Annotated in this window: 56 protein-coding genes and 1 tRNA gene (2 of these 57 running past the window's edge); 19 read left to right on the forward strand and 38 right to left on the reverse strand. The window is 71.9% G+C overall.

Features of this window, described 5'->3' with window-relative positions; translation table 11 throughout:
- Both pflB and pflA read left to right on the forward strand, forming a co-directional pair.
- Positions 1–345, forward strand: the 3' portion of a protein-coding gene (gene pflB, locus BR85_RS08080) for a formate C-acetyltransferase (protein WP_028496081.1). 1,917 nt of this gene lie to the left of the window's left edge; only the last 345 of its 2,262 coding nucleotides appear in the window; the start codon falls outside the window, past its left edge; its stop codon occupies positions 343–345.
- A 5-nt stretch (positions 346–350) separates the two neighbouring features.
- The gene (gene pflA, locus BR85_RS08085) at positions 351–1,256 is read left to right on the forward strand and encodes a pyruvate formate-lyase-activating protein (RefSeq protein ID WP_081782728.1); all 906 of its coding nucleotides are present in this window, start codon (positions 351–353) and stop codon (positions 1,254–1,256) included.
- A gap of 254 nt (positions 1,257–1,510) precedes the next feature.
- Here the strand turns inward: pflA and dxr are convergent, their stop codons facing one another.
- Together dxr and BR85_RS08095 are read right to left on the reverse strand one after the other, a co-directional pair.
- Positions 1,511–2,593, reverse strand: coding sequence for a 1-deoxy-D-xylulose-5-phosphate reductoisomerase (gene dxr / locus BR85_RS08090; protein ID WP_028496083.1), 1,083 nt, complete (start codon positions 2,591–2,593; stop codon positions 1,511–1,513).
- A 17-nt stretch (positions 2,594–2,610) separates the two neighbouring features.
- Positions 2,611–3,558, reverse strand: a complete 948-nt coding sequence (locus tag BR85_RS08095) for an FKBP-type peptidyl-prolyl cis-trans isomerase (protein WP_028496084.1) — start codon at positions 3,556–3,558, stop codon at positions 2,611–2,613.
- A 142-nt stretch (positions 3,559–3,700) separates the two neighbouring features.
- On the opposite strand from BR85_RS08095, the gene BR85_RS08100 reads away from it, so the two are divergent.
- On the forward strand, positions 3,701–4,450 hold the full coding sequence (locus BR85_RS08100; RefSeq protein ID WP_424960589.1) for a lysophospholipid acyltransferase family protein: 750 nt from the start codon (positions 3,701–3,703) through the stop codon (positions 4,448–4,450).
- Here the strand turns inward: BR85_RS08100 and BR85_RS08105 are convergent.
- On the reverse strand, positions 4,419–4,922 hold the full coding sequence (locus BR85_RS08105) for an OsmC family protein (RefSeq protein ID WP_028496086.1): 504 nt from the start codon (positions 4,920–4,922) through the stop codon (positions 4,419–4,421). The genes BR85_RS08100 and BR85_RS08105 overlap by 32 nt on opposite strands.
- Before the next feature lie 52 nt (positions 4,923–4,974).
- Between BR85_RS08105 and BR85_RS08110 the strand changes: the two genes are divergently transcribed.
- Positions 4,975–5,964, forward strand: coding sequence for an asparaginase (locus BR85_RS08110; RefSeq protein ID WP_028496087.1), 990 nt, complete (start codon positions 4,975–4,977; stop codon positions 5,962–5,964).
- A gap of 32 nt (positions 5,965–5,996) precedes the next feature.
- The gene (gene ald / locus BR85_RS08115) at positions 5,997–7,112 is read left to right on the forward strand and encodes an alanine dehydrogenase (RefSeq protein WP_028496088.1); all 1,116 of its coding nucleotides are present in this window, start codon (positions 5,997–5,999) and stop codon (positions 7,110–7,112) included.
- A gap of 19 nt (positions 7,113–7,131) precedes the next feature.
- Here ald and BR85_RS08120 read toward each other — a convergent pair whose 3' ends face one another.
- The 5 genes from BR85_RS08120 to BR85_RS08140 all read right to left on the reverse strand — a co-directional run bounded on the left by BR85_RS08120 (position 7,132) and on the right by BR85_RS08140 (position 14,536).
- Positions 7,132–8,349, reverse strand: coding sequence for a saccharopine dehydrogenase family protein (locus BR85_RS08120; protein ID WP_028496089.1), 1,218 nt, complete (start codon positions 8,347–8,349; stop codon positions 7,132–7,134).
- A gap of 44 nt (positions 8,350–8,393) precedes the next feature.
- Complete coding sequence (locus tag BR85_RS08125; protein ID WP_028496090.1) at positions 8,394–9,941, reverse strand: APC family permease; 1,548 nt, start codon at positions 9,939–9,941, stop codon at positions 8,394–8,396.
- A 33-nt stretch (positions 9,942–9,974) separates the two neighbouring features.
- Positions 9,975–12,728: an FtsK/SpoIIIE domain-containing protein gene (locus BR85_RS08130; protein ID WP_028496091.1), complete on the reverse strand. Its 2,754-nt coding sequence runs from the start codon at positions 12,726–12,728 to the stop codon at positions 9,975–9,977.
- Positions 12,729–12,786: 58 nt separating this feature from the next.
- Entirely contained in the window at positions 12,787–13,575 is a 789-nt protein-coding gene (locus BR85_RS08135) for a PP2C family protein-serine/threonine phosphatase (RefSeq protein ID WP_028496092.1), read from the reverse strand.
- A gap of 169 nt (positions 13,576–13,744) precedes the next feature.
- Positions 13,745–14,536, reverse strand: a complete 792-nt coding sequence (locus BR85_RS08140; protein WP_092896868.1) for a DUF5684 domain-containing protein — start codon at positions 14,534–14,536, stop codon at positions 13,745–13,747.
- Between the two features lie 166 nt (positions 14,537–14,702).
- Here BR85_RS08140 and BR85_RS08145 point away from each other — a divergent pair, with 166 nt between their 5' ends.
- A complete protein-coding gene (locus tag BR85_RS08145; RefSeq protein WP_231478592.1) occupies positions 14,703–15,209 on the forward strand; it encodes a DUF4282 domain-containing protein in 507 nt (168 codons plus the stop codon).
- Positions 15,210–15,215: 6 nt separating this feature from the next.
- Here BR85_RS08145 and BR85_RS08150 read toward each other — a convergent pair whose 3' ends face one another.
- From BR85_RS08150 to prmC, 13 genes are all read right to left on the reverse strand, one after another.
- On the reverse strand, positions 15,216–15,965 hold the full coding sequence (locus BR85_RS08150) for a YaaA family protein (protein ID WP_028496094.1): 750 nt from the start codon (positions 15,963–15,965) through the stop codon (positions 15,216–15,218).
- A 52-nt stretch (positions 15,966–16,017) separates the two neighbouring features.
- Positions 16,018–16,278 (reverse strand): F0F1 ATP synthase subunit epsilon, encoded by a 261-nt coding sequence (locus tag BR85_RS08155; RefSeq protein ID WP_028496095.1) that lies wholly within the window; start codon positions 16,276–16,278, stop codon positions 16,018–16,020.
- A 1-nt stretch (position 16,279) separates the two neighbouring features.
- Positions 16,280–17,731 (reverse strand): F0F1 ATP synthase subunit beta, encoded by a 1,452-nt coding sequence (atpD, locus tag BR85_RS08160; RefSeq protein WP_028496096.1) that lies wholly within the window; start codon positions 17,729–17,731, stop codon positions 16,280–16,282.
- A 22-nt stretch (positions 17,732–17,753) separates the two neighbouring features.
- On the reverse strand, positions 17,754–18,656 hold the full coding sequence (locus tag BR85_RS08165) for a F0F1 ATP synthase subunit gamma (RefSeq protein WP_028496097.1): 903 nt from the start codon (positions 18,654–18,656) through the stop codon (positions 17,754–17,756).
- A 28-nt stretch (positions 18,657–18,684) separates the two neighbouring features.
- Positions 18,685–20,325 carry a F0F1 ATP synthase subunit alpha gene (atpA, locus tag BR85_RS08170; RefSeq protein ID WP_028496098.1) on the reverse strand — a complete coding sequence of 547 codons (1,641 nt, stop codon included), beginning with the start codon at positions 20,323–20,325 and terminating at the stop codon, positions 18,685–18,687.
- Between the two features lie 75 nt (positions 20,326–20,400).
- Positions 20,401–21,189 carry a F0F1 ATP synthase subunit delta gene (locus tag BR85_RS08175; protein WP_028496099.1) on the reverse strand — a complete coding sequence of 263 codons (789 nt, stop codon included), beginning with the start codon at positions 21,187–21,189 and terminating at the stop codon, positions 20,401–20,403.
- On the reverse strand, positions 21,189–21,746 hold the full coding sequence (locus BR85_RS08180) for a F0F1 ATP synthase subunit B (protein ID WP_028496100.1): 558 nt from the start codon (positions 21,744–21,746) through the stop codon (positions 21,189–21,191). Before BR85_RS08180 ends, BR85_RS08175 begins: the two co-directional genes overlap by 1 nt.
- A gap of 29 nt (positions 21,747–21,775) precedes the next feature.
- Entirely contained in the window at positions 21,776–22,012 is a 237-nt protein-coding gene (gene atpE / locus BR85_RS08185; RefSeq protein ID WP_028496101.1) for an ATP synthase F0 subunit C, read from the reverse strand.
- Between the two features lie 46 nt (positions 22,013–22,058).
- Complete coding sequence (gene atpB / locus BR85_RS08190) at positions 22,059–22,847, reverse strand: F0F1 ATP synthase subunit A (RefSeq protein WP_028496102.1); 789 nt, start codon at positions 22,845–22,847, stop codon at positions 22,059–22,061.
- Positions 22,848–22,972: 125 nt separating this feature from the next.
- Entirely contained in the window at positions 22,973–23,479 is a 507-nt protein-coding gene (locus BR85_RS08195) for a Cg1360 family ATP-synthase-associated protein (RefSeq protein ID WP_028496103.1), read from the reverse strand.
- Positions 23,476–24,636 (reverse strand): MraY family glycosyltransferase, encoded by a 1,161-nt coding sequence (locus tag BR85_RS08200; protein ID WP_028496104.1) that lies wholly within the window; start codon positions 24,634–24,636, stop codon positions 23,476–23,478. Before BR85_RS08200 ends, BR85_RS08195 begins: the two co-directional genes overlap by 4 nt.
- The gene (locus BR85_RS08205) at positions 24,633–25,322 is read right to left on the reverse strand and encodes an L-threonylcarbamoyladenylate synthase (RefSeq protein ID WP_028496105.1); all 690 of its coding nucleotides are present in this window, start codon (positions 25,320–25,322) and stop codon (positions 24,633–24,635) included. The genes BR85_RS08200 and BR85_RS08205 overlap by 4 nt, the downstream gene beginning before the upstream one ends.
- Positions 25,323–25,388: 66 nt before the next feature.
- Positions 25,389–26,282: a peptide chain release factor N(5)-glutamine methyltransferase gene (gene prmC, locus BR85_RS08210; protein WP_028496106.1), complete on the reverse strand. Its 894-nt coding sequence runs from the start codon at positions 26,280–26,282 to the stop codon at positions 25,389–25,391.
- A 125-nt stretch (positions 26,283–26,407) separates the two neighbouring features.
- On the opposite strand from prmC, the gene cysK (BR85_RS08215) reads away from it, so the two are divergent.
- The 3 genes from cysK (BR85_RS08215) to epsC are packed head-to-tail and all read left to right on the forward strand — an operon-like array spanning position 26,408 to position 28,869.
- On the forward strand, positions 26,408–27,346 hold the full coding sequence (gene cysK, locus BR85_RS08215; protein WP_028496107.1) for a cysteine synthase A: 939 nt from the start codon (positions 26,408–26,410) through the stop codon (positions 27,344–27,346).
- 3 nt (positions 27,347–27,349) lie between these two features.
- The gene (gene cysK, locus BR85_RS08220) at positions 27,350–28,294 is read left to right on the forward strand and encodes a cysteine synthase A (protein WP_028496108.1); all 945 of its coding nucleotides are present in this window, start codon (positions 27,350–27,352) and stop codon (positions 28,292–28,294) included.
- A gap of 5 nt (positions 28,295–28,299) precedes the next feature.
- Positions 28,300–28,869, forward strand: a complete 570-nt coding sequence (epsC, locus tag BR85_RS08225) for a serine O-acetyltransferase EpsC (RefSeq protein ID WP_197018607.1) — start codon at positions 28,300–28,302, stop codon at positions 28,867–28,869.
- A gap of 181 nt (positions 28,870–29,050) precedes the next feature.
- On the opposite strand, the gene BR85_RS08230 is transcribed toward epsC, so the two are convergent.
- The 10 genes from BR85_RS08230 to BR85_RS08275 all read right to left on the reverse strand — a co-directional run bounded on the left by BR85_RS08230 (position 29,051) and on the right by BR85_RS08275 (position 41,367).
- The gene (locus BR85_RS08230) at positions 29,051–29,452 is read right to left on the reverse strand and encodes a phage holin family protein (protein WP_028496110.1); all 402 of its coding nucleotides are present in this window, start codon (positions 29,450–29,452) and stop codon (positions 29,051–29,053) included.
- 309 nt (positions 29,453–29,761) lie between these two features.
- Positions 29,762–30,841, reverse strand: coding sequence for a peptide chain release factor 1 (prfA, locus tag BR85_RS08235; protein WP_028496111.1), 1,080 nt, complete (start codon positions 30,839–30,841; stop codon positions 29,762–29,764).
- A gap of 11 nt (positions 30,842–30,852) precedes the next feature.
- Positions 30,853–32,940: a transcription termination factor Rho gene (gene rho, locus BR85_RS08240; RefSeq protein ID WP_028496112.1), complete on the reverse strand. Its 2,088-nt coding sequence runs from the start codon at positions 32,938–32,940 to the stop codon at positions 30,853–30,855.
- Positions 32,941–33,093: 153 nt separating this feature from the next.
- Positions 33,094–34,050, reverse strand: a complete 957-nt coding sequence (gene thrB / locus BR85_RS08245) for a homoserine kinase (RefSeq protein WP_028496113.1) — start codon at positions 34,048–34,050, stop codon at positions 33,094–33,096.
- Positions 34,047–35,135: a threonine synthase gene (thrC, locus tag BR85_RS08250; RefSeq protein WP_028496114.1), complete on the reverse strand. Its 1,089-nt coding sequence runs from the start codon at positions 35,133–35,135 to the stop codon at positions 34,047–34,049. Before thrC ends, thrB begins: the two co-directional genes overlap by 4 nt.
- A gap of 1 nt (position 35,136) precedes the next feature.
- Positions 35,137–36,450 carry a homoserine dehydrogenase gene (locus BR85_RS08255; protein ID WP_028496115.1) on the reverse strand — a complete coding sequence of 438 codons (1,314 nt, stop codon included), beginning with the start codon at positions 36,448–36,450 and terminating at the stop codon, positions 35,137–35,139.
- A complete protein-coding gene (gene lysA / locus BR85_RS08260; RefSeq protein ID WP_028496116.1) occupies positions 36,447–37,859 on the reverse strand; it encodes a diaminopimelate decarboxylase in 1,413 nt (470 codons plus the stop codon). Before lysA ends, BR85_RS08255 begins: the two co-directional genes overlap by 4 nt.
- A 116-nt stretch (positions 37,860–37,975) precedes the next feature.
- Entirely contained in the window at positions 37,976–38,794 is an 819-nt protein-coding gene (locus tag BR85_RS08265) for an LmeA family phospholipid-binding protein (protein WP_028496117.1), read from the reverse strand.
- A gap of 1 nt (position 38,795) precedes the next feature.
- Entirely contained in the window at positions 38,796–40,460 is a 1,665-nt protein-coding gene (gene argS, locus BR85_RS08270) for an arginine--tRNA ligase (RefSeq protein ID WP_028496118.1), read from the reverse strand.
- A gap of 61 nt (positions 40,461–40,521) precedes the next feature.
- Entirely contained in the window at positions 40,522–41,367 is an 846-nt protein-coding gene (locus BR85_RS08275; protein ID WP_028496119.1) for a transglutaminase-like domain-containing protein, read from the reverse strand.
- A 113-nt stretch (positions 41,368–41,480) separates the two neighbouring features.
- Here BR85_RS08275 and BR85_RS08280 point away from each other — a divergent pair, with 113 nt between their 5' ends.
- A complete protein-coding gene (locus BR85_RS08280) occupies positions 41,481–42,239 on the forward strand; it encodes an SGNH/GDSL hydrolase family protein (protein WP_036272328.1) in 759 nt (252 codons plus the stop codon).
- A gap of 16 nt (positions 42,240–42,255) precedes the next feature.
- Positions 42,256–42,331 (forward strand) — tRNA-Arg (locus BR85_RS08285).
- Between the two features lie 71 nt (positions 42,332–42,402).
- Here BR85_RS08285 and BR85_RS14900 read toward each other — a convergent pair.
- Positions 42,403–43,179: a thermonuclease family protein gene (locus BR85_RS14900; protein ID WP_155947965.1), complete on the reverse strand. Its 777-nt coding sequence runs from the start codon at positions 43,177–43,179 to the stop codon at positions 42,403–42,405.
- A gap of 566 nt (positions 43,180–43,745) precedes the next feature.
- On the opposite strand from BR85_RS14900, the gene BR85_RS08295 reads away from it, so the two are divergent.
- Complete coding sequence (locus BR85_RS08295) at positions 43,746–43,940, forward strand: hypothetical protein (RefSeq protein ID WP_028496121.1); 195 nt, start codon at positions 43,746–43,748, stop codon at positions 43,938–43,940.
- Between the two features lie 7 nt (positions 43,941–43,947).
- On the opposite strand, the gene BR85_RS08300 is transcribed toward BR85_RS08295, so the two are convergent.
- The 3 genes from BR85_RS08300 to BR85_RS08310 are packed head-to-tail and all read right to left on the reverse strand — an operon-like array spanning position 43,948 to position 46,438.
- Positions 43,948–44,799 carry a CPBP family intramembrane glutamic endopeptidase gene (locus BR85_RS08300; RefSeq protein ID WP_036272589.1) on the reverse strand — a complete coding sequence of 284 codons (852 nt, stop codon included), beginning with the start codon at positions 44,797–44,799 and terminating at the stop codon, positions 43,948–43,950.
- A gap of 5 nt (positions 44,800–44,804) precedes the next feature.
- A complete protein-coding gene (gene trmB, locus BR85_RS08305) occupies positions 44,805–45,569 on the reverse strand; it encodes a tRNA (guanosine(46)-N7)-methyltransferase TrmB (protein ID WP_028496123.1) in 765 nt (254 codons plus the stop codon).
- Positions 45,570–45,604: 35 nt separating this feature from the next.
- Positions 45,605–46,438 carry a DUF3097 family protein gene (locus tag BR85_RS08310; RefSeq protein ID WP_028496124.1) on the reverse strand — a complete coding sequence of 278 codons (834 nt, stop codon included), beginning with the start codon at positions 46,436–46,438 and terminating at the stop codon, positions 45,605–45,607.
- A gap of 162 nt (positions 46,439–46,600) precedes the next feature.
- On the opposite strand from BR85_RS08310, the gene BR85_RS08315 reads away from it, so the two are divergent.
- The 4 genes from BR85_RS08315 to BR85_RS08330 all read left to right on the forward strand — a co-directional run bounded on the left by BR85_RS08315 (position 46,601) and on the right by BR85_RS08330 (position 50,804).
- Entirely contained in the window at positions 46,601–48,628 is a 2,028-nt protein-coding gene (locus BR85_RS08315) for a TPM domain-containing protein (RefSeq protein ID WP_028496125.1), read from the forward strand.
- A gap of 82 nt (positions 48,629–48,710) precedes the next feature.
- Complete coding sequence (locus BR85_RS08320) at positions 48,711–49,448, forward strand: PspA/IM30 family protein (RefSeq protein ID WP_028496126.1); 738 nt, start codon at positions 48,711–48,713, stop codon at positions 49,446–49,448.
- A gap of 76 nt (positions 49,449–49,524) precedes the next feature.
- On the forward strand, positions 49,525–50,352 hold the full coding sequence (locus tag BR85_RS08325; protein ID WP_028496127.1) for an arginase family protein: 828 nt from the start codon (positions 49,525–49,527) through the stop codon (positions 50,350–50,352).
- The gene (locus BR85_RS08330; protein WP_028496128.1) at positions 50,349–50,804 is read left to right on the forward strand and encodes a hypothetical protein; all 456 of its coding nucleotides are present in this window, start codon (positions 50,349–50,351) and stop codon (positions 50,802–50,804) included. Before BR85_RS08325 ends, BR85_RS08330 begins: the two co-directional genes overlap by 4 nt.
- A 24-nt stretch (positions 50,805–50,828) precedes the next feature.
- On the opposite strand, the gene BR85_RS08335 is transcribed toward BR85_RS08330, so the two are convergent.
- The 3 genes from BR85_RS08335 to BR85_RS08345 form a co-directional block, all read right to left on the reverse strand.
- Positions 50,829–51,293 (reverse strand): SIP domain-containing protein, encoded by a 465-nt coding sequence (locus BR85_RS08335; protein WP_028496129.1) that lies wholly within the window; start codon positions 51,291–51,293, stop codon positions 50,829–50,831.
- A 67-nt stretch (positions 51,294–51,360) separates the two neighbouring features.
- Positions 51,361–52,083, reverse strand: coding sequence for a tyrosine-protein phosphatase (locus BR85_RS08340; protein WP_028496130.1), 723 nt, complete (start codon positions 52,081–52,083; stop codon positions 51,361–51,363).
- Entirely contained in the window at positions 52,080–52,565 is a 486-nt protein-coding gene (locus tag BR85_RS08345) for a carboxymuconolactone decarboxylase family protein (protein WP_028496131.1), read from the reverse strand. The genes BR85_RS08340 and BR85_RS08345 overlap by 4 nt, the downstream gene beginning before the upstream one ends.
- 69 nt (positions 52,566–52,634) lie before the next feature.
- Here BR85_RS08345 and BR85_RS08350 point away from each other — a divergent pair, with 69 nt between their 5' ends.
- The 3 genes from BR85_RS08350 to BR85_RS08360 form a co-directional block, all read left to right on the forward strand.
- Complete coding sequence (locus tag BR85_RS08350; RefSeq protein ID WP_028496132.1) at positions 52,635–53,594, forward strand: alpha/beta fold hydrolase; 960 nt, start codon at positions 52,635–52,637, stop codon at positions 53,592–53,594.
- A 106-nt stretch (positions 53,595–53,700) separates the two neighbouring features.
- Positions 53,701–55,212: an ABC transporter substrate-binding protein gene (locus tag BR85_RS08355; protein ID WP_028496133.1), complete on the forward strand. Its 1,512-nt coding sequence runs from the start codon at positions 53,701–53,703 to the stop codon at positions 55,210–55,212.
- Positions 55,209–56,119, forward strand: the 5' portion of a protein-coding gene (locus BR85_RS08360; RefSeq protein ID WP_028496134.1) for an ABC transporter permease. It continues 40 nt past the right edge of the window; only the first 911 of its 951 coding nucleotides appear in the window; the start codon lies at positions 55,209–55,211; its stop codon lies beyond the right edge, outside the window. The genes BR85_RS08355 and BR85_RS08360 overlap by 4 nt, the downstream gene beginning before the upstream one ends.

Genomic DNA, 56,119 nt, shown 5'->3' on the forward strand with positions numbered 1-56,119 from the left:
ACCCACGGGATGCTGGCATCCGCGCTGTCGGTCGCGAAGCTGCCCTATGACCAGTCGCAGGACGGCATCTCGCTCACCAACACCGTCGTCCCCGCCGGCCTCGGCCGCACGAAGGACGAGCAGGTGCAGAACCTCGCCGGTCTCCTGGACGCCTACATCGGGTCCGAGGGCTACCACATGAACGTCAACGTGCTGAACCGCGAGACGCTCCTGGATGCCATGGAGAACCCCGAGGGCTACCCGCAGCTGACGATCCGCGTCTCCGGCTACGCCGTGAACTTCGTGCGACTGACCCGCGAGCAGCAGCTCGACGTGCTCTCCCGCACCTTCCACGGCTCGATGTGACCGTCATGTTCCCGCTGACCGCCCTCCCGCCCGAGGCGACGCGCCTGGAGGCTCCCTCCGGCCCCTCCGCCTCGGCGGCGGGGCCGCGCGCCGGCCACGGCCTGGACGGCCTGCGCGTCGCGCAGGTCGACCGGGGCGAACGCCTCACCGCGATGCGGGAGGGGCGCCTCGGCTCCGTGCATTCCTGGGAGCTCGTGACGGCGGTGGACGGCCCGGGAACCCGGCTCACGGTGTTCCTGAACGGCTGCCCGCTGCGCTGCCTGTACTGCCACAACCCCGACACCCTCGCGATGAAGGACGGCAAGCCGGTCACCGCCGACGAGGTCATCACCCGCATCCGCCGCTACGCCGGCGTCTTCCGGGCCACCGGCGGCGGGCTCACCCTGTCCGGCGGCGAGGTGCTGATGCAGCCGCAGTTCGCGGCCCGCATCCTGCACGGCGCGAAGGCGCTCGGTGTGCACACCGCCCTCGACACGAGCGGCTACCTCGGCACGAACGCGACCGACGAGATGCTCGCCGACACCGACCTGGTGCTGCTGGACGTGAAGTCCGGCGACCCGGAGACGTACCGCAAGGTGACCGGGCGCGACCTCGAGCCGACACTCGCGTTCGGCTGGCGCCTCGCGGAGCTCACCGATGGGCCGGAGATCTGGATCCGCTTCGTGCTGGTGCCGGGCCTCACCGACGACGAGGCGAACGTGGAGGCCGTCGCCCAGTACGCGGCGTCGCTCAACGAGATCCGGCCGGGCGCGCTGACCCGCGTCGAGGTGCTGCCCTTCCACCAGATGGGTCGTGACAAGTGGAAGGCGGTCGGCCGGGAGTACGAGCTGGCCGACACCGAGCCGCCGACCCCCGAGCTGGTGGAGCGCGTCCGCGAGCAGTTCCGCGCGCACGGCCTCACGGTGCACTGACCGTTCCCCCGACGGTCAGATCGAGCCCAACGGCGGGCTTGTCGATCGGTCCGCCCCACCGCTTCCGGGGCGGGCCGATCGTTGCCGTGCGCGCGAAACGCAGGAGCGGACGTGACGGGTGTGGTGGGTGTGGCTCAGAGGCCCCGGGCGTCACACCATCTCCTGCAGATCGACCCGTGCAGCGGCTCGCGCGCCGGTGACGGCGGACCGGGATGCCGCGGCGCCGATCGGGAGGCGGCGCCGCGCCGGAGGCGTCAGCGCGCCGCGATGACGCGGTCGGCGGCGGCGCGGGCCCACCGCTCCGCCTCGGCGAGCGATTCGCGGGTCAGTTCCCCGGGAGCCTCGTGCTCGTCGACGACGCGCGCGACCGTGTCGAGGATGCCGGTGAAGCCCAGCTTCCGCTCGTGGAACGCGTCGACGGCCTGCTCGTTGGCGGCGTTGAACACCGCGGGGTAGGTTCCTCCGGCGCGCCCGACGCGCTTGGCGAGCTCGACGGCGGGGAACGCCTCGGCGTCGAGCGGCTCGAACGTCCATGCGGTCGCGGTGGTCCAATCCAGCGGCACGCCGACGCCGGCCACGCGATGCGGCCAGTCCAGTCCCAGCGAGATCGGCAGGCGCATGTCGGGCGGCGAGGCCTGCGCGATCGTGGAGCCGTCGGTGAACTCGACCATCGAGTGCACGATCGACTGCGGGTGCACGACAACGTCGATCTCGTCGTAGTCCACGCCGAACAGCAGATGCGCCTCGATGACCTCGAGTCCCTTGTTCACGAGGGTCGCGGAGTTCGTCGTGACGACACGCCCCATGTCCCACGTCGGGTGGGCGAGCGCCTGCTCCGGGGTGACATCGGCGAGGGCCGCCCGGTCGCGGCCACGAAAGGGCCCGCCGGATGCCGTGAGGACGAGGCGGCGCACCTCGGTGCGCTCCCCCGCGCGCAGAGCCTGCGCGATGGCGGAGTGCTCGGAGTCCACGGGGACGATCTGGCCGGGGGCGGCCAGCCGCGTCACAAGGTCGCCGCCCACGATCAGCGACTCCTTGTTGGCGAGGGCGAGGACCCGTCCGCTCTCCAGGGCCGCGAGCGTCGGGCCGAGGCCGACCGAGCCGGTGATGCCGTTGAGGACGACGTCCGCGTCGACGTCGCGGACGAGCTGCTCGGCCTCGATCGCGCCGAACGCCGTGTGCTCGACCCCGAACTCCGCCGCCTGCGCGGCGACGCCGGCGCGATCCGATCCCGCCGCGAGACCCACCACCTCGAACCGGTCGCGCCGGTCGCGGATGACATCCAGCGCCTGCGTCCCGATCGATCCCGTGGAGCCGAGGATCAGGACGCGCCGCACGGGTTCAGCCTCCCGGGTCACTGGGCCGGGATGTGCTGCGCGCCGAGGATGTCGACGACGAAAATCAGGGTCTCGCCCACCAGATCGGTCGTGTTGATCTCACCCTCGCCGTAGCCGTCCACAGGCGGGATCACGACGAGCACCTGCGAGCCGACGGGGTACCCCTCGAGCGCCTTCTGGAAGCCGGGGACGAACGACGTGGTGCGCTGCGCGTACGGGACGCCGCCCTTGGCCCACGTCGAGTCGAACGATTCGCCGTTGGACCAGCGGACGCCCCAGTACTGGATGAGGACCGCGTCGCCGGACTGCACCTCGTAGCCGTCGCCCTTCTTGAGGGTCGCGAGCGTCGTCTCGGTGGGGAGGTCGCCCTCCGGCACGGTGACGGTGGGCGCGCCGTCGTCGGCGAGGGTCACCTTCGGCATCCCGGCGACCGGCTCCTGCGGCTCGCCCCACGCGGCCGTCGGGACGACGGAGAGCAGGTCGAGCACGTAGATCTCGGCGGCCGTGTCGTCGGTCTTCGGGAACGCGGCGACCACGCGGGTGCCGACCGGGCTGCAGCCGAACGTCTCGCCGAGCGGGCTGTCTGCGGAGATCTGCGCCGGAAGCATCTCGCCGGGTTCGTAGCCCGCCGTCGCGATCTCCTCGCCGGTCTCGGGGTTGAAGGCTGTCAGCGCGTACGAGACGAAGTCCCCCGCCTCGACCTTGTCGCCGTCACCCTCCTCCACGACGGTGACCTGGCGGTCGGCCACCTCCAGCGGTGCATCGAACACGAGCGTCGACGGTTCGCCGACCTCGCCGGTGACGGTTGCCGCCTCGGACGCCGCACCGGAATCCGCGACCGCCGCGCACAGGTCGGCGGCGCCGCTGGCATCGGGGGACGGCGCGTCGCTTCCCGCGCCGGCACAGCCGGAGAGCAGCAGCGCCGAGACGGCGACGACGGACAGGGCGAAGGGGCGCAGGCGCACGGAAGACCTCACAGTGGGAGACGGGACACGCCCATCCTCGCGCATTTTCTTCTGCCTCGGCTGAGAAGGCGCCATGCCCGAGGCGGAATGGAAACGGGAGTAACCTCGTCGAGTGACCGCAGAGGAAGAGCCCGTACCCGACGTGGCATCCGCGGACGAGAACGAGGTCGCCGGCGTCGGCCTGACCTATTACGTCATTCGCTGGCTGATCGCGCCGCTGGCGCGACTGATCTACCGTCCCCGCATCGAGGGTCGGAAGAACATGCCGCGCAAGGGCCCCGTCATCCTGGCGAGCAACCATCTGTCGTTCATCGACTCGTTCGTCATCCCCATGTTCGCGCCGCGCCCGGTGTACTTCCTCGCGAAATCGTCGTACTTCGAGGGGAAGGGGGTCGCCGGCTGGTTCAGCCGGCAGTTCTTCACCGCGATCGGCGCGACGCCGGTGACGCGCGGCGCCGGCCAGGCGGCACTGGACGCCCTCGACCAGCAGCGCCGGATCCTCGAGTCCGGCCGCGCGATCGCGCTGTACCCGGAGGGCACGCGGTCGCTGGACGGCCGGCTCTACAAGGGCCGCACGGGCGTCGCGTTCCTCGCCCTGCAGACCGGTGCGCAGGTCGTCCCGGTCGGTCTCGTCGGCACGAGCGACGCCATGCCGGTCGGCGCGAAATGGCCGAAGATGCGGCCGCAGGTGATCATCCGCTACGGCGAGCCGCTCGACCTGGCGCACCACGGCCCCGCCTCATCCGGCCGTGCCCGCCGTCTCGCGACCGACGAGATCATGGCCGCGATCCACGCCCTCTCCGGCCAGGAGCTCGCGCACGCCTACAACGAGGCACCCGCGCAGACCCCCGTCGAGCGTCTCAGGCAGGTCCTGCCGCACGAGCGTCGTTAACCTCCGCGACGACCACCGTCGGCTCGTGCCGCACGGGGAAGTTCACCGAATTCGCGATGAAGCACCACTCGCGTGCCTGCGCGTGCGCCGCGGTCGCCGCGGGGATCATCGCCGGGTCGCTGACCGTCACCCGCGGCCGCAGCACGACCTCGGTGAACGCTCCCCCGCCGCGCCCGTCCTCCACCATGCGTCCCGTCGCGTCATCCGCGTAGGAGACCACGACGACGCCCGCCTGCACGCACGCGTGCAGGTACGACAGCAGATGGCACTCCGACAGGGCGGCCAGCAGGAGATCCTCCGGGTTCCACTTGGCCGGGTCTCCGCGGAACGGCTTGTCGCTGGATGCCGTCAGCTCCGGCTTCCCGTCGATCGAGATCGTCACCGCCCGGTCGTAGTCGCGGTACCCGCTCGTCCCCGTGCCGCGGTTCCCGGTCCAGACGCTCCGCAGCGCATAGTCATGCTCGCCGATCATCCGGCCAGTCTGCCATCGCGGGTCGCGGCGGAGGCGACGATAGGCTGACGGGGTGGCGCAGACCTTCACCGTCCCGGATGCAGTCGAACTGGCCGTCGTGGAACGGAGCGGCTTCGTCGAGTCCCGCCACGCGGGATCGGCGATCGTGCTCGACCCCGACGGGGTCGCCGTCCGCACACTCGGCGACGTCGACACGCCGATCCTCCCCCGCTCCAGCCTGAAGCCGCTGCAGGCGCTCGCGTGCCTCACGGCCGGCGCTGCCCTCGACGGCGAGCGCCTCGCGCTGGCGACCGCGAGCCACGCCGGCACCGACCGACACGTCGCCGTCGTCCGATCGATCCTGGCGGCCGCCGGGCGCGGCGAGGACGACCTGCAGTGCCCGCCGGCGTGGCCCGGCGACGCGGCCACGCGGGACGAACTCGTGCGCGAGCTCGGTCAACCGCAGCGAGTCCGGATGAACTGCTCCGGAAAGCACGCCGCCATGCTGCTCGCCTGTTCTGCCAACGGGTGGGACCACACCACCTACCTCGACCCCGCGCATCCGCTGCAGCTGCACATCCGCGAGGTGATCGAGCGGCTGACCGGAGCGAAGCCCGCCGCGACCGCCGTCGACGGGTGCGGCGCACCGGTCTTCGCGATGAGCCTCGCCGCCCTGGCACGGGCGATCCACCGCATCGGATCGTCGTCGGAGCGGTCGCCGTTCGCGCTGCACCGCAGCGCCGGGCAGCTCGTGCGCGCCGTGCGGGAGAACCCGTGGACGATCGACGGCCCCGGCCGGCCGGACACGATCGCGATCGAGCGCCTCGGCGTCTTCGCGAAAGGCGGCGCCGAAGGCGTCATGGTGATGGTGGCCCCGAACGGCGCCACGGTGGCCGTGAAGATCCTCGACGGCAACGGGCGCGCGACCACCGCCATCGCCCTGGCGCTGCTCGAGCGGGTCGGCGCGCTGCCTGCGGGCGACGTCGCGCAGACCCTGTCGCTACTTCCGCTGTCGGTCACCGGCGGCGGGCAGGACGTCGGGTCCATCCGGCCGACGGTGTAGTCGTCCCCACAAGGGACGCAGAAAGGACGAGCATGCGGATCTGTGTTCCCACCGAGATCAAGAACAACGAGTATCGGGTCGCCCTCACGCCCGCCGGCGTGCACGACCTGTCCGCCGCGGGACACGAGGTCTTCGTGCAGCGCGGCGCGGGCCTGGGCTCGTCCATGACCGACGCGGAGTACGAGGACGCCGGCGCCACGCTTCTCGACGACGCGGCCGAGGTGTGGGCGCGGGCGGAGCTCCTGCTGAAGGTGAAGGAGCCGATCGCGTCGGAGTACGGGTACTTCCGCGACGACCTGGTCCTCTTCACCTACCTGCACCTCGCCGCCGACCGCCCGCTCACCGACCGGCTCGCGGCGGACCGCGTGACCGCGATCGCGTATGAGACGGTCCAGTCCCCCGGCGGCGGGCTGCCGCTCCTCGCGCCGATGAGCGAGGTCGCGGGGCGGCTCGCGCCGACCGTCGGTGCGGCGACGCTGCTGCGCTCCGCGGGCGGACTCGGGTTGCTCATGTCGGGCGTCCCGGGGACGCGCCCCGCGACCGTCACCGTCATCGGCGGCGGGGTCGCCGGCGCGAATGCGGCCGTCATCGCCGTCGGCATGGGCGCCGACGTCACGGTGTTCGACACGAACATCCAGCGCCTGCGCTACCTCGACGACCACTTCCAGGGACGCATCAAGACGGCCGCGTCGAACCCCCTCGACCTCGACCGCGCCGTCGTCGCCAGCGACCTCGTGATCGGCTCGGTCCTCATCCCGGGGGCGAAGGCGCCCAAACTCGTCACGAACGACATGGTGGCGCGGATGCGGCCCGGTTCGGTGCTCGTCGACATCGCCGTCGACCAGGGCGGCTGCTTCGAGGACACGCGTCCCACGACCCACGCCGACCCGACGTTCACGGTGCACGGCAGCGTCTTCTACTGTGTCGCCAACATGCCCGGCGCCGTGCCGAACACGTCGACGTCGGCGCTGACCAACGCGACGCTGCCCTACATCCGCCGGATCGCGGCGCAGGGCTGGCGCGACGCGCTGCGCGCCGACGCGTCGCTGGCCGCCGGGCTCAACACCGTCGGCGGGGAGGTCGTGAACGCCGGCGTCGCGACGGCGCACGGCCTCCCGCCGCGCTCACTCGAAGACGCCCTCGCGTGAGGAGGCCCCGCCTGATGCGTCAGGCGGGGGTCTTCTCCTGGATCCCCCACGGCGACCCGTAGGCACCGCCGAGGAGGTCGAGGAACGGTCGCGCGTCGAACGCCTCCGGTCCGAGCACGCCCACGCCCGACCACACTCCCGTGGCGAGCAGCTCGAGCGCGATCACGGGGTTGATGGCGGTCTGCCACACGACGGCCTGCGAGTTGTACTCGCGCATCGTGTCCTCGTTGTCGACGACGTGGTAGAGGTAGGTCGACCGGGGCTGCCCGTCCTTGCCCTTGCCCGTGACCCAGACGCCCGCGCAGGTCTTCCCAGTCATCTTGTCGCCGATGGTCGCCGGGTCGGGCAGGCAGGCGGCGACCACGTCGCGCGGCGACACCTCGACACCCTTCACGTTCACCTTCTCGGTCCGGTCCAGGCCCACCTTGTTCAGCACCTTCAGCACCTCGATGAACTCGTCGCCGAGACCGTACTTGAAGGTGACGCGGCGCGCGTTCGTCCACCGGGGCATGAGAAGCACCTCCTCGTGCTCGACGTTGACGCACTCCACCGGCCCGATGCCCTCCGGGAAATCGAACACCTCCGGCTCGCTGAAGGGCGCCGTCGTGTACCAGCCGCGATCCCTTTCGTAGACGACCGGCGGGTTCAGGCACTCCTCGATGGTCGTCCAGATGGAGAAGGAGGGCGCGAAGTCGTACCCGGCGACGACGAGGTTCGCGCCGTCGCGCACGCCGAGTTCGTCGATCTCGCTGAACAGCTCGTCCTCCGCGTAGCGGGCGAACACGTCGGACAGGCCCGGCTCGACGCCGATGCCGACGAGCGCGAGCCGGCCGGCATCCTTCCACTCCTGCTCCTTCGCGAACTGCTCGTCGCCGAGCTTCACGCCGGGCAGCTCGTACGGGCGGTCCGGATGCCGGCGGGAGAGGCTCATCGCCATGTCGAGGTAGACGGCCCCGGCGGCGAAGCAGCCGTCGAAGATCGGCATGACGAAACGCGGGTCGACGGCGTTCAGGACATGCGTGGCCCCGTGCTCGGCGATGAGCGCGGCGACCGAGTCCGCACTCGACGCGTCGACCTGCGCCGCGACGAGCCGCGCATCGCCGAGTTCGTCGACGAGGGCCTGCGGCCGGGCGGGGTCGTAGTCGGCGATGATCAGGCGGTCGAAGAACTCGCGGCGGACGGCGATGCGGGCGGCGGCGGACCCGACGCCGCCGGCGCCGACGATGAGGATGCGCATGGGGATTCCCTTCGGCGATCGGGGTGGCAGGGCGCGGACGGCGGTCAGGCGCGGCCGCCGTCGACGGAGCGGACGAACTCGCCCGGCTCCTCCGGCACGAGCACGGGCGTCTCGCGGTTCAGGCTCTCACCGCGGAAGAACCGCTTCGAGCGCGGGAAGAAGTACCACGCGACCATGAGGACGACGCCCACCAGCAGCGCGCCGATCCCGACGACGAACGTGCTGCCCACGCCGAGGAGGGTGCCGGAGTACCCGTAATCGGGGTCGAGCATGTCGACGGCGGACTGGACGAACGCGTACGTCAGCATGAGGGCGCCGAGCAGCGGCAGGATCCCGCGGTAGAGGAGGTTTCGGCCGGACGTGAACAGGTCGCGCCGGAAGTACCAGACGCAGGCGTAGCCCGTGATGGCGTAGTAGAACGCGATCGCGAGCCCCAGCGACAGGATGGTGTCCTGCAGGATGCTGTCGCTGATCGTCGTCATCACGACGTAGTAGACGCTCGCGACGATGCCCATGATGAGCGTGGAGAAGGACGGCGTCGCGTACCGCGGGTGAACGTCCTTGAACCGCGCCGGCAGCGCCCGGTACACGCCCATCGCGAGGGTGCCGCGCGCGGTCGGGAGAATCGTCGTCTGGGTCGAGGAGACGGCGGAGATGAGCACCGCCACGACGAGAACCCAGCCCCACGGGCCGAGCAGCCCGTCCTTGATGGCGAGGAAGAAGTCGTCGGCGTTCGCCTCGTTGCCGAGTCCCGTCCCGTCCTCCCCCACGCCCGCGTACATCATCGCGGCGATCGTCACCGAGACGTAGGTGACGAGCAGCAGGAGGCAGGTGAGGACGGCGGCGAGGCCGGGGATGCGCTTGGGGTCCTTCGTCTCCTCGTTCAGCGCCAGGCAGGTGTCCCAGCCCCAGTAGATGAACAGGGCGAGCAGCACCGCTTCGACGAAGCCGCTCCACTCGCCGAAGGCGAACGGGTTCAGCCACTCCCAGTCGAACGGGGTCGGATTCGGCGCGGTCCCGGCGAAGAACTGGGTCAGCGCCGCGATCACGAAGACGATGAGCGCCAGGTACTGGATGGCGAGCAGCACGTTCTGGATGCGCTCGCCGATCTCGACACCCCGCCAGGACACCCACGTCATGGCGGCGATGAAGGCCACCCCGACCAGGACGATGCGCCAGTCGTTGGGGGCGTCGAACTCCTGCCCGAGGAGCGCCCAGAAGTAGATCGAGGCGATCTGGGCGAGGTTCGCGAGGACGATCATGCCGGCCACCGCGACACCCCACCCGCCCATCCAGCCCACCCACGGCCCGAACGCCTTCGTGCCCCAGGTGAACGTCGTGCCGCAGTCCGGCACGTCGTTGTTGAGCTCCCGGTATGCGAACGCGATGAAGAGCATCGGGATGAAGGCGACGATGAAGGCGATGGGTGCTTGCGCGCCGACGGCGAGCACCACCCAGCCGAGGGTCGCGACGAGGGAGTACACGGGTGCGGTGGAGGCCAGGCCGATGACGGTCGAGCCCCAGAGGCCGAGCGTTCCTGCGGCGAGCCCCTTGCCATCACCCCGGGTCAGGTGAACAGGCGTGGTAGTCACAGTCGTGACGCTAGGCCCGGGCGGCCGGGCAGGTCAAGGGACGCGCCGCGGGTCGGGGAGCACGACGCGGCGAGGCGGGGCGTCCGGGTCTCCGCGCACGAGCCACGCCCGCCGCCCGCCGGCGAGCGCGTACGGCGGCAGGTCGCGGCGGCCCGTGACCACCCGGTACTCCGCCGCACATGCGGCGTCCACGACGAGGTCGGCCTCGGCGCGCGCACGGGCGAGGAGCTGCCATCGTGCGAGCCATTCCTCGGGCGTGCCCCACACGACGGCGCCGGGGCGGAGCTCGGCGTCGTCCGCCGCGACGTGGGCGATCCGCAGACCGCCGTCGCGCCACAGGGCGAGGGTCGCCCGGGCGCCGGGACCGGTCGGCGCGACGAACGCCGCGGCACGGCGCCCGGGATGGAGGACCCGCGGGGTGGGGTGCCCGTCGGGCGCGGGCGGATCGGCGGCGAACGCGAACTGCACGAGCTCCCCGCCCAGCCGGCCTCGTCCCGGTGGCGGATCGGCCAGGAAGCCGGCGGAGTCACCTCCGGCGGCGACGTGGTCGGCGCGGGAGGCCACGGCGAGGAGCGCCCGGCGCGGGATCAGCTCGGCGAGCCGGGCGAGCCCGCCGCTCAGCCGCTGCGCCGTCACGACGAGGATCACGCCGCGCGCGCGGCTCGTTCTCGCCAGCGCCTCCAGCCGCTCCAGGACGACCGCAGCGTAGTCGGCCGGAAGCCGGGCGAGGAGGGCGTCGGCGTCGTCGACCAGGACGGCGGTGCCGGGTCGGAGGCCCTCGAGAGCCTCGCTCGCATCCCAGGCCGCCTCGGGGTGGGCCGGGAGCGCGTGCACCTCGGCGACCTGCGCCGCGATGGCCCGCACGATCGCGGTGCGGCCGGAGCCCGTCCGCCCGATGACGACGAGTCCGGGCTCCCCCGGCGCGAGGCGGACGACCGGCTGCCGCTGCCGTTCCGGCTGATCGGCGACCCCGAGCACGATGCGCCCGGGCTCCCGCACGGCCTGGAGGTCGAGCATCTCCGGCAGCGCCGGCAGCCACGGACGTCGCGCGCGGGGGCCCGGCGTCCGGGCGACGATGCGCGCGACCGTCGCATCGTCGCAGAGCGCGATCCGGAGAGTGCGCGGCAGAGCGTCGCCGGCGGCCCGGACCAGCGCGATGCCCCGCGCGTCGGGGCTGCCGCTCAGCAGCACGGCCTCGTCCGTCCCGAGCACGGCGCGGGAGTCGCCGGCGTCGGTCACCCGCAGGCTGATCCGCAGCGGGGCGTTGGCCAGCACCGCGTCGCGGAACACTCCCGCAGCCCGTTGGGAGGCGATGATGAGGTGGATGCCGAGCGCGCGCCCGCGCGCGGCGATGTCGCCGAAGAGGTCGTGCAGGGCCGGATGGGCGGCCACGAGCGCCGCGTACTCGTCGACCACGACGACGAGCCGCGCGAGATCGACCTGCGCGATCTCGCGCGCCCCGGCCTCCGCGAGCACCCGCTCCCGGTGCCGGATCTCGGCGCGCAGGCTCTCGACGGCGCGCACGGCGGCCGTCTCGTCGAGATCCGTGAGCACACCGGTGACCTGCGGCAGCGGCAGCAGCGCGTCGAACGTGCGGCCGCCCTTGAAGTCGACGAGGAGGAACGACACCTGTGCGGGGCCGTGGGCGGCGCACAGGGCGACGATCCAGGAGGTGAGCAGCTCGCTCTTGCCCGACCCCGTCACGCCGATGACGACCGCGTGGGGTCCGTCCCGCACGAGATCGAGCACGAGAGGTCGCCCCGCGATCGTGCCGATCGGCGCGGGAAGGCGCGTACGGTCGGCCGGCGGGAGCTCCTCGATGAGCTCCGCGAGCCCGACGCCGGACTCGACCGGCGGCGCGCCGGCATCCGCCCGCGCCGCCAGCAGCAGCGCGAGCCCGCGCGCCTGCGCTGCGGACAGCGACTCGATCCGCACGTCGCGGCTCACCCCGTCATGGTCGAGCACGGCCCGATCGATCCCGGTGAGGGTGAGCACCGCGGCGCACCGCGGCGGTGTCGGACTGCCGGGGTCGACCCGGACGATCGGGATGTCCGCGGCGGGAGGCAGGGCGCCGGCGTCGGCGGGCACGCACAGGAGCCGCCCCGCGACGGCGGCGGCGTGCGGCAGGCTCTGCAGCTCCGGTGCACCCTCGCTCTGGAGGCGGACCGCCCCGGGCGGCGCACCGAGGCACGCCTGCAGCGTCAGCGCCCGCACGACGCCGTCCGCGAGAAGCGGCGGACCCACGACGGCGACGCCCGCGTCCATGGGCACGGTGATCGGGGCATCGTCCAGCCGGCGAGCGGCCCGCTCCAGCTGACGGGCCGCCGCCCCGCCGTCGCCGCCGGTCACGCGCAGCCGGCTGCTCGTCTCGCCGCGGCCGACGACGAGGACGTCGCTGCGGCCGGCGACCGGACGCCAGATGTCCGCCGGCGCGACGGCGAATGTCGCGACATCCGGATGCCGGGCCCACAGCGCCGCCCGTTCGGCGTCGTGGCGCTCCGCCAGAGTCGTCCGCAGCCGTGCGAGCGCCTCCGCGGATTCCCGGGCGGCCCCTCGCCGCTGCCGCCGGGCGCCGCGGCGCGCGTCGAGCGCCGATGCGCCGGCCAGGACCGGACCGAGCGCCGCGAACCAGAGCGCGAAGGGCGACCCCGTGATGGCCCACAGCAGGACGGCGCCGGCGACCGAGGCGAGCGCGGACAGCACCGGGAGCGGGGTCCGTGGCGGCGGGGGTGGTGCGGGCGGCAGCGCGAGCGGCCCGTCGAAATCGTCGGGATGCACGAGGCCCATCGAATCGCGCCGCGGACCCGCGCGGCGGACCGGACCCGGTTCGGGGGTGGAGGCGGTGTCAGTCGGCGACTGGGGAGGAGCCGGTGCGGGCGACGTTCAGCACGATGATCGTGATGTTGTCGCGGCCGCCGTTCTCCAGCGCCGCCTCGAGCATGGCATCGACGGCGTCGCCGGGATCGGCGTGCTGCAGCAGGAAGTGCAGGATGCCGTAGTCGGTGAGCTCCTTCGTCAGCCCGTCGCTGCAGATGACGAAGCGGTCGCCGTCGACGACCTCGAGCCGGACGTAGTCCGGTACGACGCCGTCGCTCGGACCCACGGCGCGCGTGATGACGTTGCCGTAGGGGTGGTTCTCCGCCTCCTCGGGGCTCAGCCGGCCCGAGGCGATGAGCTCCTGGACGACGGAATGGTCGGTCGTGACCTGCGCGAGGCTGTCGTCCCGGAAGAGGTAGACGCGCGAGTCGCCGATGTTGAAGGTGACCCAGGTCGGCTCGGCGTCGGTGGCGTCGAGATAGACCCCGGTGACCGTCGTGCCGGTGCCGTCGTCGGTCGCCTCAGGGTGCGACGAGATGTCGGCGACGGCGCGGGAGAGCGCCTTCTCGATCGTCTTCGGGGTGACGGGTCCCTTGGCGACGACGCCGGCGAGCCGTTCGACGGTGCTCGAGCTGGCGATCTCGCCGCCGATGTGCCCGCCCATGCCGTCCGCGACGGCGAAGAGCGGGTAGCGGGCCAGCACGGCGTCCTGATTGCCGTCACGCCGGCGGCCCTTGTGGGTCACGTCGGCCCACGTGAGCTCGAGCGAACCGTCCGGAAGGGGGACGGTGTGCGACTCGGTCGCAGGTTCGGGCACGCTGACACCCTTTTCTTGGTCGACGGATCGCGTCCTCACACTCTAGTGGACGCCGCGCATGGCGGCCCGCCGCCGCTCGACGGCATCCGGGGATCGCCGTGGTGTCCGCGGGAGCCGCACGCGACGGAACCCCCGACCACGCGGACCGGGGGTTCCGTGACCAGGGCGATCAGACCCGCGGCGGTGCCGGCGGCTCGGCGGCCGGCGGCTCGGCTGCCGGGGGCTCGGCTGCCGGCGGCTGCGCCGCGGGAGGCGGCGTCACGTCGGCGGCGGGCGGCGGCGGCTGATATCCCGCGGGCGGGGCCGGAGGCGGCTGATACCCGGCCGGCGGTGCCGGCGGCGCCTGGTACCCCGCGGGCGGCGGCGGCGGGGTGTAGCCGGCCGGCGGAGCGGGCGGCGTGTACCCGGCCGGCGGAGCGGACGGGTAGCCTCCGGGACCGCCCGGTGCCGCGTAGCCACCGGCCGGCACCTGGGCGGGAACGCCCGGCCACACCGTCTGGTCGCTGAGGAACGCGTTCGACACCCACGGCGCCGGCGCGATCGCGGTGTTCCACCGCGACTTGTCGAAGGCCAGAATGCCGAGCCACACGGGGGCGAGGAGGATGTACAGGACGACCCAGACGGACTCCTTCTGCAGCTTCAGCCCGACCCGCCACGCCGCGAGGGCGAGGACGAGGTAGCTCGCGATGGAGATCAGCTGCCCGACGACCGGCAGCCAGCTGAGGAAGATCGACGCGCCGATGGCGATGAGGATCAGCCACGGGCTCAGGTCGCCCAGCTTCGAGAACACCATGTAGTTGTAGATGGGCACCCATGCGCGCCACTTCCCCTGCACGCCCGCCTTGTCGAAGATCCTCATGAGGAAGAAGGACGTGACGACCCACAGCGCCACGGCGAGGACGAAGAAGAGGAAGCCGAGCGCGAGTACGGCTGCGATACCCGGACCGTCGTTGTAGTCCATATCGTCCCTTTCAGAACGTGCGGCATCGCCGCCCGAGGAATCCGGGCGATCGCCCGGTTGGCTCACATCGTAGCGATGCGCGTGGCCGCGAGGGGGAAACTGCGCCACACCTCGCCCCGGCGCGCCGCGGTCGATAGCCTGGCCAGAGCACAGCCGAAGGGACGCCATGACCGACATCAACGATCCGACCCCTCCCCCGCCGCCGAGCGTTCCCGCCGCGGAGGCGGCACGCGCGGCCGCGCGGGACGATGCGACCGGGACGGCGCAACCGGCCTACGACCCGGCCATCGACCCGGACGACACGGGCGTTCCCCAGGCGGCGCCGGGCGCCGACCTCGCTGCGACGGGGCGCGGGTTCCTGAGGTCGCTGTTCGATGTGTCGTTCTCCACGTTCATCACGCGCCGCCTCGCGAGCGCCTTCTATGTCGTGGGGCTCGTCGCCATCGGCATCGCGTTCATCGTGTACTTCGTCGGCGGCCTGGTCTCCGGCATCGGCGCGCTGTGGTGGAACCCGGGCGCGGGCATCTCGCTCATCGTCGCGACGCTCATCGTCGTGCCGATCGCGGCGTTCCTCGCCGTCGTCGTGCTGCGTTTCATCATCGAGGCGGTCGTGGCGCTCATCGCCATCGCGGAGAACACGCAGCAGACCGCGGAGAACACCGAGCGCGGCTGACCGCCCTCAGACCACGAGCTCCAGTTCGCCCGGGGCCCCGGGCTGCAGCGTCCACCCGGCATCTCCCGCCCAGCGCAGCAGGGCGTCGCGCGTGGACACCCGCGGACGGGCGAGGGCGAGCGCGCGGGTGAACGCGCCTTTGGCGTGCTTGTTGAAGTGGTTGAGCGCCCGGACGGCCCCGTCCGGCCCGGCGGTGACGACGCGGACGTAGGCGGAAGGAACCCCCGGCGGGACGGGGCCCAGGGCGGCGTAGGCCTCGGAGCGCATGTCGAGGACGAAGCGCGGGCCGGCCTCCGCGAGGGCGGCCGAGACGGGTTCGGCCCACACCCGGCGCAGCGGCTCGACGCCGGGAAGAGCCGACCCCGCGGCGAGCCGGTACGCGGGGATGGGGTCGAGCGCCGCGACGGGACCGAACGGCGCGGAGTGGATCAGCACATGGGCGCCCAGCCACCGCCGCGCGACGGCCGGCAGCGACGCGGCATCCAGCGCGTCGAAGAGCACGCCGGTGTACCGGTCGACCGCGGGCATCGTCGCAGCGGTCCGCAGCTCCGCGTTGACGCCGATCTCGCCGCGCTGGCGGTCGGACAGCTTGAGGATCCGCGCGGCGGCCTCGGGATCGGCGCTCAGCGCCACGAGGGCATCGACGACCCGTCGGCGCGGGCCGGTCAGCGCGGGCAGGGCGAGGGACGCGGGATCGAAGGATGCGCCGGCACCACCGGGGCGCTTGGTCTCGGACGGGGGAAGGAGGATCAACATGGGCGGGAACGACGACGCCGCCCGGCGGACCGGGCGGCGTCGTTCGTGCGTGTCAGGCCTGCAGGGCCGCGTGACCGGCGACGATCGTGAGGACGTCGCCTTCCATCGAGAGGAAGCCGTCGTGCGCCGTCGCGACCACCTTGGCACCGTCGGTCTGCGTGATGCGGACCTGGCCTTCGGCGAGGATCGCGAGCACCGGCTCGTGACCGGTCATGAAACCGATCTCGCCCTCGACGGTCTTGGCGACGACGAGGCTCGCCTCGCCGTGCCAGACCTCCTCCTCCGCGGAGACGAGGGTGACGGTCAGCGCCATGTCAGTTGTTCTCCTTCTGGATCTGCGCCCACTTCTCTTCGACGTCGGAGATGCCGCCGACGTTGAAGAACGCCTGCTCGGCGACGTGGTCGAAGTCACCCTTGACGATGGCGTCGAACGACTCGATGGTCTCCTTGATCGGGACCGTGGAGCCCTCGACACCGGTGAACTTCTTCGCCATGTAGGTGTTCTGGGAGAGGAACTGCTGGATGCGGCGGGCGCGCGAGACGACGACCTTGTCCTCCTCGGACAGCTCGTCGACACCGAGGATCGCGATGATCTCCTGCAGCTCCTTGTTCTTCTGCAGGATCTGCTTCACGGCGGTGGCGACGCGGTAGTGGTCGGCACCGATGTAGCGCGGGTCCAGGATGCGGCTCGTCGAGGTCAGCGGGTCGACGGCCGGGTAGAGGCCCTTCGACGCGATCTCACGGGAGAGCTCGGTGGTGGCATCCAGGTGCGCGAACGTCGTCGCGGGGGCCGGGTCGGTGTAGTCGTCGGCGGGGACGTAGATCGCCTGCAGCGAGGTGATCGAGTGTCCGCGCGTGGAGGTGATGCGCTCCTGGAGCACACCCATCTCGTCGGCCAGGTTCGGCTGGTATCCCACGGCGGAGGGCATGCGGCCCAGCAGCGTGGAGACCTCGGAGCCGGCCTGCGTGAAGCGGAAGATGTTGTCGATGAACAGCAGCACGTCCTGCTTCTGCACGTCGCGGAAGTACTCCGCCATCGTCAGGGCCGACAGGGCGACGCGCAGACGCGTCCCCGGCGGCTCGTCCATCTGGCCGAAGACGAGGGCGGTCTTGTCGAAGACGCCCGCCTCCTCCATCTCGTGGATCAGGTCGTTGCCCTCACGGGTACGCTCGCCGACACCGGCGAACACCGACACACCGCCGTGGTCCTGCGCGACGCGCTGGATCATCTCCTGGATGAGGACCGTCTTGCCGACGCCGGCGCCGCCGAAGAGGCCGATCTTGCCGCCGAGGACGTAGGGCGTGAGGAGGTCGATGACCTTGATGCCGGTCTCGAACATCTGGGTCTTCGACTCGAGCTGATCGAAGTTCGGCGCCTGGCGGTGGATGCCCCAGCGCTCGGTGACCTCGATGGTCTCGCCGGGCGCGCCGTTGAGGACGTCGCCGGTCACGTTGAAGACCTTGCCCTTGGTGACATCGCCGACGGGGACCGTGATGGGCCCGCCGGTGTCGCGCACTTCCTGCCCGCGGACCATGCCGTCGGTGGGCTTGAGGGAGATGGCGCGCACGAGGTCGTCGCCGAGGTGCTGGGCGACCTCGAGCGTGATCTCGGTCTGCTCCTGGCCGATCGTGATCGTCGTCTTCAGAGCGTTGTAGATGTCGGGGATCGAGTCGTGCGGGAACTCGATGTCGACGACGGGGCCGGTGACGCGCGCAACGCGACCGACGACCGTGGTCTCGGCGGCTTCGGCAGTGACGGTGGTCATTGTCTGTCTCTTTCGGTTGGTCTTACTTGCCCGACGCCAGAGCGTCGGCGCCGCCGACGATCTCGGCGATCTGCTGCGTGATCTCCGCCTGGCGCGCGTTGTTGCGCAGGCGCGTGTAATCGGTGATGAGCTTGTCCGCGTTGTCGCTGGCCGACTTCATGGCCTTCTGCGTCGCCGCGTGCTTGGCCGCCGAGGACTGCAGGAGCGCGTTGAACACGCGGCTCTGCACGTACACCGGCAGGAGTGCGTCCAGCACGGTCTCCGGGCTCGGCTCGAACTCGTACAGCGGGTACACCTGGTTCGTGGCGGACTCCGCCTCGTCGGCCTCGACGACCTCCAGCGGAAGCAGGCGCACCGTCTCGGGCGACTGCGTCATCATGCTGACGAACCGGTTGTACACGAGGTGGATCTCGTCCACGCCGCCCTCGTCGCCGCCCAGGTCGTAGGCGCCCAGCAGGGCGCCGGCGATCTGCTCGGCCGTGTTGAAGTGCGGCGTGTCGGTGTCGCCGACCCACTCACCGGCGGACGCGATGCGGCGGAACTGGAAGAAGCCCACCGCCTTGCGACCGACGAGGTAGTAGTCGACCTCCTTGCCCTGCGAGCGGAGGAGCTCCGCCAGCTGCAGGCCTTCGCGGAGGATCTGCGAGTTGAACGCACCGGCAAGGCCCCGGTCGGATGCGAAGATCACGACCGCCGATCGGCGGATGACCTCGCGCTCCGTCGTGAGCGGATGCTGGACGTTGGAGTGCGTCGCCACGGCGGAGACGGCCCGCGTCACGGCACGCGCGAAGGGAGAGGACGCGCGAACGCGCGCCATCGCCTTCTGGATGCGCGAAGCCGCGATGAGTTCCATCGCCTTCGTGATCTTCTTGGTCGTCTGAGCAGAAGAGATCTTCTGCTTGTAGACCCGGAGTTGAGCGCCCATGGGTTCTGTGTCTCAGCAGCGACGCGGCTCAGCCGCGGCGGCCCTTGACGATCTTCTCCTGGTTCACGTCTTCCTCGTGAGCGGCGGCGACCTCTTCGTGACCCGGCTTGTTGATGGCCTGGCCCTTGCCGCCCTGGAACTCCAGGATGAAATCGTCGGTGACCTTGGTCAGCTCGACGACGGTGTCGTCGTCGAGGACGTTCGTCTCGCGCAGCCGGTCCAGGACCGTCGTGTTGCGCTTGAGGTGGTCGAGCAGGTCGCGCTCGAACCGCAGGACGTCCTCGACCTCGATCGTGTCGAGCTTGCCGTTGGTGCCGGCCCAGATCGAGACGACCTGCTCCTCGACGGGGTACGGGTCGTACTGCGGCTGCTTGAGCAGCTCGGTGAGGCGAGCACCGCGCGCCAGCTGGCGCCGCGAGGCGGCATCCAGGTCGGAGGCGAACATCGCGAACGCCTCGAGCGAGCGGTACTGGGCCAGTTCGAGCTTGAGCGTGCCGGAGACCTTCTTGATCGACTTGACCTGGGCGTCACCGCCGACGCGGGACACCGAGATGCCCACGTCGACCGCGGGACGCTGGTTCGCGTTGAACAGGTCGGACTGCAGGAAGATCTGGCCGTCGGTGATCGAGATGACGTTCGTCGGGATGTAGGCCGACACGTCGTTGGCCTTCGTCTCGATGATCGGCAGACCGGTCATGGAGCCGGCGCCCAGCTCGTCGGACAGCTTCGCGCAGCGCTCGAGCAGACGCGAGTGCAGGTAGAAGACGTCGCCGGGGTACGCCTCGCGGCCCGGCGGGCGGCGGAGCAGCAGCGACACGGCACGGTAGGCCTCGGCCTGCTTCGACAGGTCGTCGAAGATGATGAGGACGTGCTTGCCGCCGTACATCCAGTGCTGGCCGATGGCCGAGCCGGTGTAGGGGGCGAGGTACTTGAAGCCGGCGGGGTCGGATGCGGGAGCCGCGACGATCGTCGTGTACTCCATGGCACCGGCGTCCTCGAGCGCGCCCTTGACGCCGGCGATCGTGGAGCCCTTCTGGCCGATCGCGACGTAGATGCAGCGCACCTGCTTGTTCACGTCGCCGGAGTCCCAGTTGGCCTTCTGGTTGATGATCGTGTCGATCGCGATCGCGGTCTTGCCGGTCTGGCGGTCGCCGATGATGAGCTGACGCTGGCCGCGGCCGACGGGGATCATGGCGTCGATCGCCTTGATGCCGGTCTGCATGGGCTCGTGGACGCTCTTGCGCTGCATGACGCCGGGCGCCTGCAGCTCGAGGGCGCGGCGCCCCTCCGAGGCGACCTCGCCGAGTCCGTCGATCGGGTTGCCGAGCGGGTCGACGACGCGACCCAGGTAGCCGTCGCCGACGGGGACCGAGAGGACCTCACCGGTGCGGGTGACCTTCTGGCCGGCCTGGACGCCGGAGAAGTCGCCGAGAACGACGACGCCGATCTCGTGCTCGTCGAGGTTCAGCGCGAGACCCTCCACGCCGTTGTCGAACCGGACGAGCTCGTTCGCCATGACGCCGGGCAGACCCTCGACGTGGGCGATGCCGTCGGCCGCGTCGACGACGGTGCCGACTTCGGTCGCCGCGGCCCCGGTGGGCTCGTAGGCGGCGACGAAGTCTTTCAGCGCGTCACGGATGACGTCGGGGCTGATGGACAGTTCTGCCATGGTCTTCCTTCTTGTGCAATGTCTGTGTCGCAGAGCCGGGCCCTGCCGTGTCCGCCCCCGGTGGGGCGGGAAGTGTCAGCCCGCGAGCTTCTGACGCAGGTCGTTGAGGCGGGAGGAGACGGTGGCGTCGATCACGTCGTCGCCGATCTCGATGCGGAGGCCGCCGACGACCGTGGGGTCGACGACGACGTTCAGCGAGACCTCGGCGTCGTACCGCTGGCCGAGGGTGCGCTCCAGGCGCGTGCGCTGGGCGTCGCTGAGCGGCGCCGCCGTGTACACGGTGGCCACGGTGCGTCCGCGCTGGTCCGCGACGAGGCGGAGCGCGTGGGTCAGCAGCGAGCGCACGCGACGCTCGCGCGGCTGCTGGACCAGCGACGAGGCGATCAGGGTGGTCGCGCTGCTGGCACGGCCCTTCAGGATCGACTCCACGAGGGCGCCCTTGGCGTCCGCTCCACCCAGCCGGCTGCCGAGGGCGAGCTCGAGCTCGGCGTTGCCGGCGATCGCGCGGATGAGCTCGAACAGCTCACCGTCGACGTCGGCGGCCGCGTCGGCGATCGCCGCCGCGCGGATCGCGAGATCCTCGATGCCCGTGATGAGGTCGTCCTCGGACGACCACCGCTCGGCGACGACGGTCTGCAGCAGCGACACGGTCGTCGGCTGGAAGCCGGCGAACACGTCTGCGACCACGTTGATCCGCGCCCCGGTGGGAGCCGTCGAGTCGAAGAGCGCGCCGCTCAGCTGCGACGTCCCGCCGAGCGCGCGCGCCGCGGCGAACAGCTCGTGGGCGACGCCCAGGTCGACGGGGCCGACGGCATCCAATGCCGCGGTCGCAGCCGACTGCGCATGAGTGGTCGCGCTGCCCATCAGTTCGTCGCCTTCTCGGAGGCTTCGAGGTCGGCGAGGAAGCGGTCGACGACGGCCTGGGCCTTCGCGTCGTCGGAGAGGGTCTCCCCGATGACGCCGCCGGCCAGGTCGAGCGCGAGCGTGCCGACCTCGCTGCGCAGCGAGACCAGCGCCGACTGGCGCTCCGCCTCGATCTGCGTGTGCGCGGCGGCGCTGAGGCGGGCGGCCTCGGCGGACGCGGTCTCCTTGGCCTCGGTGACGATCTTCTTCCCGTCCTCACGGGCGGCGTCGCGGATCTCACCGGCTTCCTTGCGCGCCTCGGCGAGCTGCGAGGTGTACTCCTCGAGCGCGGCCTCGGCCTTGCGCTGGGCTTCGTCGGCCTTCGCGATGTTGCCCTCGATGGCCTCGGCGCGCTGGTCGAGCAGCGCCTTCATCTTCGGAAGGGCCACCTTCCAGAAGACGAAGAGGATGACGACGAAGCAGACCGCCGACCAGATGATGTCGTACCACGCCGGGATGAGAGGGTTGTGCGCAGTGGCACCCTCTTCCGCCGCATACGCGACAAGAGCGTTCAGCATCCTGTCTCCTTAAGACTGGGAAAGCGCGATCAGTAGCCGAAGATGAAGGCGGTGGCGATGCCGATGAAGGCGAGCGCCTCGGTGAAGGCGATGCCGATCCACATCAGGACCTGCAGGCGGCCGGCCAGCTCGGGCTGACGGGCGACGCCCTCGATCGTCTTGCCGACGACGATGCCCACGCCGATGGCGGGGCCGATGGCGGCGAGGCCGTAGCCGACCGTCGCGATGGAACCGGAGACCTCGGCGAGAACCGTAGTTGCGTCCACGGGGGTGTTTCCTTTCAGTTGGGTGGGTGGGCGTGTGCCCGCCCGCTCAGTGCTCTTCTGCCACCGCGAGCTGGATGTAGACCGCGGTGAGGATGGTGAAGACGTAGGCCTGGAGGGCAGCCACCAGGAGTTCGAACAGGGTGAAGATGAAGCCGAACGCGAGGGAGCCTGCGGCCAGCGCCGACCACCAGCCGCCGGCCGTGAAGAGGAAGAACTGGGTGGCGGCGAAGAACAGCACCAGCAGGAGGTGGCCGACCATCATGTTCATGAGGAGTCGGAGGGTCAGGGTGACCGGCCGGATGATGAACGTCGAGATCAGCTCGATCGGCGTGACGATGATGTAGATCGGCCACGGGACGCCGGAGGGGAACAGCGCGTTCTTGAAGAAGTTCTTCGGGCTCTTCTTGATGCCGGCGTAGATGAACGTCACGTAGCTGACCACGGCCAGCAGCAGCGGCACGGCGATGATCGCGGTGCCGGCGATGTTCAGGAACGGGATGACGCCGGTCAGGTTCATGAACAGCGTCATGAAGAAGATCGTCGTGAGGATCGGCAGGAAGCGCTGCGCGTCCTTCTTCCCGAGGAGGTCCTCGGCGATGTTGACGCGGACGAAATCCAGGCCCATCTCGACGAGGCTCTGGAAGCGTCCCGGCACGATCGTCATGCGGCGCGTGCCGAGCAGGAAGATCACGACGATAGCGATCGTGGCGAGGAACTGGATCAGGTGGATCCGGTTGATCTCCAGCGCGCCGATCTGGAAGACGGCGTCGGGGAAGAACTCATCGATCGACGGTCCATGGAATCCGCCGTTGTCTTCGGCGGTGGTGGCGAACATGTTCGCAGCTTGAGTAAACAGCGCTGGCTCCAGCTTCGGGGCATCGGTGTCAGCCGAGGCGACGATGGTCGGTGAGCGTCACTGCGCAATCGCTCCGAAGAGCGGGCGGGCGCAGAAACAGCGTATCAGTCCCGCGGGGCGCCTCCGACCTCGGGGGCGGCCTCGCCGCCGTCCTCCCCCAGGTCCGCCGCGGTCGGCAGCGTCACGTCGCTGACGTGCGGAATGCGCATGCGCGTCATGACGACGACGTCGATCACGAGCGAGGCGACGACGCTGGCGATGAGGGCGACGAAGAACACCGGCGGGTTCAGCCACGGCTGCCCCCGCAGCACGACGAGGGCGACGATGAAGAGGATGAACTTGACCACCCACGCCCCCATCACGGTGCCGAAGAAGATGGGGATGTAAAGGGCGTCGCCGTACCAACGGTTCGCGATCAGGATGCTGGCGCCGGTGAGGCCCAGGAAGACGGCGGCCAGGAGCACGGCGACGAGCGCGCTCCAGAGCCCCTCGGTGCCGGCCACCGCGTACCCGGTGATCGCGCCGATCACGGCGAGGGCTGCGGTGGCGCCGGCGGACCACAGCAGGGTGGTGCGCAGGACCGGGGTGCTGGAGACGGTCGGACGAGTCATGGGGTGGGTTCCTGTCGGGCCGGGACGCGGCGCGGGGCGCGGGCGGGTGGGAGGGTGACGATGAGGCACGCGGCGACCCCGACGGCGAGGTAGGCGACCCCGGGCCAGTACAGCCCCGGCCAGTCGGCGGTCGTGCCGATGTACATCAGCAGCACCGCGAGGCTCACGACGAGCGTCCACGCGTAGAAGACGATGACGGCGTTGCGGTCGGTGTGCCCCATGTCGAGCATGCGGTGGTGGAGGTGCTTGCGGTCCGGGGAGAAGGGCGACTTCCCCTTCGCCATCCGGCGGATGACCGCCATCCCGAAATCGAGCAGCGGGAGGAGCACGATCACGACGGGCAGGAGGATCGGGATGAACGCCCCGAGCAGCTGGGAGCGGCCGAACACGTCGTTGTCGCCGAGCACGTCGGGGTCGAGGTCGCCCGTCACCACGATGGAGGCGGTCGCCATCAGCAGGCCCAGCATGAGCGCGCCCGAGTCGCCCATGAAGATCTTGCCCGGGTTCCAGTTCAGCGGGAGGAAGCCGAGGCAGACCCCGACGAGGACGACGGCGATGAACGGCGCGAGGCTGGAGTAGCTGTCGAAGCCCCGGTCGCGGGCGACGAGGTAGACGTAGACGAAGAACACGCCGTTGGCGATGAGGGCGACGCCGGCGACGAGCCCGTCCAGGCCGTCGATGAAGTTCACCGCGTTCATGACGATGACGATCGCGAACACCGACAGCAGGAAGCTCTGCCAGCTGGAGAAGAGCAGCTGACCGCCGATCGGGATGGCGAAGATCTGGATGCCGCCGAACCCGACGATGATGCCGGCGGCGAGGAACTGCGCGCCCAGCTTGATCATCCAGTCGAGGTCCCACAGGTCATCGGCGACGCCGATCACGACGATGAGCAGCGTCGCGCCGAGGATCGACCAGATGCGCGCCGGGTTCTGCCAGAGGATCGCGAAGTAGGGCACCTGCGACGACAGCGCGAAGGCGAACACCACCCCGAGGAACATCGCGACGCCGCCGAGCCGTGGTGTCGGGGTCTTGTGGACGTCGCGCTCGCGGATCGCCGGGTAGAGCTTGTATCGGAGGCTGACCCGCAGCACGACCCAGGTCAGCGCGAGCGTGACCGCCGCGGTCAGGATGAAGGTGAAGACGTAGTGCCTCACGCAGCGCCGCCGGCCTCGGCGGGGTCGTCCTCGAGCAGGTCGCCGAGGATGCCGCGAAGGGCCGCGCGGTCGACGGCGCCGTCTCGGAGCACCCGGACGGGGCGGTGGGCGGGGCCGACGAGGCCGGTCGCGTCGATGATCGTGGATGCCACACCGGTCTGCGACGCTCCGCCGTCGAGGTACACCGCGACGCTCTCCCCCAGCATGTCGACGGCGGCATCGACCTCGATCGCGGCGGCCTTGCCCGTCAGGTTGGCGCTGGAGACGGCGAGCGGGCCGCACTCCTCGAGCAGTTCGAGGGCGATCGGCTCGGCGGGCATGCGGACAGCGACCGTGCCGTGCGTATCGCCGAGATCCCAGGAGAGGGACGGCTGCGCGGGGAGCACGATCGTGAGCCCCCCGGGCCAGAACGCCTCCACGAGGCGCTCGACCGGCTCGGGGACCTCGGCCACGAGGGCGCGCATCGTGGTGAGCCCTGCGACGAGGACGGGCGGCGGCGACTGGCGTCCCCGGCCCTTGGCCGCCAGGAGGCGCGCGACGGCGGAGGCGCTGAACGCGTCTGCTGCGACGCCGTACACCGTGTCGGTCGGGAGGACGATGAGCTCGCCGCGGCCGATCGCCTGGCGCGCCTGGCGCATGCCGGCGAGCAGCTCGGCCTGGTCGCGGCAGTCGAACACGGGAGACATAACCGCACCATTCTAGAGGGGACGCGCCGCGCGCTTCCTGAGCGAGCCGGGGCGGGGTGCGAGGGGTCAGGCGCGCAGCGCGGTCGTCGCGCGGTCGCGCGTCGTGAGGTCGCGGTGGGTGGCGGCGGCCCGCCAGCCGTCGGCGGTCAGGAGGGCCCGGATCGGCTCGCCCTGCCATTCGCCGTGCTCGATGACCAGCATCCCGCCGGGGTGGAGGAGCCGGCGGGCGACGGAGGACAGGATGCGGACGACGTCGAGCCCGTCCGCTCCCCCGTAGAGCGCCGACGGCGGGTCCCAGAAGCGCACTTCGGGGTCGCGCGGGATCGCGGCATCCGGCACGTACGGCGGGTTCGAGACGACCACCGAGACGGTGCCGTCCAGCTCACCGAACGCGTCCGCGAGGTCGACGAAGGCGAGACGGGCGTTGGCTGCGCCGACGGCGGCGAAGTTCTCCTTCGCCCAGACGAACGCGTCGACGGCGTTCTCTGCCGCGTGCACGCGCGCATGCGGCACCTCGGTCGCGAGGGCCAGCGCGATCGCGCCCGATCCGGTGCCGAGGTCGACGGCGACCGGCTCCGGGCCGGCGGCCGCGCGCAGCGCGTCGATCGCGAGCTGGGCGACCATCTCGGTCTCCGGGCGCGGGACGAAGACCCCGGGACCGACGCGCAGCTCGAGGTGGCGGAACGGGGCGAGGCCCGTCAGGTGCTGCAGCGGCTCGCGGGCCGCCCGCCGCGCGACGAGGTCGAGGAAGCGGTCCCGCCCCTCGGCGGGCACGTCGTCGCCGCGCATCGCGGCGGCGGCCAGCGCGCCACGGCTCAGCTGCCACACGTGCGCGGCGAGCAGCTCGGCGTCGGCGTCCGGGGTCGCCACGCCCGCGGCGGCGAGCGTCGCCGCCGCGGAGCGGATCAGCGCGGCGAGCCGTTCGGGGGCGGCCGGGCGCGGGACGTCTGTGGAGCTCATGGGCGCGCACCAGCCTAGCCGCGGCCGCCGTCACATTCGGCCCGTCGGCCGGGCAGACGCGTAGGCTTGACCGACGGTCACCGCCCCGCGCGGGACGACGCAGATACCCGCATGAAAGGCAGGCCATGTCCGGCATCCACCCCGACATCACGAGCGCGTTCGGCAACACCCCGCTGGTGCGACTCAACCGCGTCGCCGAGGGCCTCCCCGGCACGGTGCTCGCGAAGCTCGAGTTCTACAACCCCGCCTCCTCCGTCAAGGACCGCATCGGCATCGCGATCGTGGATGCCGCGGAGGCCTCCGGCGAGCTGAAGCCGGGCGGGACGATCGTCGAGGGCACGAGCGGCAACACCGGCATCGCCCTGGCGATGGTGGGCGCGGCGCGCGGCTACCGGGTCATCCTCACGATGCCGTCCTCGATGTCGGTCGAGCGTCGCATGCTCCTGAAGGCGTACGGCGCCGAACTGGTCCTCACCGAGCCCGCACTGGGCATGAAGGGCGCGGTCGCGAAGGCCGAGGAGATCGCGGCGGAGACGCCCGGCGCCATCCTCGCCAAGCAGTTCGCGAACCAGGCCAACGTCGACGTGCACCGCCGCACGACCGCCGAGGAGATCATCCGCGACACCGACGGGCAGGTCGGCTACTTCGTCGCCGGCATCGGCACCGGCGGCACCATCACCGGTGTCGGCCAGGTCCTGAAGGAGCGCGTGCCGGACGCGAAGATCGTCGCCGTCGAGCCCGCCGACTCGCCGCTGCTGACCACGGGCACGCCGGGTCCGCACAAGATCCAGGGCATCGGCCCCAACTTCATCCCGGCGATCCTCGACCAGACCGTCATCGACGAGGTGCAGGACGTCGCGTTCGACGACGCCATCCGCGTCGCGCGCGAGGTCGCGACGAAGGAGGGCATCCTCGTGGGGATCTCCTCCGGCGCGGCCGTCTGGGCGGCCCTGCAGGTCGCTGCGCGCCCCGAAGCCGAGGGGAAGAACGTCGTCGTCATCATCCCGTCCTTCGGTGAGCGGTACCTCTCCACCGCGCTGTACGAGCACCTGCGCGAAGACTGACGCGTGCCCGGCATCCATCCCGACATCACGACGGCTTTCGGGGAGACCCCGCTCGTCCGCCTCAACGCGCTGACGGAGGGCCTCCACGCGGAGGTCCTCGCGAAGCTCGAGTTCTACAACCCCGGCGCCAGCGTGAAGGACCGCCTCGGCTACGCGCTCGTGGAGGCCGCGGAGGCCTCCGGCGAGCTCGTGCCCGGCGGCACGATCGTCGAGTCCACGAGCGGCAACACCGGGATCGCCCTGGCGCTCATCGGCGCCGCGCGCGGCTACCGCGTCATCCTCACGATGCCGGCGTCGATGTCGAAGGAGCGCCGTGCGCTGCTGAAGGCGTACGGCGCGGAACTCGTCCTCACCGACCCCTACAAGGGGATGACGGAGGCCGTCGAGACCGCGCAGCGGATCGTCGCGGAGACGCCCGGGGCCGTGCTCGCGCGGCAGTTCGAGCACGAGGCGAACGCCGCGATCCACCGCGCCACGACGGCGGAGGAGATCTGGCGTGACACCGACGGGCGGGTGGACTGGTTCGTCGCGGGCTCCGGCACCGGCGGCACGATCACGGGGGTCGGGCAGGTGCTCAAGCAGCGCAACCCCGACGTCCAGGTCGCCCTCGTCGAGCCGAAGGACTCCCCCGTCCTGACGGAGGGTCGCGCCGGCGGGCACCGCATCCAGGGCATCGGGCCGAACTTCGTCCCGGCCGTGCTGGACCGCTCCGTCGTCGACGAGATCTTCGACGTCGAGTTCGACGATGCGATCGAGGTGGCCCGGAGCCTCGCGACCCGCGAGGGCATCCTCGCGGGGATGTCGGCGGGCGCGGCCGTCTGGGCGGCCCTGCAGATCGCAGCCCGGCCGGAGTCAGCTGGGCAGCGCATCGTCGTGATCGTCCCGGACTCGGGCGAACGGTACCTCTCGACGACGCTGTACGCGCACCTGCGGGAAGAGGCGTCGTGACCCGGATCGGACTGCGCGCACGGGTCCGCGAGGACCTTGCGGCCGCGAAGCTGCGCGACCCGGCGGCGCGCGGCGGCCTCGAGATCGCCGTGCTGTACTCCGGCGTGCACGCCGTCTGGGCGTACCGCCTCTCGCACGCGCTGTGGGTGCGGGGCCTCCGCTTCCCCGCCCGCTTCGTGTCGCAGCTGGCCCGTTGGCTCACCGGCATCGAGATCCACCCGGGCGCCCGGATCGGGCGGCGCTTTTTCATCGACCACGGCATGGGCGTCGTCATCGGCGAGACCGCCGAGGTCGGCGACGACGTCATGCTCTACCACGGGGTCACCTTGGGCGGTCGGACGCGTGCCGCCGGGAAGCGGCATCCGACGCTCGAAGACGGCGTCGCTGTGGGTGCCGGCGCGAAGATCCTCGGCCCCGTGCGCATCGGTGCGCGCACGGTCGTCGGAGCGAACGCCGTCGTCACGAAGGACGCCCCGGCCGACTCCGTGCTCGTCGGCGTTCCCGCCAAGCCCCGGCACCGCGTCGCCGGCGACGACACCCGGGCCCTGCTGACGGCGCCCGAGTACTTCATCTAGCCCTCTACGGCGGATGCCGACAGGCGTTGTGCCTGCTCGGCTCAGGCGATCGGCCGGGCTCAGGCGGTTTCCGGCGGAATCAGCCGGACGTGGGCTGAATGCCTGACTCCGGGCGGCGCGGCATCCGGAACTCATGCAGTCCGGATCTCTCCAGCACAGCGGATGCCGGCAGGCGGCGCGCTCAGCCGGCGCGGCGCTCGGCGACCTTCTTCTTGAACAGCAGCATCGGCAGCAGCAGGGTCGCGAGCGCCGTGACGATCCAGACGATCACGGGCGCCAGCACCCAGGCGAGCGCGCCGCTGATCGTGAGTCCCGCGCCGGGGATCAGCGCGACGACGACCAGCGCGACGAACGTCGAGAGGATGCCGATGCCGCCCAGGAGCACCGGTGCGTTGCGCTGCGCGACACGCGCGAGCCACGGCGCGAGGACGCTCTGCAGGACGGCGAAGATCACGATCGCGAGGACGAAGCCCCACCAGTCGCTCCAGTCGATGCGGAACCCGTCCAGGATGAGGTCGGCCGCGATGAGGCCGATCGCCGCCGAGACGAGGAACACCAGCGCCCGCAGCAGGAACATGATCATGGCGCCGAGCGTAGCGGCCCCGGACGCACGTGGGGAGCGGCGCTTCGACCCCGTCTCCGCCCGCCCCGGCACCCGCAGCATCCGCCCGCCTGCAGCATCCGCTCGCCTGCGCCGCCATGTCGCGCTTCCTGCGGGGCGGACGCCGCCGACCCGCGCGTGCTGTGACATGCCATAAGCGGATGTCCCAGAGGGTGCCGGTGCGCCCGGCGATCACCCGCGGGAGGCGTGACACACCCAGGAGCACGGGGCCCCTTCGGGCGGACACACCGCCGCCGGCGCCGGCATCCGCCGCGTGGTGTCGGCGAGCGGTCAGGAATCCCCGCCGAGGGCGGCGAGCTGCGCCTCCTCGTCGGCGGCGATCGCCGACTGGACGATCGGCTCGAGCGCGCCGTCCATGACCTGATCGAGGTTGTACGCCTTGTATCCGGTGCGGTGATCCGCGATGCGGTTCTCCGGGAAGTTGTAGGTGCGGATGCGCTCGGACCGGTCCATCCCGCGGATCTGCGAGCGGCGGGCGTCGGATGCCGCGGCATCCAGCTCTTCCTGCTGCCTCGCCAGCAGCCGGGCGCGGAGCACGCGCATGCCGGCCTCGCGGTTCTGCAGCTGGCTCTTCTCGTTCTGCATCGACACGACGATGCCCGTGGGCACGTGCGTGATGCGCACCGCGGAGTCGGTCGTGTTGACGGACTGACCGCCCGGCCCGGACGAGCGGAAGACGTCGATCTTCAGATCGTTCGGGTCGATCTGGATCTCCTCCGGCTCATCGACCTCGGGAAAGACGAGCACGCCGGTCGTGGAGGTGTGGATGCGGCCCTGCGACTCCGTCGCCGGGACGCGCTGCACGCGGTGCACGCCGCCCTCGTACTTCAGGTGCGCCCAGACGCCCTGCGCCGGGTCGGCCGAGGAGCCCTTGATCGCGACCTGCACGTCCTTGTAGCCGCCGAGGTCGGACTCGTTGCGCTCCAGCAGCTCGGTCTTCCACCCCTTCGAGGCGGCGTACTGCAGGTACATGCGCAGGAGGTCCGCGGCGAACAGCGCCGATTCGGCGCCGCCCTCCCCCGCCTTGATCTCCATGATGACGTCGCGGGCGTCGTCGGGGTCGCGTGGGATCAGCAGCCGCCGCAGGCGCTCCTGCGCGTCGGAGACCGCCTCCTCGAGCGACGGGACCTCGGCGGCGAACGCCTCGTCGTCCTTGGCGAGCTCGCGCGCCGCCTCGAGGTCGTCGGTCGCCGCCGCCCATGCGTCATGGGCGGCGACGATCCGCGACAGCTCGGCGTAGCGCCGGTTGACGCGCTTGGCGCGCGCGGCGTCGGCGTGCACGGCCGGGTCGGAGAGTTCCTCCTGAACGGCCTTGTGCTCGGCGATCAGCCCTCGGACGGACTCGAACACGACGCCGCCGATCAGCGGATGCTGTTCTCGTGCCCGTGGCTCGAACCGCCGCCGTGGCCGTCACGAGCGGGCGTCGGAATCGACTTCTGCATCTGCACGAGGAACTCGACGTTGGACTGCGTCTCCTTGAGCTTGCCGAGCACGACCTCGAGCGCCTGCTGCGGGTCGAGTCCGGCGAGGGCGCGGCGGAGCTTCCAGGTGATCTTGACCTCGTCGGCCGAGAGCAGCATCTCCTCCCGGCGGGTGCTCGACGCGTTGACGTCGACGGCGGGGAAGATGCGCTTGTCGGCGAGCTGGCGCGAGAGGCGCAGCTCGCTGTTGCCGGTGCCCTTGAACTCCTCGAAGATGACGTCGTCCATCTTGGAGCCGGTCTCGACGAGCGCCGTGGCGAGGATCGTGAGCGATCCGCCGTTCTCGATGTTGCGTGCCGCGCCGAAGAACCGCTTGGGCGGGTACAGCGCGGACGCGTCCACGCCGCCGGACAGCACGCGGCCGCTCGTCGGCGCCGAGACGTTGTAGGCACGGCCGAGACGCGTGATCGAGTCGAGCAGCACGACGACGTCGCGGCCGAGCTCCACGAGGCGCTTGGCTCGCTCGATGGCGAGCTCCGCGACGGTCGTGTGGTCCTCGGCGGGACGGTCGAAGGTCGAGGCGATGACCTCGCCCTTCACGGTGCGCTGCATGTCGGTGACCTCTTCGGGCCGCTCGTCGACGAGCACGACCATGAGGTGGACCTCGGGGTTGTTCGTCGCGATCGCGTTCGCGATCTGCTGCAGGACGATCGTCTTGCCGGCCTTCGGCGGCGCGACGATGAGGCCGCGCTGGCCCTTGCCGATGGGGGCGACGAGGTCGATGATGCGCTGCGTCAGCTTCTCCGGGGCGGTCTCCAGGCGGAGGCGGTCCTGCGGGTACAGCGGGGTCAGGTTGCCGAACTCGACGCGACCGGCGGCGTCCTCGACGGACAGGCCGTTGACGGCGTCGACCTTGACGAGCGCGTTGTACTTCTGGCGGCTCGACTGCTCGCCCTCGCGCGGCTGCTTGATGGCCCCGACGACGGCGTCGCCCTTGCGGAGGTTGTACTTCTTGACCTGACCGAGGGAGACGTAGACATCGCTCGGGCCGGGCAGGTAGCCCGTGGTGCGGACGAACGCGTAGTTGTCGAGGACGTCCAGGATGCCGGCGATCGGGATGAGGACGTCGTCCTCGCCGATCTCGGTCTCGAACTCGTCGCCCGGGGTCTGCGTGCGGCGCTTGTTGCGCTGGCGGCCACGGCCCTGGCCCTGCTCGTCGTCGTTGTCAGCGGGGGCCGCCTTCTCCTCCGGCTGAGCGGCGGGCTGGCTGCCCGGGCCGTTCTGGGCGGCCTGGCCGTTCTCGGCCTTGGCGTTGCGGTTGCGGTTGCGGCTGCGCGAACGGCTGCGGCCGCGGCTGGGCGTCTCGCCGTCGCCCTGGGCGTCGTTGTCGCCCTGCGCGCCATCGGTGTTCTCACCGTCGGTGCTTTCACCCTGCGCGGTGTCGCCCTGCGCGGCGGCGGTGGCCGGGTCAGCCTGCGCGGCGTCGGTGGCCGGCTCAGCCTGCGCGGCGTCGGTCGCGTCGGCGGCCTGCACGGCGGGCTCGGTGTCTGCGGCGGTGCTCTGCTCGGCGGCGGCGGTCTCGACCGGGGCCTCCGCTGCGGGGGCCTCCGCAGCCGGCGCGTCGTCGGCCGGCGCGTCGGCGGCGGGCGTCTCGGCGACGATGTCGCTGCTCTTCGCGCGGCGCGGCGCGCGCTTGCGCGGCGCCTTCTTGACGGGTGCTTCGTCTGCGGCGGGTGCCGCCTCGGCCGGCGTCTCGTCGGCGGATGCCGGCTCGGCCGGCGTCTCGTCGGCGGGTGCCTGCTCGACTGCCGGGGCGTCGGCGGCGGGCGCCTCGTCGGCGGCGGGCGCCTCGGTCGGCGCCTCCTCCGCGGCGGCGTCCTCGGCGGGGGCCGCGGCGGCCTCATCGGCGGGGGCCTGGGCGGCCTCAGCGGCAGGCGCGGCGGTGTCGGCCGCGGCGTCGAGGCCGGGCTGCTCGTCGTCGTTCAGCACAGGGGCATCAGTGTTCTGGATCTCGGAGAGGGACTCCACGAGTACTCCTTCGTAAGGGGAAAGGTCCGAACCGCTCGGCATCCGGTCAGAGACAGGAGCCGACCCGACCCACATGAACGTCCGTAGCCGCAGAGGACAGCGGGCGCCGATCGGGGTTGCGCGGTGGTTCGCAGATTGCGACGGAGGTCAGATTCACGGGTGACCCGTGGAACCCTCCGTATGGTCCCTCACTGTACCACCCTTGACGTCGACGGCCAGCATGAGCGCCTCCCACGGAGTGTCCGACATGGAGGCCGCGATCTCAGCCGCCGCAAGGCGCTGGCCGGGGCCGTCGGCGAGCACGAGGACGCTGGGTCCGGCGCCGGAGACGACGGCCGCGAAGCCCTCCGCACGCAGGGTCCGGACGAGGGCGTCGGTGGCCGGCATGGCCTGCGCCCGATAGGACTGGTGCAGCTTGTCCTCGGTGGCCGCGAGCAGCAGCTCGGGGCTCTGCGTGAGCGCCGCGATCAGCAGCGCCGAGCGCGAGACGTTGAAGACGGCGTCCTCGCGGGTCACCTGCAGCGGCGCCAGGCCACGGGCGACCGAGGTCGACATCGTGAAGTCCGGGACGAACACGACCGGTGAGACACCGCGGTGCACGAGCAGCTTCTTGTGCTGCGGGCCGTCGGCATCCAGCCAGGCGATCGTGAGGCCGCCGAACAGCGCCGGCGCGACGTTGTCGGGGTGCCCCTCGAGCTCCGTCGCGAGGCGCAGCAGCGTCGCGTCGTCGAGATCGACGTCGCCCGCGAGCAGACCCTTCGCCGCGAGCAGACCGGCGACGACGGCGGCACCGGAGGAGCCCATCCCCCGGCCGTGCGGGATCGTGTTGCGCGCGGACAGGTGGATGCCGGGCATCTCCCGGCCGCACGCGGCGAACGCGTACGCCATCGACCGCACGACGAGGTGCGAGGCGTCCGTGGGGACGTCCTCCGCCCCCTCGCCGGCCACGGTGATCTCGACACCCGGACCGTCGAGGGTCGTGACCGTGAGCTCGTCGTAGACGCTCAGGGCGAGCCCGAGCGTGTCGAACCCGGGGCCGAGGTTGGCGCTCGTGGCCGGGACCCGGACGGCGACGGCGCGCCCGGCATCCACCGGCCGCGAAGCGCTCATCCCGCCGCCTGGACGGGCGCGAGGTCCAAGACCGACGCGACCTCGCTCGTGGTGGCGTCCACGACGACAGGCTCGACGGACGAGCCGTCGGCGTTGCGGAGCGCCCACTGGGGGTCCTTCAGGCCGTGGCCCGTGACCGTGAGGACGACCTTGGCACCGGCCGGGATGATGCCGGCTTCTGCCCGGTCGAGCAGCCCGGCGACGCTGATGGCCGACGCGGGCTCCACGAAGATGCCGACCGTGGAGCTCAGGAGCTTCTGCGCCGCGAGGATGCGCTCGTCGTCGATGGCGCCGAACCAGCCCTGCGTCGCGTCGCGCGCCTCGAGGGCGAGCTCCCACGAAGCCGGGTTGCCGATGCGGATCGCGGAGGCGACCGTCTCGGGGTTCTTCACGACCTCGCCGCGCACGAGCGGCGCGGAGCCCTCGGCCTGCAGGCCGAACATCCGCGGGACGCGCGTGGAGACGCCGCGGGCGACCTCCTCGCGGTAGCCGCGCGAGTAGGCGGTGTAGTTGCCGGCGTTGCCGACCGGGATGAAGTGGAAGTCCGGGGCGTCGCCGAGCTGCTCGACGACCTCGTACGCGGCGGTCTTCTGACCCTCGATGCGGTCGGGGTTTACCGAGTTGACCAGGTGCACGGGGTAGTTGTCGGCGAGCTCGCGTGCGATCTCGAGGCAGTCGTCGAAATTGCCGCGGATCTGGATGAGCGTGCCGCCGTGCGCGACGGCCTGGCTGAGCTTGCCCATCGCGATCTTGCCCTCCGGCACGAGCACGGCGGCCGTGATGCCGGCGTGCGCCGCGTAGGCCGCTGCGGAGGCCGACGTGTTGCCGGTCGACGCGCAGATGACGGCCTTCGCGCCGTGCTCGACGGCCCGCGACAGGGCCACGGTCATGCCGCGGTCCTTGAAGGAGCCCGTCGGGTTCATGCCCTCGAACTTCACGTAGACGTCCGCGCCGGTCATCCGCGACAGCGACGCCGCGGGGATGAGCGGCGTGCCGCCCTCACCCAGCGTCACGACGGTGGAGGCGTCGGTCACGCCGAGCCGGTCGGCGTATTCGCGCATCACTCCGCGCCAGAGGTGTGCCATGTCAGTTCCCTTCCACGCGCAGGACGGAGACGACGCGCTCGACGACGCCGCTCGCGGCGAGCCGATCCACGGTCTCGCTCAGGTCCTGCTCGACGGCCTTGTGTGTTCCGATGACGATCCGGGCGACGCCCGGCTCCCCGTTGCTCTCCCGGATGACGGTCTGCTCGACGGTCGCGATGGAGACGCGCCCCTCGCTCAGGATGCCGGCGACGGTCGCGAGCACGCCCGGCTCGTCGTCGACCTCCAGGGTGATCTGGTAGCGCGTCGTGACCCGTCCGATCGGGACGACGGGCAGGTTCGCGCGGGTGGACTCCCCCACACCCACGCCGCCGGCGATGTGGCGGCGGGCGGCGGAGACGATGTCGCCCAGGACGGCGGACGCGGTCTGCACGCCGCCGGCGCCGGCGCCGTAGAACATGAGGTCTCCGGCGGCCTCGGCCTGCACGAAGACGGCGTTGTTGGCGCCGTGGACGCTCGCGAGCGGGTGCTCGCGCGGGATGAGGGCCGGGTAGACGCGGACGGAGATCGACTCGCCGTCCGCGCCGGTGAGGCGCTCGCACACCGCGAGGAGCTTGATGACGTAGCCGGCGTGCCGCGCGGCATCCATCATCTGCTTGTCGACGGAGGTGATGCCCTCGCGGTGCACGCCGTCGAGCGGCACGGCGGTGTGGAAGGCGAGGCTCGCGAGGATCGCGGCCTTCTGCGCCGCGTCGTAACCCTCGACGTCGGCCGTCGGGTCGGCCTCGGCGTAGCCGAGGGCCTGGGCGTCGGCGAGGACGTCGGAGAACTCCGACCCCTCCCGGTCCATGCGGTCGAGGATGTAGTTGGTGGTGCCGTTGACGATCCCCATGATGCGCTGCACCCGGTCGCCGGCGAGGGAGTCGCGCAGCGGCCGGATGATGGGGATGGCGCCGGCGGCCGCGGCCTCGTAGTACACCGACGCGCCGACCTGGTCGGCGGCCTCGAAGATCTCCGGGCCGTGCGTGGCGAGGAGGGCCTTGTTGGCCGTGACGACGTCGGCGCCGGAGTTGATGGCCGCGAGGATGTGGGTGCGGGCCGGCTCGATGCCGCCCATCAGCTCGATGACGATGTCGGCGCCGACGATGAGCGGCTCCGGGTCGGTCGTCAGCAGCTCGCGCGGCAGGTCGGTGTCGCGCGGCGCGTCGAGGTCGCGCACCGCGATGCCGACGAGGTCCAGAGCGGCGCCGGCGCGGTCCGCCAGCTCGTCTCCGTGCTTGCGGAGGAGCGCGGCGACCTGGGAGCCGACGGCGCCGGCACCCAGCAGAGCCACGCGGAGGCGGCGGTATTCGGTCATTCGGTTCCCTCGGTCAGGCGGAATCCGGCGTCGCGCGCCAGCAGGTCGTCGATGGTCTCGCCACGCACGATGACGCGCGCCCGGCCGCCGGCGAGGGCGATCACGGGCGGACGGGGCACGTAGTTGTAGTTGCTCGCGAGCGAGAAGCAGTAGGCACCGGTGGCGGGCACCGCGACGAGGTCCCCCGGGGCGACATCGCCCGGCAGGTACTCGGCATCCACGACGATGTCGCCGGATTCGCAGTGCCGTCCGACGATGCGGACGAGGGCGGGGGCCGCGTCGCTCGCGCGCGACGCGATGCGGGCGGAGTAGTCCGCGCCGTACAGGGCGGGGCGGGGGTTGTCGCTCATCCCCCCGTCGACGCTCACGTACACGCGCTCGAGGTCGTCCGAGACGCGCACGGGCTTGACGGTGCCGACCTCGTACAGCGTGACGCCGGCACGGCCGACGATGCTCCGTCCGGGTTCGAACGCGAGGGTCGGCACCGGGATGCCGTGCTGCGCGCACTGCGCGGCGACGGCGTCGACGATCCCGGCGGCGAGCTCCGCGATCGGGGTCGGGTCGTCGGCGGTCGTGTAGGCGATGCCGAACCCGCCGCCGAGGTTCAGGAGCGGCACGTCGCCGCCCGCGAGAAGCTCGGCGTGCACCTCGACGAGCCGGGCCGCCGACTCCGCGAAGCCCGCGGTGCCGAAGATCTGCGAGCCGATGTGGCAGTGCAGGCCGAGGAAGCGCAGCGACGGCAGGGCGCGGATGCGGGCGACGGCGGCGGGTGCGGCCTCCAGCGCGAAACCGAACTTCTGGTCCTCGTGCGCCGTGGCGAGGAAGTCGTGGGTCTCGGCGTGCACGCCGCTGTTGACGCGCACCAGCACGCTCTGCACGACGCCCTGCCGCTCCGCGACGGCGGCGAGCCGCTCGATCTCGAGGGCGCTGTCGACGATGACCGAGCCCACGCCGACGGTGACGGCGCGCTCCAGTTCGGCGACGGACTTGTTGTTGCCGTGCAGCCCGATCCGCGCGGGGTCGGCGCCGGCGGCGAGGGCGACGGCCAGCTCTCCCCCGGTGGCGACGTCGACGGCGAGACCCTCGGCCGTGACCCAGCGGACCACCTCGGTGCTCAGGAACGCCTTTCCGGCGTAGTAGACGCGTGCCTGCGCGCCGTGCCGCGCGGCCGCGGCCGCGAACGCCTCGCGGACCTCGCGGGCACGCGCACGCACCTCGTCCTCGTCCAGGACGTACAGCGGGGTGCCGAACTGTGCGCGCAGCGTCGTGGCGGGGATGCCGGAGAGGGTGAGCACGCCGTCCCGGTCGCGGCCGGATCCCGCGGGCCACACCTCGGGGGCCAGAGCGTTCGCATCCGCCGGCACGGCAAGCCACTCCGGGACGAGCGGGCGGGCGGGCGACGCGGACACGGGGATCACCAATCGGGCGGGAACGGGCCTGCGGGCGGTGTCATCACGCTCCGGCAGTCCTTGCAGTCTAGGGCACGGGGCATGGCGGGCCCGTCGGTGTGACGAGCGCCGGACGCCTACCCGCAGGTGCCGTTCGCCTGCATCGCCGGGTCCCGCAGGATGCCGCTGTCGATGTCGAAGCGCGCGACGACACCGCGCTCGTCGACCTGGACGTCGGCGAGCGTCAGGGCGGCCGGCAGGTACTGGGCGAGGCAGACCTCCCACTCCTCGAGGAAGGAGCCGACGAGCGGTCCGAGCTGCTGCCGGACGGCATCCGCCGACACCTCGGCGTCGCCGAGCAGGAGCGTCGTGGGAGCGAGGACGAGGTCGCCCTCGCGCGCCTCCGCCGTGAGGCGCACGCCGAGCGGGACCGTGGCCCCGAACACGTCGAACGCGGTCTCGAGGGCGACCTCCGGCGCTGCGAGGCGGAAGGCGTCGACGGGGAAGCCGTCCACCCGCGCCAGGAGAGCGCGGGTCTGCGCGTCGTCGAGGATGATCTCCGCCGACCCCGAGCTCCAGTCGACGCCGCCCCAGACGGGCACGTCCTGCAGGTTCACCCGGACGTCGCCGGCGAGGCCGTCGAGCTCCACGTCATCCGTGGCAAGGGTCATCTCGGGAACGCTGCCGACCACGAGCTGCGGCAGCAGCAGCCCCGGGATCTCGACGTCGATCTCCTGATCGGCGGGAAGGCCCAGATTCGAGACGAGCTGGTCGCGGATGACCTTCGGCGCGAGGGCACGCGCGGCGACCTCTCCCACGACGACGAGCAGAGCCACGACGACCAGCACGATGACCAGGGCGATCCAGCCGCGGCCGCGGCGGCGCGGCTCATCGGCGACCGTGGCCCAGCGGACCTCGGGGAGCGGGGTGGTGGGCTGCGCGTCGCCGGTCGTCACGTCACATCCGCTCGGGAGCGCTCACGCCGAGGAGGCCCAGGCCGTTGCGGAGGACCTGACCGGTCGCGTCGTTGAGCCACAGGCGCGTGCGGTGCAGGTCGGTGACCTCCTCGTCGCCGAGCGGCGTGACGCGGCAGCTGTCGTACCAGCGGTGGTAGAGGCCGGCGAGCTCCTCGAGGTAGCGGGCGACGCGGTGCGGCTCGCGGACCTCCGCGGCGAACGCGACGATGCGCGGGAACTCCTGCAGCGCACCGAGGAGCGCCGACTCGGTCTCGTGGTCGATGAGCTCCGGCGCGAACGCGGAGCGGTCGACACCGGAGTCCGCGGCGTTCCGCCCGACGTTGTGGGTGCGGGCGTGCGCGTACTGCACGTAGAAGACCGGGTTGTCGTTCGTGCGCTTCTGCAGCACGTCGAGGTCGATGTCGAGGTTGGAGTCGGCAGAGCTGCGGACGAGCGCGTAGCGCGCGGCATCCGTCCCGACGATCTCGACGAGGTCCTCGAGGGTCACGACGGTGCCGGCCCGCTTGGACATGCGCATCGGCTGGCCGTCCTTGACGAGGTTGACCATCTGGCCGATCAGGATCTGCAGGTTGACGTACGGCTCGTCCCCGAACGCGGCGCACATCGCCATGAGGCGCTGCACGTAGCCGTGGTGGTCGGCGCCGAGCATGATGATGCAGCGGTTGAAGCCGCGTTCGCGCTTGTCGAGGTAGTAGGCGAGGTCGCCGGAGATGTAGGCGGGCTGCCCGTCGGACTTGATGACGACGCGGTCCTTGTCGTCGCCGAAGTCGGTCGAGCGCAGCCACGTCGCCCCGTCGGCCTCGTAGATGTGGCCGAGGGCGCGCAGGCGCTCGACGGCACGGTCGACCGCGCCGGAGTCGTGCAGATCGTTCTCGTGGAAGTACACGTCGAAGTCGACGCCGAACTCGTGCAGCGACTGCTTGATCTCGCTGAACATGAAGCCGACGCCGATCGCGCGGAACGCCTCCTGCTTCGCCGCCGGCTCGAGGTCGTCGATGTCTCCCTCGTACGCCAGGGCGACGCGGCGGGCGATGTCGTGGATGTACGCCCCGCCGTAGCCGTCCTCCGGCGTCGGTCGCCCCTCGTGGGCGGCGATGAGGCTGCGCGCGAAGCGGTCGATCTGGGCACCGTGGTCGTTGAAGTAGTACTCCCGCGTCACGGCCGCGCCCTGCGTGGCGAGCATGCGCGCGAGCGAATCGCCGACGGCGGCCCAGCGCGTGCCGCCCAGGTGGATGGGACCCGTCGGGTTGGCGCTGACGAACTCGAGGTTGATGACCTCGTCGGCGCGGCTGTCGTTGGTGCCGAAGGCGGCGCCTGCCTCGACGATGGTCTTCGCGAGGGCGCCGGCGGCGGCGGCATCCAGGCGGATGTTGATGAATCCCGGGCCGGCGACCTCGACGCTCGCGATGCCGTCGACCTCACCGAGGCGCGCGGCGACCTCCGCCGCGAACTCCCGCGGGTTCGCGCCGATCGTCTTGCTGAGCTTCAGCGCGGCGTTGGACGCCCAGTCGCCGTGGTCGCGGTTCTTCGGGCGCTCGAGGACGAGGTCCGAGGCGGTGAGTCCTTCGCCGGCGCCGGCTCGTCGCGCCTCCGCGAGCGGGGCGATGACGGCGAGCAGGGCTTCGGAGAGGGCGTCAGGATTCATAACCTCTCAAGTCTACGGGCCGCACCCGCGCCCTCCTCCTGCCGGCGCAGGATGCCGCGGCTCAGGCGAGCTGGATGAGCTCGGCCCCGTCGTCGTGCGCGGGGTCGGATGCCGCGGCGACGATGTCGAGACCGTCGAACTCGGCGGCGTCGTCCGGCACGACGGCTGCGTCGACCCGCATGCGGGACAGCCCGACGTGGCCGCCGTGGTAGCTCAGGAAGGCGCAGTCCGCGGCATCCCGCCCCGTCGCGATGCGCACGAGGGAGCGGCGGTTGGCCAGCCGCGTCGCGTCCAGCACGTACCAGCTGCCGTCGAGGTAGGCCTCGGCGACCGCGTGGAAGTCCATCGGGCGCAGGCCCGGCGCGAAGCAGGCCGCGTAGCGGGCCGGCATGTCCATGGCGCGCAGCAGCGCGATCACGACGTGCGCGTAGTCGCGGCAGACGCCCTGGCCGGTCATGAGCGTCGTGACGGCGGAGTCGGTGCCCTGGCTGAGGCCGGGCGTGTACGTCGTGCTCGTCGCGACGAAGTCGCTGACCGCGGCGATCAGCTCGTGTCCCTGGAGCCCGCGGAACTGACGTCGCGCCTGCGAGAAGACCTCGTCGGACTGGCAGTAGCGGCTCGGACGCAGGTAGGTGATGGCTTCGAGGTCGCTCGTGGCCCGCTGCGTGCCGAGGCCCTCGACGACCGCCTCGTAGCGCACTTCGAGCCGTCCGGCCTCGCCGAGGAGCCGGTGCAGGCGGCTCCCGGACTGGTCCACGATCTCGGTCGGCGTGTACACGCGATCGCCCTGCGTGAAGGTCAGCTCCTCGCGGACGACGGGCGCGGGCTGGGCCGCCGCGATCTGGAAGATCAGGTCGACGGAGGACCCCAGATCCAGGTCGAGTTCGGCGGTCACGATGCGTTGCACCGGGATATCCTCGCATGCCCCGCGGCGTGCTCCGGCACGTGCGCGCCGTGCGTCCCGGGGGGCCTCCCGCGCGCTGATTCTGTCCGGCGCGGAACGTGACGTACCCTCTTCGCATGCGCGCGACCGACCCGACCTCCCGGCACATCCCGCCGTGGGTCATCGGGGGCCTCGCCGTCGTCGTCGCCGCCGTCGCCGTCGTGGCCGTCTGGCGCCCGTGGGCGACGCCCGCGGCCACCGTCGCGGCCGGCTCCGGCGACACGGCCGTCGCCGTCACGCCCGACCTTCTCGACCTGCCCGAGAACCCGACCGTCCTCATCTTCGGCGACTCCTGGACGTTCGGCTCCGCCGCGACGGACCCGGCCCTCGGCTACGCCTACGTCGTGTCCGCCCTCACCGGGTGGACCACGGTCGTGGACGGCGTGCGCGGCAGCGGCTACCTCAAGCCCGGCATCGACGGACCCGACTTCGGCACCCGCATCTCGGCGCTCGACCCCACGCTCGACCCCGACCTCGTCATCATCCAGGGGTCGATCAACGACCGCCGCCTCCCCGCGACCGGCTACGACGCCGCCGTCAACGCCGCGTGGGACCGGCTGTCCGCCACGTACCCGTCCGCGCGCGTCGTCGTGCTCGGACCCGCCCCGCAGGTGCTTCCGGTGCAGAAGGCGACAGCGCGGATCGACCGCGATCTCGCCCGCCTGGCCGCCCAGCGCGGCTGGTGGTACCTCTCCCCCCTCCAGGAGGGGTGGATCACCCAGGCGAACTACCTCGACGTCATCGACACCGGCGTCGGCCGGAACCATCCGTCGACCGCGGGACACGCCTACCTCGCCGAGCGCCTGGCGGAGGCGGTCGCGACCATCTCGCGGTGATAGTCTCGATCGGTACGCCTCCGTAGCTCAGTGGATAGAGCGCCGGTTTCCGGTACCGTAGGTCGCAGGTTCGACTCCTGTCGGGGGCACCAGTCAGGGCAAGGGATCGCGGGTCATGAAGACCCTGCGGTCCCTTCTCCTTTTCCCGTGCGCGGCACGGCGCTCACTCGCAGGCGAGGCCGTCGCCGTCGCCGTCGCCGTGGTTGCCGGTGCCGTTCGCGAACCACTCGTAGAGCTCGGCGTCCGCCGGGTCGTTCTGCTGGAACGGGCCGGTCGGGTGACCGGCGCCGTTCTTCTTGAGCTTCGTGCACGAGGTGTACTGCTCCCACCACCGCTCGGTCGTGGGCACCACAGGCGCCACGGGGGCTGGCGGCGCTGCGGCGGCGGGCTGACAGGCGACGGTGACGACCGAGCCGTCCGCCCCCAGCGTGGCCCGCTGCGCCGAGCGGTACTCCGCCTCCCACGGGTGAGCCGGGTACCCATCGAGGGAGTCGTAGCGCGCGACCGCCGTGCCGGCCTGGATCTGCAGCATCCCGAGATCGATGCCGCTCGCCGTGCTGACGTGCCGGAGGAGGCGGCCGTACCGGTCCTGATCGTCCTGCCCCGCCGGGAGCTCCAGCGTCACGGGATCGCCGCCGGCGAGCACGCCTGCGATCGTCGCGGACGACTCGTCGTGCCCGCACTCCCCTCGTTCGGGCGTGTCGATCCCGATGATGCGGACGGTCCCCGCACTGGTCTCGATCGTGTCGCCGTCGACGACCGACACGAAGGTGACCGGCTCCGCCGCGGGCTCCGCGGGGACCGACGCGGCGGGGGTGGCCAGCGGGACGGGGGTGGATGCCGCGGCATCCGTCCGCGCCGGCTGTGTCACGCACGCCGAGAGCACCGCCGCGATGATCACGGCGGCACCGATCGACCCCAGTGTCCGTCCGACTCGCACGCGCTCCCCGTTCCGTCGCTCCCGGAGCACGGCGCGGCGCAGCGCCGGCCGGCGATCCCCAGATCACGTCGAAGCTAACAGCCCGACGACGACCGCCCGCGCCGCCGGCGCGGCGCGGCCGCAGAGCGGGCACCGGATGCGCAACGGCGGATCTCATGCGCGCCGCGCCGCGGGCGCGCGACATCCGGGTCACGACGCTCAGGATCTCCGCCGTTGGATCCGCCGTTGGATCCGCCGCTGGGCCCGCCACCCCAGATGGCGCCGACGCCTGGGAAAGATCCCGGACACACGAAGATCGCCCCGGAGCCGAAGCCCCGGGGCGATCATCAGTTGCGTTCTCGGTCTCTGTTCCCGGTTCTCTTCCGAGTTCCTGTGTCTCCGTTTTCCTTCGCGAGTACCAAGATACTCAGCCGCGCCGAGCCGTCAAGATGTCACCGCGAAGTCATTTCGAGTTCATGTTGAAGGTGAGGATGCCGGGGACGCGCGCCGCACGTCATCCTCGAGGATGACGGGGATCGGTCCGGCGGCCGACGCGGACGGCGCGGCCCGGTTCGTAGCGTCGGATCATGGCCACCGCGACCCTCTCCGTCCCGTCCTTCGCCCGCCGCCCCTCCCCCGCCGAGCGCGTCTCGGCGGGCACCGCCGCGGTCCTGTCGGTGCTCGGCAGCATGCTGGCGTTCGGGATCGCGGCGCTCGGCCTCCTGGTGGTGCCGGTCGCGGCCGCGGTCGTTTTCGGACCCGCCCTGCTCGCCCTCTTCTGACCCCGCGCTACGGCGAGATGAAGAACAGCCAGTCCAGGAGCCCGGGGTTGTGCGCGTGGACGAGCACCGCGAACACGACGGCGTCGAAGAGCAGGTGCACCGTCACGACGTAGCCGAGCGACTTGGTGCGCAGGAAGATGACGGCCTGCAGCAGCGCGAACGGGATCGTGAGGACCGGCCCCCACGCGCGGTAGCCGAGCTCCCACAGGAACGAGACGAACACCACCGCCTGCAGCACGTTCGCGGCCCCGTCGGAGAAGTGCCGGCGCAGCAGCGCGAAGCACGTGCAGATGAAGAACAGCTCGTCCCAGATGCCGACGGCGCCCACCCCGACGAACAGTCGCGCGATGAGATCGGGCGTGTCGACCACGGGCCAGTTCAGGTACACGCCGCTCGTGAGGAAGTAGAACGGCAGCAGCAGCCAGCCGAGGATGAGGACGGCGCCGAGCCACATCCACTGCCACGGCTTCCACGCGTGCCCGCCGCGCCACGGGAACCGGATCGCGCGGTCGCGGTACACCCACCGGGAGATGACGTACGGCACGACGACGGCGCCGCCGAGCGCCAGCGTGAACCGCACCATGGCGAGGTCGTCGAGTTCCGCGGCCAGATCGATGGCGCTGACGATCAGCAGCCCGACGGCGATGAGCGAGAGGTCACGGGTCAGCGACGGTGCCCGCCCCACGACGGCGCCGCGCTCCATGAGCGCGGCGGTCAGCATCCCCGCGGCCAGCAGGATCCAGCCGAGCCACGACACCTGCAGCACGAACAGCGCCGGGGCGGCGAGGCAGACGAGCGCCGCGGGGATCGTCCGCAGCGAGACGACCGGGCGTATGCCGGGATCGGAATCGGCCGGCATCCCGGTCACGCGCCGTCGCGACGCACGTACACGAGGTCGCGGATGTCGCGCCCCTTCGCCAGACCCTTGCGCTCGAACGCGGTCATGATGCGGCCCTCGAAACGCGGCGCCCACGCCCCCTCGAAGCCCGGCGCGAACTCCGTCGCGGCGGTCATCACCTCGCGCATCTGGAGCGCGTAGTCCTCCCAGTCCGTCGCGAGCCGCAGGCGACCGCCCGGCTTGAGCGCGCGGGCCGCGACGGCCGGGAAGCCGGGAGCGACGAGGCGGCGCTTGGTGTGCTTGTTCTTGTGCCACGGGTCGGGGAAGAAGATCCAGATCTCGTCGACGGATGCCGCCGGCAGCAGGTGCTCGAGAACCTCGGGGGCGTTGGCTTCGACGAGCCGGAGGTTGTCGATCCCGGCACGGTCGGCGTCCAGCATCGTGCGGGCGAGACCCGCGCGGAACACCTCGACGGCGAGGAAGTCGGTCTCCGGCGTCGCGCCGGCGGCGTGCACGATCGCGTGTCCCTGCCCCGACCCGATCTCCACCACCAGCGGAGCCGACCGCCCGTACACGGCGGTCAGGTCGACGGGGTCCCCCGGGCGGATGCTGGTGACCGCGGCAGCCCGCTCCACGTCCAGCAGGTAGTGCGGGGACAGGGCGGCCCAGGCGCGCTCCTGCCCGTCGCTCATCCTGCCGCTGCGGCGGACGAAGGAGACGGGCTTGTCGCGGAACCGCGGAGCGTCGGGGGCGTCGTCGTCGGAGACGTCGTCGGCGTCGGGATGCGGCATCCCCCCAGGCTACCGAGTCACCCGCGCCGGGCGCCTCACGCCGTGACGAAGTCGATGAGCTCCTCGACGCGGCCGAGCAGGGCGGGGTCGAGGTCCCGGTAGGAGTGCACGGCGCCGAGGATCCGCTGCCAGTTCCGGGCCAGGTCGGCGGGGGTCTCCGCCGGCCAGCCGAGGGCCCGGCTGACGCCCACCTTCCACTCGATGCCGCGCGGCACGTCCGGCCACCCGGCGATGCCGAGGGCCTTCGGGGTGACGCACTGCCACACGTCGACGTGCGGGTGCCCCACGATCCGGACGAAGCGGCCGTGCGGACCGCGCTCGACGGCCTGCGCGAGGCGTGTCTCCTTCGACCCCGGGACGAGGTGGTCCACGAGCACGCCGTACCGGCGCTCCGCGGACGGCGGGTCGTCGCGGAGGACGACGTCCAGCAGGTCGACGCCCTGCAGGTACTCCACGACGACCCCCTCGACGCGCAGGTCGTCTCCCCACACCTTCTCCACCAGCTCCGCGTCGTGCTTGCCCTCGACGAGGATCCGCGACGCGCGGGCGACGCGGGCGCGCGCCTCCGGGGCCGCGAAGGAGCCGGATGCCGTGCGTGCCGGCGCTCGGGATGCCGGGGCCTGCGGCGCGGTCAGCTGCACGGGCCTGCCCTCCAGGAGGAAGCCGCCGCCGAGCGGGAAGAGGCGGACGCGGCCGTGCCGGTCCTCGAGCTCCACGAGGCCGCTCTGCCACCCGGCCACCGCGCCGCAGAACCCGTCGGCGGCGACCTCCACGACGAGATCGCGGACGGCCTCGACGACCGGGACCACGGGACGTCCCGCCGTGCGCCAGCCGGGGGCGAGCACGTCGCCCGCGTATCGATCTTCCATGTGAGCCTCCGAACGCGTGAGCCTAACCCGGCGCCGCGTGGCCCGCGCCGAGCCACGCGCGGGATGCGCGGGAACGGTCTGCGCCGAGCTATCGCCTCATGCGAACCGGGGAATAGACTCGCGGAGGGGGCGGCCTCCGTGCCCCCGGAGGAGGATCCACCGATGCGATCGCGATGGGCTCTGGCGCTCACTGCCGCACTGGCGATCGTGGTGGGCGGCGCTGCCGGCGCCGCGCTCGCGACCGGCCCCGTCTCCCTGGGGGCGACGCGTGTCCTCGACGACGCCGGCGTGCTGTCGGCGGCCGAGGAGGGCGAGGTGCAGCAGCGCTCCGAGCAGCTGTCCGCGGCATCGGGCGTGGACCTCTGGGTGGTCTACGTCGACGTGTTCACGGACCCGGCCGACCCCGAGGCCTGGGCGACACAGACGGCGGAGGACAACGGCCTCGGCCCGAACCAGTACCTCCTCGCGATCGCGACCGAGGGGCGCACGTTCTACCTCTCCGGCGACTCGGCGGGTCCCGTCGACTTCGCGGCTCTCGGCACCATCGAGCAGCAGCGCATCCTGCCCGCCCTGGGCTCGGGAGACTGGGCGGGCGCGGGCATCGCGGCCGCCGACGGCCTCGAGAACGCCGTGGGCGGCGGCGACGGCGCTCCCGGGGCCGCGACGGGCGGCGGCGGGTTCGGCGGCATCCTCGTCTTCCTGCTGATCGCCGCGGCGGTCATCGTCGTCATCTGGCTCATCGTGCGCGCACGCCGGAAGGGCACGGCCGTCGCCGGCGGCGCCGCGGGCCCGCAGGCCGTGGCCGCCGTTCCCACCGAAGAACTCGCCCGCCGCGCGGCATCCGCGCTCGTGCAGACCGACGACGCCGTCAAGACCAGCGAGCAGGAGCTCGGGTTCGCCCGTGCCCAGTTCGGCGACGCCGCGGCGGCCGAGTTCGAGGAGACCCTCACGCGCGCGAAGGCGATGCTCGAGCAGGCGTTCTCCCTGCAGCAGCAGCTCGACGACGAGGTACCCGACACCGAGCAGGACGTCCGGGCGTGGAACACGCAGATCCTGGAACTGTGCGAGACGGCGAACGCCGAGCTGGACGAGAAGGCCGCGGCGTTCGACGAGCTGCGCAAGCTCGAGCAGAACGCGCCGGAGGCCCTCACCCGCGCGCAGGAGCTGAGGGCGACCGTCGCTGCGGGCATCGCCGAGGCGACCGAGCGCCTCGCCGCGCTGCAGACGACCTACGCCGCCGACGCGATCGCGACCGTCGCCGACAACCCGGCGCAGGCGCAGCAGCGCATCGCGTTCGCCGACGAGCGACTGACCGCCGCGGAGCAGGCCATCGGCTCCGGTGACGGCTCCGCGGCCGCCGTCAGCATCCGCGCCGCCGAGGAGGCGCTCGGCCAGGCGCGCATGCTCGAGGATGCCGTCACGAAGCTGCAGGCCGATCTCACGGCCGGCGAGCAGAACGCCGCGGCACTGATCGCGGACCTCGAGAAGGACCTCGCGGCCGCCGGTGCGATGCCGGACCGGGACGGGCGCCTCGCCCCCGTCATCGCGTCCACGCGGCAGCAGGTGGATGCTGCGCGCCGCAGCCTCACCGGTGCGCAGAAGCGTCCGCTCGGGGCGCTCGCGGCGCTCGAGGCCGCGAACACCGAGATCGACACCCTCCTCGCCGGCGTTCGCGACGCGCAGGCGCAGGCGCAGCGCGCGAGCCAGCTGCTCGGCCAGCAGCTCATGCAGGCCCAGGCGCAGGTGTCCGCCGCGGAGGACTTCATCACCTCGCGCCGCGGCGCGATCGGCGCGGAAGCCCGCACCCGGCTCGCGGAGGCCGGCGCCTCGCTCATGCAGGCGCAGCAGCTCGCCGCGAGCGACCCCGCACAGGCCCTGCAGTACGCGCAGCGCGCCAACGACCTCGCCGGGCAGGCCATCCAGTACGCGCAGAACGACGTCGGCGCCTTCTCCGGCGGTGGCGGACTCCTCGGCGGCGGCAACTCCGGTGGCGGCGGGAACATGATGGGCGCCGTCCTCGGCGGCATCGTGATCAACTCCCTCCTCGGCGGTGGCGGCGGCGGTATCTTCGGCGGGGGAGGCGGCCGCGGCGGCGGCGGCTTCGGCGGCGGCGGCTTCGGCGGCGGCATCGGCCCGGGCAGCTTCGGCGGCGGGGGCACGCGGGGCCGACGCGGAGGGGGCCGCTTCTGAGCGCCGCGCCGCACACATCCCAGAAGGTGACATGGACTTCCGACGACAACTGAAGAAACTTCCCGCTAGGAAAGGAAAACCGATGGCAAAGCAGTCCATCTTCGGACGCATCTCGACCCTGATGAAGGCGAACATCAACGCCCTCCTCGACTCGGCCGAGGACCCGGAAAAGATGCTCGATCAGCTCGTGCGCGACTACACGAACAACATCGCCGACGCCGAGGCCGCGATCGCCGAGACGATCGGCAACCTGCGCCTCCTCGAGCGCGACCACGAGGAGGACCGGAAGGCCGCGGTGGAGTGGGGCAACAAGGCCCTCGCCGCGAGCAAGAAGGCCGACGAGCTCCGCTCGGCCGGCAACACGGCCGACGCCGACAAGTTCGACAACCTCGCGAAGATCGCGCTGCAGCGTCAGATCGGCGAGGAGAACGAGGTGCGCGCGATCGCGCCCTCCATCGCCGCGCAGACCGAGGTCGTCGAGAAGCTCAAGGACGGCCTCAACGGCATGAAGGGCAAGCTCGAGCAGCTGCGCTCGAAGCGCTCCGAGCTGCTCGCCCGCGCGAAGACCGCGGAGGCCCAGAACAAGGTCCACGACGCCGTCAAGTCGATCGACGTGCTCGACCCGACCAGCGAGCTCGGCCGCTTCGAGGACAAGGTCCGACGCCAGGAGGCCCTCGCCGCCGGCAAGCAGGAGCTCGCCGCCTCGTCGCTGGACGCGCAGTTCAACCAGCTCGAGGACGTCGGGGAGCTCACCGAGGTCGAAGCCCGCCTCGCGGCGCTGAAGACCGGGGGCACCCCCGCCCCGGCGATCGAGCAGTAATCGGCGCGAGCCGTCCCACCGTGGCACGGCGCCGACTCCGGTCGGCGCCGTGCCCACCCGCCTCGAGAGGCTGCGCATGACCCGGTTCGTCGTGGTTCCGCAATGGCAGGGCTCGCCGGCCGCGCGCGCGATGCTGCTCATCGACGGCGCGGAGGCGATCGCAGGCGACCTGCCCCGCGCCTCCTCCACGCGCATCGACGTCCCGCTGGAGGCCGGCGAATCGCTCGGCAGCCCGGTCCGGCGCCTGAGCTCGCTCACGCGCATCCGCGACCTCGTGGCCGCCGAGCTCGCCGACCGCGCCGAGTCCGATGGCGACCAGCCGACGGTCGTGATCGGCGGCGACTGCGGCGTCGCGGTGCCGGCGGTCGCCCACGCGGCCACTCGGCATCCGGGGATGGCCGTCGTCTGGTTCGACGCGCACGGCGACCTGCACTCCCCCGACACCTCCCCCTCCGGCGCGTTCGCCGGCATGGCCCTGCGCGCCGTGTTCGGCGACGGTGAGCTCTCCGCCGGGGGCGCCGTCACCGCCGACCGCGTCATCCTGGCCGGCGCCCGCGAATTCGAGGACGCCGAAGTCGCACTCGTCGCCGCCACCGGGCTCCGCGTGCTCGGCGTCGCCGACCTCGCCGACCCGGAGGCCCTCGCCGACGCCGTCGCCGCAACCGGCGCGGATGCCGTCTACATCCACGTCGACCTCGACGTGCTCGACCCGGCCGTCATGACCGGCCTCACCTCGGCCGTCCCGTTCGGGCTCGCCGTCGCCGATGTCACGGCGTCGGTCGCCGCCCTGCGCGCGCGCCTGCCGCTGGCGGGCGCGTCGGTGTGCGGTTTCGCGCCCGCGACGCCGGCTGCCGCCGTCGACGACCTCGGCAGCATCCTGCGCATCGTGGGCGCCCTCGCATGATCGCGACACCGCCGGCCGGCTGGAAGGCCGCCGCCGAGCGGGCGGTCGCCCGCGGCGAACGCCTCGACCGCGCCATCCCCTCGTTCCTGCTCGACTCCCCGATCAGTCGGCTCGGCTACTGGTGGGGCACCGCCGTCGGGTGGCTGTGGGGATCGCTGTGGTCCACGGGGCCGGTGCTCCGCCGCGGGGGCCTTCTCGTGTTCCGCGGCATGCCGTCCTGGACCTACGGCCGGGGCGGCGTGTGCGTCGGACGCTGCTACCTGACGGGCGAGGGCGTCCTCACCGAACGCATCCTCCGGCACGAGGCCGTGCACGCCGCGCAGTGGCGGCGCTACGGGTTCCTCATGCCGGTGCTGTACCTCGTCGCCGGGCGCAACCCGCTGAAGAACCGGTTCGAGATCCTCGCCGGACTCGAAGACGGCAACTACGTGCCGCGCACCACGGGACGCTGAGGACGCCGAGTCCCCACGCAGGCCCTACCGTGCGGACAGCAGGCCGAAGCGCTCGGGAGCGCTGATCGCGGACGCGTCGATGTGCAGTGCGCTGGTCAGATGGTCGACGATGTCGGCCGTGCCCAGGAACCCGCCGAGCAGGTGGATGCGGGTCGCGTCGTCCTCGCGGCACAGCATCTCGTCCGCCCACGCCGTGACGGCGCGCGCCAGCGCTTCCCCGGGTGCGCAGGCGCGACCGGTCCCGGGCGCTCCGGAGCGCCGCGAGCGGTCGAGCCAGGTGACGGTCATCCGCGCCGGGGCCGCAAGACGCCCGATCCAGCCGGCATCCGGCACCTCCACGAACACGCGGCCGGTCGAGCACAGCGGGAGCGTCGCGATCAGCGCCTCGAGTTCGGCGAGCGAGGACTCGTCCGCCGTGATGAGGTGCTGGACGCGCGTGTGCTTGGACGCCCGGCAGGCGGCGGGGGTGTGCGCGGTGGAGCGGGACATGATGCGACCACTATACCCCGCGAGGAAGGGTTGCCTAACCTTGGTCTGGGGCGCGGCCGATGCGCCGTCAGCGCGAGGCGATCAGGACGCCCTGCAGCTCGACGATCTCGTCGTCGCCGAGGCCGTGCGCGCGGAGGAACTCCACGGGCGCCCCGAAGCGGGCCCGCAGGTCGTCGAGCACGCGGCGCATGGCGGGCGCGGGCGACCGGGTCGCGAGCTCCTCGAGGTGTCGCGCCTCGGGGTGCAGGCTCCGCAGGTAGGCGAGCACCCGCTCGTTGCGCTGCGCCGGCAGCAGCGCCTCGGTGCGCGCGTAGTCGGCCACGACGGCATCCTCGTCGACGCCCGCGGCAGCCAGTGCGAGCGCGACGGTCACGCCCGTGCGGTCCTTCCCGACGGTGCAGTGCACGAGCACCGGCTGGTCGGCGATCACGGCGCGCACCACCTCGACGATGCTCTCCCCCGCGCCGTCGACGAGGGAGCGGTACAGGTCGTCGAGGGTGAGGTCCTCGGCGAAGAAGGATGCCGTCGACCCCGCGAACAGGGGGATCCGGACCGTCTCGTGGCCGAGGTCGGCGAGCCGGGTCGGCTCCCACGCGACCTCGGCGTCGTCGCGGAGATCCACGATGCGCCGCAGGCCCAGCCGCCGCAGCGTCTCCCGTCCCGCGGCGTCGACGCGGGCGAGGTTCCCGGACCGGAACAGCACGCCGGGACGCGTCGTCCCCCCGCTCGCAGGGAGGCCGCCGGTGTCCCGGAAGTTCAGGGCACCCGCGACGGTCAGCGGGTCGGTCATGCCGGGTCCGCGGTGGCCCCCCGCCGCGGCGGGACGGGGTACTTGCCCGCGATCGTGATGCGGTTGAAGGCGTTGATCGACACGAGGAGCCAGCTCAGCGCGACGTACTCCTGCTCGGAGAGGATGCCGCCGACGTGGTCGTAGACCTCATCGGGGATGCCGTCCTCGTGGATGTACACGTAGCACTCGGCGAGTTCGAGGGCGGCCCGCTCCCGGGCCGTGAAGACACCGGAGTCGCGCCACGTCGCGATCTGCGCGATCTCGTCGGCCGTGAGCCCTGCCGCGACGGCCCGGTCGACGTGGATGCGGACGCAGTACGCGCACCCGTTCAGCTGAGAGGCATGGACGAGGGCGATCTCCTTCATCCGCGCGTCGATGCCGGCCTCTGCCGCGATCTCCCCGACGGTCTGCGAGAACGCCTCGAGCGCGTCGTACGCGGGACGAGCCGATCGGGACAGATGGACGCGGCGTTCCGGGGTCATGACGCCCACCCTACCGACGGCATCCGGGAGAATGGATCGACCATCGCCCCGTCACCCCGAGGATGCCGCGTGACCACGACCCCGTTCGACGAGTTCTCCTTCCTCCCCGCGCAGGCGGCCGGCATCGGGGTGACGGCGATCCCGCCGGTGCGCCGGGTGACGGCGCCGCTGCCGGACGGCCGGACGGTCAGCGCGCTGCAGTACGGCGACCCGGCCACCGGGGAGTTCCCGCCCCCTGCGGTCACGCTCCTGCATGGCGCGGGACTGAACGCCCACACGTGGGACACGACGGTCCTCGCCCTCGGCCTGCCCGCGCTCGCCGTCGACCTGCCCGGGCACGGCGACTCGTCGTGGCGTGCGGACGGCGCCTACACGGGCCGCCTGCTCGCGGCGGACCTCGCCGCGGTGCTCTCGGTGTGGGCGGCGTCGCCGCAGGTGCTCGTCGGCCAGTCGCTCGGCGGCCTGACCGCCGCGGCGCTGACCGCCGCGCACCCGGAGCTCGTGCGCCGACTCATCGTCGTCGACATCTCCCCGGGGCTCGACCCGAACGGCGGCGCCAGCCAGATCCGCGCGTTCTTCGCCGGCCCCACCGACTGGGCCTCGCGGGAGGAGCTCGTCGACCGCGCCCTCTCCTTCGGCCTCGGCGGGTCGCGGGAGGCGGCGACGCGCGGCGTGTTCCTCAACTCCCGCGTCCGCGAGGACGGGCGGGTGGAGTGGAAGCACCACTTCGCGCACCTCGCCCACCTCCTGGCCACCGACCGCGCGGCCGCGGCCGCGGCCGACAGTGCGGCGAGCGCGTCGGCCGGGGTGCTCTCCGCCGCCGGGTGGGACGACCTCGCGGCCGTGGCGGTCCCGGTCACCCTCATCCGCGGCGACCGCGGCTATCTCACCCCCGCCGACGTCGACGAGTACCGGCGGCGCCTGCCCGCCGCCGAGGTCATCACGGTCGCCGCCGGGCACAACGTGCAGGAGGACCAGCCCGTCGAGCTCGGCGGACTCCTCGCGGCACGCGTTCATGACGCCGGATGACCCCGCAGCGGACGCGTCACCCTAGGCTGTTGTGCGCACCACGTCCGCAGACCCGCATCGGACAGCGATGATGCCGAGTCTGCACCTGCGAAAGGACCACCCCCGCATGCTTCGTCGTACCGCCCTCGCCGCCGCGGCGATGCTCGCCGCCGGCGCCCTCCTCCTGACCGCGTGCACGGGCAGCGCAGAGCCCGGTCCGTCCGAGACCGAGCTGACCGCCGACCCCGACGCCTCCGTCGGGATCCGCCTCGTGCTGGAGCCCGGGAACCTCGACATCCGCGAGACGGCGGGCGCCGCGCTCGACCAGATCCTGATCGACAACGTCTACCAGGGCCTCGTCGCCCGGACGCCCGACCAGGAGGTCGTCCCCGCCCTCGCCAGCGACTACGAGATCTCCCCCGACGGCCTCACCTACACGTTCACGCTCCGCGAGGGGGTCACGTTCCACGACGGCCAGGATCTGACGCCCGAGGACGTCGTGTGGTCGCTCACACAGGTGCGGGACGACGCCGCCTACCGCGACTCCGCGCGCCTCGCCGGCGTCACCGGCATCACCGCGGAGGGGCAGACGATCACCCTCACCCTCGGCGCGCCGGACTCGACGCTGCTGTGGAACCTCACCGGCCGCGCGGGACTCATCCTCAAGAAGGACGACACGATCGACCGCAAGACGGCCACGAACGGCACCGGCCCGTTCACCCTGGCCGGCTGGAAGCAGGGCGCCAGCATCACCTTCGCGCGCTACGACGGCTACTGGGGCGAGCCGGCACAGGTGGCCGAGGTCGTCTTCAGCTACATCCCGGAGACTCAGGCGGCGCTCAACGGCGCCCTCGCCGGCGAACTCGACGTGCTGACCGGGTTCGACGCGAACCTGAAGGACCAGATCGAGGCCGGCGGCGACTTCGCGCTCGTGCTCGGCAAGTCCACCGACAAGGGCACGCTCGCGATGAACTCGAAGAGCGGCCCGCTGAGCGACGAGCGCGTCCGCCAGGCGATCCGCCAGGCGATCGACAAGGATGCCATCGTCGAGGCCCTCGGCGCGGGACAGACCCAGTACGGCCCCATCCCCGAGCTGGACCCCGGCTACGAGGACCTCTCCGAGGTGGCGCCGTTCGACCCCGATGCGGCGCGCGCCCTCCTGAAGGAGGCCGACGCGGAGGACCTGACGCTGACGCTGACGCTGTACAACGGGTACGGCACGACCGTCTCGCAGATCCTCGTGTCGAACCTCGACGATGTGGGCATCACGCTCAAGGTGAACCAGGTCGAGTTCCCCACCTGGATCAACGACGTCTACATCAACCAGGACTACGAGCTGAGCTTCGTGCTGCACACGGAGTCGCGGGACTTCGAGAACTGGGCGAACCCGGAGTACTACTTCACGTACGACAACGCCGAGGTGCAGAAGCTGTACGCGGAGTCGGTCGCCGCCGTCGACCCCGACGAGACCGCAGACCTCCTCGCCCAGGCCGCGCGCATCGTGTCGGAGGACATGGCGGCGGACTGGCTGTACAACGGCGCCTCCGTGCTCGCGGTCGCCTCGAACGTCACGGGCGTGCCGTCGGTGAACGTCAACGAGCGGCTCAACCTCGCCCAGCTGGTCAAGAGCACGGAGTGATCCGGTACGCCCTGACACGATCGGCCCTGCTGCTGCTCGGGCTGTTCGTCGCCAGTGCGCTCATCTTCTTCACCCTCCGGGTCCTGCCCGGAGACGTAGCCCAGCTCATCGCCGGGATCAACTCGACGCCGGAGCAGATCGCGGCGATCCAGCAGCGCCTCGGCCTGGACCAGCCGCTGCCCGTGCAGTACGCCACCTGGATCGGCGGCATCCTGACCGGCGACCTGGGCGAGTCGATGCTCACCGGCACACCGGTCGCGAGCGAGCTCGCGCAGAAGGCGCAGGTGACGATCCCGCTCGGCCTCCTGTCGATGACCGTGGCGATCGTCATCGCGCTCCCCTTCGGCGTGCTGTCCGCGATCCGGCGCGGCCGCGCCGACGGCACGGCGCTGAACGTCGGCGCGCAGGCGGTGGCGGCCGTCCCCGTCGTGTGGGCGGGCATGATGCTCGTCGTCGTGTTCGCCGTCTGGCTCGGCTGGCTGCCGGCGCAGGGCTTCCCCCGATCCGGCTGGTCCGACCCGGGCGCGGCGCTGCGCGCCCTGCTGCTGCCCGCCATCACGATCGGGGTCATCGAGGGCGCGATGCTGCTGCGGTTCGTGCGCTCGGCGACCCTGCAGGCGGTCGGCGAGGACTTCGTGCGCACCGCCGCCGCGAAGGGCCTCACCCGCACGCAGGCCCTCATCCGGCACGGCCTTCCGACCGTCGGACTGTCGATCATCACCGTCCTGGGCCTTCAGGTCGCCGGGATCATCGTCGGCGCCGTCGTCATCGAGCAGCTGTTCACCCTGCCCGGGATCGGACGGATGCTGGTCGCCGACGTCAGCAATCGCGACCTGCTCAAGGTGCAGGGCGAGCTCCTCGTGCTCACGAGCTTCGTCCTCATCGTCGGGTTCCTCGTCGACCTCGC

It is taken from the genome of Microbacterium sp. UNCCL10 (genome assembly GCF_000746195.1).
Lineage (GTDB): Bacteria > Actinomycetota > Actinomycetes > Actinomycetales > Microbacteriaceae > Microbacterium > Microbacterium saccharophilum.

Excerpts from the sequence above, each read along its gene's own strand:
- thrB (WP_028496113.1), bottom strand. The coding sequence starts at position 34,050 with ATGAGCGCTTCGCGGCCGGTGGATGCCGGGCGCGCCGTCGCCGTCCGG.
- BR85_RS08300 (WP_036272589.1), bottom strand. The coding sequence starts at position 44,799 with ATGCCGGCCGATTCCGATCCCGGCATACGCCCGGTCGTCTCGCTGCGG.
- BR85_RS08340 (WP_028496130.1), bottom strand. The coding sequence starts at position 52,083 with ATGACCGACCCGCTGACCGTCGCGGGTGCCCTGAACTTCCGGGACACC.
- BR85_RS08325 (WP_028496127.1), top strand. The coding sequence starts at position 49,525 with ATGACCCGGTTCGTCGTGGTTCCGCAATGGCAGGGCTCGCCGGCCGCG.
- BR85_RS08310 (WP_028496124.1), bottom strand. The coding sequence starts at position 46,438 with ATGGAAGATCGATACGCGGGCGACGTGCTCGCCCCCGGCTGGCGCACG.
- BR85_RS08175 (WP_028496099.1), bottom strand. The coding sequence starts at position 21,189 with ATGGGCAGCGCGACCACTCATGCGCAGTCGGCTGCGACCGCGGCATTG.
- BR85_RS08315 (WP_028496125.1), top strand. The coding sequence starts at position 46,601 with ATGCGATCGCGATGGGCTCTGGCGCTCACTGCCGCACTGGCGATCGTG.
- trmB (WP_028496123.1), bottom strand. The coding sequence starts at position 45,569 with ATGCCGCATCCCGACGCCGACGACGTCTCCGACGACGACGCCCCCGAC.
- argS (WP_028496118.1), bottom strand. The coding sequence starts at position 40,460 with ATGAATCCTGACGCCCTCTCCGAAGCCCTGCTCGCCGTCATCGCCCCG.
- BR85_RS08255 (WP_028496115.1), bottom strand. The coding sequence starts at position 36,450 with ATGACCGAATACCGCCGCCTCCGCGTGGCTCTGCTGGGTGCCGGCGCC.
- BR85_RS08105 (WP_028496086.1), bottom strand. The coding sequence starts at position 4,922 with ATGATCGGCGAGCATGACTATGCGCTGCGGAGCGTCTGGACCGGGAAC.
- BR85_RS08320 (WP_028496126.1), top strand. The coding sequence starts at position 48,711 with ATGGCAAAGCAGTCCATCTTCGGACGCATCTCGACCCTGATGAAGGCG.
- BR85_RS08195 (WP_028496103.1), bottom strand. The coding sequence starts at position 23,479 with ATGACTCGTCCGACCGTCTCCAGCACCCCGGTCCTGCGCACCACCCTG.
- BR85_RS08180 (WP_028496100.1), bottom strand. The coding sequence starts at position 21,746 with ATGCTGAACGCTCTTGTCGCGTATGCGGCGGAAGAGGGTGCCACTGCG.
- atpB (WP_028496102.1), bottom strand. The coding sequence starts at position 22,847 with ATGTTCGCCACCACCGCCGAAGACAACGGCGGATTCCATGGACCGTCG.
- ald (WP_028496088.1), top strand. The coding sequence starts at position 5,997 with ATGCGGATCTGTGTTCCCACCGAGATCAAGAACAACGAGTATCGGGTC.
- cysK (WP_028496107.1), top strand. The coding sequence starts at position 26,408 with ATGTCCGGCATCCACCCCGACATCACGAGCGCGTTCGGCAACACCCCG.
- BR85_RS08120 (WP_028496089.1), bottom strand. The coding sequence starts at position 8,349 with ATGCGCATCCTCATCGTCGGCGCCGGCGGCGTCGGGTCCGCCGCCGCC.
- thrC (WP_028496114.1), bottom strand. The coding sequence starts at position 35,135 with ATGGCACACCTCTGGCGCGGAGTGATGCGCGAATACGCCGACCGGCTC.
- prmC (WP_028496106.1), bottom strand. The coding sequence starts at position 26,282 with ATGAGCTCCACAGACGTCCCGCGCCCGGCCGCCCCCGAACGGCTCGCC.
- BR85_RS08165 (WP_028496097.1), bottom strand. The coding sequence starts at position 18,656 with ATGGGCGCTCAACTCCGGGTCTACAAGCAGAAGATCTCTTCTGCTCAG.
- atpA (WP_028496098.1), bottom strand. The coding sequence starts at position 20,325 with ATGGCAGAACTGTCCATCAGCCCCGACGTCATCCGTGACGCGCTGAAA.
- BR85_RS08335 (WP_028496129.1), bottom strand. The coding sequence starts at position 51,293 with ATGTCCCGCTCCACCGCGCACACCCCCGCCGCCTGCCGGGCGTCCAAG.
- BR85_RS08345 (WP_028496131.1), bottom strand. The coding sequence starts at position 52,565 with ATGACCCCGGAACGCCGCGTCCATCTGTCCCGATCGGCTCGTCCCGCG.
- BR85_RS08155 (WP_028496095.1), bottom strand. The coding sequence starts at position 16,278 with ATGGCGCTGACCGTCACCCTCGTCTCCGCGGAGGAGGAGGTCTGGCAC.
- BR85_RS08145 (WP_231478592.1), top strand. The coding sequence starts at position 14,703 with ATGACCGACATCAACGATCCGACCCCTCCCCCGCCGCCGAGCGTTCCC.
- BR85_RS08230 (WP_028496110.1), bottom strand. The coding sequence starts at position 29,452 with ATGATCATGTTCCTGCTGCGGGCGCTGGTGTTCCTCGTCTCGGCGGCG.
- BR85_RS08330 (WP_028496128.1), top strand. The coding sequence starts at position 50,349 with ATGATCGCGACACCGCCGGCCGGCTGGAAGGCCGCCGCCGAGCGGGCG.
- atpD (WP_028496096.1), bottom strand. The coding sequence starts at position 17,731 with ATGACCACCGTCACTGCCGAAGCCGCCGAGACCACGGTCGTCGGTCGC.
- BR85_RS08295 (WP_028496121.1), top strand. The coding sequence starts at position 43,746 with ATGGCCACCGCGACCCTCTCCGTCCCGTCCTTCGCCCGCCGCCCCTCC.
- BR85_RS08280 (WP_036272328.1), top strand. The coding sequence starts at position 41,481 with ATGCGCGCGACCGACCCGACCTCCCGGCACATCCCGCCGTGGGTCATC.
- BR85_RS08205 (WP_028496105.1), bottom strand. The coding sequence starts at position 25,322 with ATGTCTCCCGTGTTCGACTGCCGCGACCAGGCCGAGCTGCTCGCCGGC.
- BR85_RS08130 (WP_028496091.1), bottom strand. The coding sequence starts at position 12,728 with ATGGGCCTCGTGCATCCCGACGATTTCGACGGGCCGCTCGCGCTGCCG.
- BR85_RS08355 (WP_028496133.1), top strand. The coding sequence starts at position 53,701 with ATGCTTCGTCGTACCGCCCTCGCCGCCGCGGCGATGCTCGCCGCCGGC.
- pflA (WP_081782728.1), top strand. The coding sequence starts at position 351 with ATGTTCCCGCTGACCGCCCTCCCGCCCGAGGCGACGCGCCTGGAGGCT.
- BR85_RS08140 (WP_092896868.1), bottom strand. The coding sequence starts at position 14,536 with ATGGACTACAACGACGGTCCGGGTATCGCAGCCGTACTCGCGCTCGGC.
- BR85_RS08150 (WP_028496094.1), bottom strand. The coding sequence starts at position 15,965 with ATGTTGATCCTCCTTCCCCCGTCCGAGACCAAGCGCCCCGGTGGTGCC.